This is a genomic window from Streptomyces sp. NPDC055632 (assembly GCF_053618675.1).
Genome location: NZ_JBSHHY010000037.1, coordinates 1 through 56,581, shown reverse-complemented (window position 1 = coordinate 56,581; position 56,581 = coordinate 1). Strand labels below are relative to the sequence as shown.

At 70.7% G+C, this 56,581-nt stretch carries 51 protein-coding genes and 6 pseudogenes (1 of these 57 cut by a window edge); 33 read left to right on the top strand and 24 right to left on the bottom strand.

The annotated features are described in order from the left end of the window. The 3 genes from ACWGSR_RS31990 to ACWGSR_RS31980 all read right to left on the bottom strand — a co-directional run. A protein-coding gene (locus ACWGSR_RS31990; RefSeq protein WP_453571792.1) for a neutral/alkaline non-lysosomal ceramidase N-terminal domain-containing protein crosses the window boundary here: on the bottom strand, positions 1–74 show its 5' portion. 1,306 nt of this gene lie to the left of the window's left edge; only the first 74 of its 1,380 coding nucleotides appear in the window; it begins with the start codon at positions 72–74; the stop codon falls past the left edge of the window. Between the two features lie 213 nt (positions 75–287). Further along, positions 288–1,664, bottom strand: coding sequence for a D-arabinono-1,4-lactone oxidase (locus ACWGSR_RS31985; RefSeq protein ID WP_453571789.1), 1,377 nt, complete (start codon positions 1,662–1,664; stop codon positions 288–290). A gap of 61 nt (positions 1,665–1,725) precedes the next feature. Continuing rightward, positions 1,726–2,055 carry a hypothetical protein gene (locus tag ACWGSR_RS31980; protein ID WP_453571786.1) on the bottom strand — a complete coding sequence of 110 codons (330 nt, stop codon included), beginning with the start codon at positions 2,053–2,055 and terminating at the stop codon, positions 1,726–1,728. A 158-nt stretch (positions 2,056–2,213) separates the two neighbouring features. Between ACWGSR_RS31980 and ACWGSR_RS31975 the strand changes: the two genes are divergently transcribed. Continuing rightward, positions 2,214–3,140, top strand: coding sequence for a LysR family transcriptional regulator (locus tag ACWGSR_RS31975; protein ID WP_453571783.1), 927 nt, complete (start codon positions 2,214–2,216; stop codon positions 3,138–3,140). An 81-nt stretch (positions 3,141–3,221) separates the two neighbouring features. Here the strand turns inward: ACWGSR_RS31975 and ACWGSR_RS31970 are convergent, their stop codons facing one another. The 3 genes from ACWGSR_RS31970 to ACWGSR_RS31960 form a co-directional block, all read right to left on the bottom strand. Further along, the gene (locus tag ACWGSR_RS31970) at positions 3,222–4,406 is read right to left on the bottom strand and encodes an MFS transporter (RefSeq protein ID WP_453571780.1); all 1,185 of its coding nucleotides are present in this window, start codon (positions 4,404–4,406) and stop codon (positions 3,222–3,224) included. A 227-nt stretch (positions 4,407–4,633) separates the two neighbouring features. Then, positions 4,634–5,296 (bottom strand): TetR/AcrR family transcriptional regulator, encoded by a 663-nt coding sequence (locus ACWGSR_RS31965; protein WP_376236703.1) that lies wholly within the window; start codon positions 5,294–5,296, stop codon positions 4,634–4,636. Positions 5,297–5,784: 488 nt separating this feature from the next. Continuing rightward, complete coding sequence (locus ACWGSR_RS31960; RefSeq protein WP_376236856.1) at positions 5,785–7,245, bottom strand: catalase; 1,461 nt, start codon at positions 7,243–7,245, stop codon at positions 5,785–5,787. A 272-nt stretch (positions 7,246–7,517) separates the two neighbouring features. Between ACWGSR_RS31960 and ACWGSR_RS31955 the strand changes: the two genes are divergently transcribed. Continuing rightward, complete coding sequence (locus ACWGSR_RS31955; protein WP_376236707.1) at positions 7,518–8,486, top strand: NAD(P)H-quinone oxidoreductase; 969 nt, start codon at positions 7,518–7,520, stop codon at positions 8,484–8,486. A gap of 220 nt (positions 8,487–8,706) precedes the next feature. Here the strand turns inward: ACWGSR_RS31955 and ACWGSR_RS31950 are convergent, their stop codons facing one another. Beyond that, entirely contained in the window at positions 8,707–9,594 is an 888-nt protein-coding gene (locus tag ACWGSR_RS31950; RefSeq protein WP_453571776.1) for a bile acid:sodium symporter family protein, read from the bottom strand. A 286-nt stretch (positions 9,595–9,880) separates the two neighbouring features. On the opposite strand from ACWGSR_RS31950, the gene ACWGSR_RS31945 reads away from it, so the two are divergent. From ACWGSR_RS31945 to ACWGSR_RS31930, 4 genes and pseudogenes are all read left to right on the top strand, one after another. Further along, entirely contained in the window at positions 9,881–10,966 is a 1,086-nt protein-coding gene (locus ACWGSR_RS31945) for an NAD-dependent epimerase/dehydratase family protein (RefSeq protein ID WP_453571773.1), read from the top strand. 150 nt (positions 10,967–11,116) lie between these two features. After that, positions 11,117–13,231 (top strand): SpoIIE family protein phosphatase, encoded by a 2,115-nt coding sequence (locus tag ACWGSR_RS31940; RefSeq protein ID WP_453571771.1) that lies wholly within the window; start codon positions 11,117–11,119, stop codon positions 13,229–13,231. 183 nt (positions 13,232–13,414) lie between these two features. After that, a pseudogene (locus ACWGSR_RS31935) lies at positions 13,415–13,901 on the top strand (acetoacetate decarboxylase); the annotation flags it as partial. A gap of 103 nt (positions 13,902–14,004) precedes the next feature. Continuing rightward, entirely contained in the window at positions 14,005–14,922 is a 918-nt protein-coding gene (locus ACWGSR_RS31930; protein ID WP_376236718.1) for an NAD-dependent epimerase/dehydratase family protein, read from the top strand. Positions 14,923–15,071: 149 nt separating this feature from the next. Here ACWGSR_RS31930 and ACWGSR_RS31925 read toward each other — a convergent pair whose 3' ends face one another. From ACWGSR_RS31925 to ACWGSR_RS31915, 3 genes are all read right to left on the bottom strand, one after another. Further along, entirely contained in the window at positions 15,072–15,941 is an 870-nt protein-coding gene (locus ACWGSR_RS31925; protein WP_453571767.1) for an alpha/beta fold hydrolase, read from the bottom strand. Between the two features lie 175 nt (positions 15,942–16,116). Further along, a complete protein-coding gene (locus tag ACWGSR_RS31920; protein ID WP_453571765.1) occupies positions 16,117–17,508 on the bottom strand; it encodes a phage baseplate protein in 1,392 nt (463 codons plus the stop codon). Positions 17,509–17,796: 288 nt separating this feature from the next. Beyond that, complete coding sequence (locus tag ACWGSR_RS31915; protein WP_453571762.1) at positions 17,797–18,747, bottom strand: aldo/keto reductase; 951 nt, start codon at positions 18,745–18,747, stop codon at positions 17,797–17,799. Between the two features lie 509 nt (positions 18,748–19,256). On the opposite strand from ACWGSR_RS31915, the gene ACWGSR_RS31910 reads away from it, so the two are divergent. Together ACWGSR_RS31910 and ACWGSR_RS31905 are read left to right on the top strand one after the other, a co-directional pair. Further along, the gene (locus ACWGSR_RS31910; protein WP_453571760.1) at positions 19,257–20,597 is read left to right on the top strand and encodes a phospholipase D-like domain-containing protein; all 1,341 of its coding nucleotides are present in this window, start codon (positions 19,257–19,259) and stop codon (positions 20,595–20,597) included. Positions 20,598–20,645: 48 nt separating this feature from the next. Next, the gene (locus ACWGSR_RS31905; RefSeq protein ID WP_453571757.1) at positions 20,646–21,080 is read left to right on the top strand and encodes a hypothetical protein; all 435 of its coding nucleotides are present in this window, start codon (positions 20,646–20,648) and stop codon (positions 21,078–21,080) included. A gap of 141 nt (positions 21,081–21,221) precedes the next feature. On the opposite strand, the gene ACWGSR_RS31900 is transcribed toward ACWGSR_RS31905, so the two are convergent. Together ACWGSR_RS31900 and ACWGSR_RS31895 are read right to left on the bottom strand one after the other, a co-directional pair. After that, a complete protein-coding gene (locus ACWGSR_RS31900; RefSeq protein ID WP_453571754.1) occupies positions 21,222–21,854 on the bottom strand; it encodes a DUF6368 family protein in 633 nt (210 codons plus the stop codon). A gap of 145 nt (positions 21,855–21,999) precedes the next feature. Continuing rightward, the gene (locus tag ACWGSR_RS31895; protein WP_376328300.1) at positions 22,000–22,287 is read right to left on the bottom strand and encodes a DUF4253 domain-containing protein; all 288 of its coding nucleotides are present in this window, start codon (positions 22,285–22,287) and stop codon (positions 22,000–22,002) included. Between the two features lie 126 nt (positions 22,288–22,413). Between ACWGSR_RS31895 and ACWGSR_RS31890 the strand changes: the two genes are divergently transcribed. Then, the gene (locus ACWGSR_RS31890; protein WP_453571751.1) at positions 22,414–24,141 is read left to right on the top strand and encodes a protein kinase domain-containing protein; all 1,728 of its coding nucleotides are present in this window, start codon (positions 22,414–22,416) and stop codon (positions 24,139–24,141) included. A 115-nt stretch (positions 24,142–24,256) separates the two neighbouring features. Here the strand turns inward: ACWGSR_RS31890 and ACWGSR_RS31885 are convergent, their stop codons facing one another. After that, positions 24,257–25,195 carry a GlxA family transcriptional regulator gene (locus tag ACWGSR_RS31885; RefSeq protein WP_376236740.1) on the bottom strand — a complete coding sequence of 313 codons (939 nt, stop codon included), beginning with the start codon at positions 25,193–25,195 and terminating at the stop codon, positions 24,257–24,259. A gap of 195 nt (positions 25,196–25,390) precedes the next feature. Between ACWGSR_RS31885 and ACWGSR_RS31880 the strand changes: the two genes are divergently transcribed. The 8 genes and pseudogenes from ACWGSR_RS31880 to ACWGSR_RS31845 all read left to right on the top strand — a co-directional run bounded on the left by ACWGSR_RS31880 (position 25,391) and on the right by ACWGSR_RS31845 (position 30,963). Next, complete coding sequence (locus ACWGSR_RS31880; RefSeq protein WP_453571747.1) at positions 25,391–26,110, top strand: DJ-1/PfpI family protein; 720 nt, start codon at positions 25,391–25,393, stop codon at positions 26,108–26,110. Positions 26,111–26,154: 44 nt separating this feature from the next. Then, positions 26,155–26,472 (top strand): hypothetical protein, encoded by a 318-nt coding sequence (locus ACWGSR_RS31875; protein ID WP_376236744.1) that lies wholly within the window; start codon positions 26,155–26,157, stop codon positions 26,470–26,472. Beyond that, a complete protein-coding gene (locus ACWGSR_RS31870; protein WP_453571743.1) occupies positions 26,469–26,942 on the top strand; it encodes a DUF2269 family protein in 474 nt (157 codons plus the stop codon). The genes ACWGSR_RS31875 and ACWGSR_RS31870 overlap by 4 nt, the downstream gene beginning before the upstream one ends. After that, a complete protein-coding gene (locus ACWGSR_RS31865) occupies positions 26,939–27,766 on the top strand; it encodes a hypothetical protein (RefSeq protein ID WP_453571740.1) in 828 nt (275 codons plus the stop codon). Before ACWGSR_RS31870 ends, ACWGSR_RS31865 begins: the two co-directional genes overlap by 4 nt. 205 nt (positions 27,767–27,971) lie before the next feature. Continuing rightward, a pseudogene (locus ACWGSR_RS31860) lies at positions 27,972–29,005 on the top strand (FAD-dependent monooxygenase); the annotation flags it as partial. A gap of 89 nt (positions 29,006–29,094) precedes the next feature. Continuing rightward, positions 29,095–29,676 carry a sugar O-acetyltransferase gene (locus ACWGSR_RS31855; RefSeq protein WP_453571737.1) on the top strand — a complete coding sequence of 194 codons (582 nt, stop codon included), beginning with the start codon at positions 29,095–29,097 and terminating at the stop codon, positions 29,674–29,676. Positions 29,677–29,690: 14 nt separating this feature from the next. Next, positions 29,691–30,320, top strand: coding sequence for a TetR/AcrR family transcriptional regulator (locus ACWGSR_RS31850; RefSeq protein ID WP_453571734.1), 630 nt, complete (start codon positions 29,691–29,693; stop codon positions 30,318–30,320). A gap of 133 nt (positions 30,321–30,453) precedes the next feature. Then, on the top strand, positions 30,454–30,963 hold the full coding sequence (locus tag ACWGSR_RS31845) for a hypothetical protein (RefSeq protein WP_453571731.1): 510 nt from the start codon (positions 30,454–30,456) through the stop codon (positions 30,961–30,963). On the opposite strand, the gene ACWGSR_RS31840 is transcribed toward ACWGSR_RS31845, so the two are convergent. Together ACWGSR_RS31840 and ACWGSR_RS31835 are read right to left on the bottom strand one after the other, a co-directional pair. Then, entirely contained in the window at positions 30,953–31,195 is a 243-nt protein-coding gene (locus tag ACWGSR_RS31840) for a hypothetical protein (RefSeq protein WP_453571729.1), read from the bottom strand. The genes ACWGSR_RS31845 and ACWGSR_RS31840 overlap by 11 nt on opposite strands. A 491-nt stretch (positions 31,196–31,686) precedes the next feature. Beyond that, the gene (locus tag ACWGSR_RS31835; protein ID WP_453571726.1) at positions 31,687–32,742 is read right to left on the bottom strand and encodes a TerC family protein; all 1,056 of its coding nucleotides are present in this window, start codon (positions 32,740–32,742) and stop codon (positions 31,687–31,689) included. An 801-nt stretch (positions 32,743–33,543) separates the two neighbouring features. Here ACWGSR_RS31835 and ACWGSR_RS31830 point away from each other — a divergent pair. Beyond that, a complete protein-coding gene (locus ACWGSR_RS31830; RefSeq protein WP_453571804.1) occupies positions 33,544–34,023 on the top strand; it encodes a hypothetical protein in 480 nt (159 codons plus the stop codon). Then, a complete protein-coding gene (locus ACWGSR_RS31825) occupies positions 34,020–34,487 on the top strand; it encodes a hypothetical protein (RefSeq protein ID WP_453571723.1) in 468 nt (155 codons plus the stop codon). The genes ACWGSR_RS31830 and ACWGSR_RS31825 overlap by 4 nt, the downstream gene beginning before the upstream one ends. 327 nt (positions 34,488–34,814) lie before the next feature. Here the strand turns inward: ACWGSR_RS31825 and ACWGSR_RS31820 are convergent, their stop codons facing one another. The 3 genes and pseudogenes from ACWGSR_RS31820 to ACWGSR_RS31810 all read right to left on the bottom strand — a co-directional run. Continuing rightward, on the bottom strand, positions 34,815–35,153 hold the full coding sequence (locus tag ACWGSR_RS31820) for a hypothetical protein (RefSeq protein ID WP_453571720.1): 339 nt from the start codon (positions 35,151–35,153) through the stop codon (positions 34,815–34,817). A gap of 740 nt (positions 35,154–35,893) precedes the next feature. After that, positions 35,894–36,694 carry an aminoglycoside phosphotransferase family protein gene (locus ACWGSR_RS31815; protein ID WP_453571717.1) on the bottom strand — a complete coding sequence of 267 codons (801 nt, stop codon included), beginning with the start codon at positions 36,692–36,694 and terminating at the stop codon, positions 35,894–35,896. 66 nt (positions 36,695–36,760) lie between these two features. Continuing rightward, positions 36,761–36,942, bottom strand: a pseudogene (locus ACWGSR_RS31810) (SUMF1/EgtB/PvdO family nonheme iron enzyme); the annotation flags it as partial. Positions 36,943–37,079: 137 nt separating this feature from the next. On the opposite strand from ACWGSR_RS31810, the gene ACWGSR_RS31805 reads away from it, so the two are divergent. The 3 genes and pseudogenes from ACWGSR_RS31805 to ACWGSR_RS31795 all read left to right on the top strand — a co-directional run. After that, the gene (locus ACWGSR_RS31805) at positions 37,080–37,892 is read left to right on the top strand and encodes a hypothetical protein (protein WP_453571714.1); all 813 of its coding nucleotides are present in this window, start codon (positions 37,080–37,082) and stop codon (positions 37,890–37,892) included. Between the two features lie 108 nt (positions 37,893–38,000). After that, positions 38,001–38,738, top strand: coding sequence for an ATP-grasp domain-containing protein (locus ACWGSR_RS31800; RefSeq protein ID WP_453571800.1), 738 nt, complete (start codon positions 38,001–38,003; stop codon positions 38,736–38,738). A gap of 504 nt (positions 38,739–39,242) precedes the next feature. Beyond that, positions 39,243–39,900: pseudogene (locus tag ACWGSR_RS31795) on the top strand (transposase); the annotation flags it as partial. On the opposite strand, the gene ACWGSR_RS31790 reads toward ACWGSR_RS31795, so the two are convergent. After that, on the bottom strand, positions 39,857–40,393 hold the full coding sequence (locus tag ACWGSR_RS31790; RefSeq protein ID WP_453571712.1) for a hypothetical protein: 537 nt from the start codon (positions 40,391–40,393) through the stop codon (positions 39,857–39,859). The pseudogene ACWGSR_RS31795 and the gene ACWGSR_RS31790 overlap by 44 nt on opposite strands. Positions 40,394–40,771: 378 nt before the next feature. On the opposite strand from ACWGSR_RS31790, the gene ACWGSR_RS31785 reads away from it, so the two are divergent. From ACWGSR_RS31785 to ACWGSR_RS31765, 5 genes are all read left to right on the top strand, one after another. Continuing rightward, the gene (locus tag ACWGSR_RS31785; protein WP_453571709.1) at positions 40,772–41,767 is read left to right on the top strand and encodes a hypothetical protein; all 996 of its coding nucleotides are present in this window, start codon (positions 40,772–40,774) and stop codon (positions 41,765–41,767) included. Positions 41,768–41,992: 225 nt separating this feature from the next. Further along, on the top strand, positions 41,993–43,483 hold the full coding sequence (locus tag ACWGSR_RS31780; RefSeq protein WP_453571706.1) for a hypothetical protein: 1,491 nt from the start codon (positions 41,993–41,995) through the stop codon (positions 43,481–43,483). A 306-nt stretch (positions 43,484–43,789) separates the two neighbouring features. Further along, on the top strand, positions 43,790–44,344 hold the full coding sequence (locus ACWGSR_RS31775) for a tellurite resistance TerB family protein (protein WP_453571703.1): 555 nt from the start codon (positions 43,790–43,792) through the stop codon (positions 44,342–44,344). Between the two features lie 177 nt (positions 44,345–44,521). After that, complete coding sequence (locus tag ACWGSR_RS31770) at positions 44,522–45,298, top strand: hypothetical protein (RefSeq protein ID WP_453571700.1); 777 nt, start codon at positions 44,522–44,524, stop codon at positions 45,296–45,298. 416 nt (positions 45,299–45,714) lie between these two features. Beyond that, a complete protein-coding gene (locus tag ACWGSR_RS31765; protein WP_453571698.1) occupies positions 45,715–46,578 on the top strand; it encodes a hypothetical protein in 864 nt (287 codons plus the stop codon). 348 nt (positions 46,579–46,926) lie between these two features. On the opposite strand, the gene ACWGSR_RS31760 is transcribed toward ACWGSR_RS31765, so the two are convergent. After that, positions 46,927–47,862 (bottom strand): AraC family transcriptional regulator, encoded by a 936-nt coding sequence (locus ACWGSR_RS31760; RefSeq protein WP_453571695.1) that lies wholly within the window; start codon positions 47,860–47,862, stop codon positions 46,927–46,929. An 89-nt stretch (positions 47,863–47,951) separates the two neighbouring features. On the opposite strand from ACWGSR_RS31760, the gene ACWGSR_RS31755 reads away from it, so the two are divergent. Both ACWGSR_RS31755 and ACWGSR_RS31750 read left to right on the top strand, forming a co-directional pair. Continuing rightward, positions 47,952–48,884: an NADP-dependent oxidoreductase gene (locus ACWGSR_RS31755; protein ID WP_453571692.1), complete on the top strand. Its 933-nt coding sequence runs from the start codon at positions 47,952–47,954 to the stop codon at positions 48,882–48,884. A 113-nt stretch (positions 48,885–48,997) separates the two neighbouring features. Beyond that, positions 48,998–49,348 (top strand): hypothetical protein, encoded by a 351-nt coding sequence (locus ACWGSR_RS31750; RefSeq protein ID WP_453571689.1) that lies wholly within the window; start codon positions 48,998–49,000, stop codon positions 49,346–49,348. Positions 49,349–49,363: 15 nt separating this feature from the next. On the opposite strand, the pseudogene ACWGSR_RS31745 reads toward ACWGSR_RS31750, so the two are convergent. The 3 genes and pseudogenes from ACWGSR_RS31745 to mscL all read right to left on the bottom strand — a co-directional run. After that, a pseudogene (locus ACWGSR_RS31745) lies at positions 49,364–49,501 on the bottom strand (IS5/IS1182 family transposase); the annotation flags it as partial. Positions 49,502–49,772: 271 nt separating this feature from the next. Next, positions 49,773–49,934, bottom strand: a complete 162-nt coding sequence (locus ACWGSR_RS31740; protein ID WP_376236799.1) for a hypothetical protein — start codon at positions 49,932–49,934, stop codon at positions 49,773–49,775. 653 nt (positions 49,935–50,587) lie between these two features. Next, positions 50,588–51,031, bottom strand: a complete 444-nt coding sequence (gene mscL / locus ACWGSR_RS31735; protein WP_376236803.1) for a large conductance mechanosensitive channel protein MscL — start codon at positions 51,029–51,031, stop codon at positions 50,588–50,590. Between the two features lie 189 nt (positions 51,032–51,220). Between mscL and ACWGSR_RS31730 the strand changes: the two genes are divergently transcribed. Both ACWGSR_RS31730 and ACWGSR_RS31725 read left to right on the top strand, forming a co-directional pair. After that, positions 51,221–51,970 (top strand): ZIP family metal transporter, encoded by a 750-nt coding sequence (locus ACWGSR_RS31730; RefSeq protein WP_376236805.1) that lies wholly within the window; start codon positions 51,221–51,223, stop codon positions 51,968–51,970. Between the two features lie 180 nt (positions 51,971–52,150). Further along, entirely contained in the window at positions 52,151–52,810 is a 660-nt protein-coding gene (locus ACWGSR_RS31725) for a hypothetical protein (RefSeq protein WP_453571685.1), read from the top strand. A gap of 360 nt (positions 52,811–53,170) precedes the next feature. Here ACWGSR_RS31725 and ACWGSR_RS31720 read toward each other — a convergent pair whose 3' ends face one another. Beyond that, positions 53,171–53,845: a DedA family protein gene (locus ACWGSR_RS31720; RefSeq protein ID WP_453571682.1), complete on the bottom strand. Its 675-nt coding sequence runs from the start codon at positions 53,843–53,845 to the stop codon at positions 53,171–53,173. 367 nt (positions 53,846–54,212) lie between these two features. On the opposite strand from ACWGSR_RS31720, the gene ACWGSR_RS31715 reads away from it, so the two are divergent. Both ACWGSR_RS31715 and menC read left to right on the top strand, forming a co-directional pair. Beyond that, positions 54,213–54,554, top strand: coding sequence for a DUF5133 domain-containing protein (locus ACWGSR_RS31715; protein WP_453571678.1), 342 nt, complete (start codon positions 54,213–54,215; stop codon positions 54,552–54,554). A gap of 118 nt (positions 54,555–54,672) precedes the next feature. Beyond that, a pseudogene (menC, locus tag ACWGSR_RS31710) lies at positions 54,673–55,396 on the top strand (o-succinylbenzoate synthase); the annotation flags it as partial. Positions 55,397–56,581 lie beyond the last annotated feature (1,185 nt).

Here is a 56,581-nt window from a genome sequence, read left to right as displayed (position 1 = left end):
GGGTACGGGGCGGGCGCGTCCGCCGCGGCGGCCCGGCCGGTGCCGACCGCCGGGCCGCCGGCGACCGCGGCCATCAGATGGAGTCCTTCTCTGCGCGCGAACGACGGTGTTTCCACGTGTCCTGCCTCCGGATCGATGGAGTGTCCCTCGGGGGTGTGACGCGGACGACCGCGCACGCGGTCGGTGGAGCACGCTCGCGGCGGTGTGCCGTCGGCGCGGAACGCGGTGTGCGCGTCGGGGCGGGACCACACCGCGGCACCGCCGACACCCGGAAGCCCGTGGCTGGGCTACCGCTCCTTCGAGGTCCGACCGCCGGTGCCGGCGGACGACGGAGCGGTGTCCGGGGCCCTGACGGGGCCGAGCACCCGGCGCAGGTGGGCGTTGGTGAAGGTGCCCCGCGGATCGAGCCGCGAGCGGACCGTCTGGAACCGGTCCCACGCGGGATAGCGGGCGGCGAGGCCGTCCGCCTCCATCAAGTGCCGTTTGCCCCAGTGCGGCCGGCCCTCGAAGGCCAGGGCGATGTCCTGGACGCCGCGGAAGTACGGTTCCCACGGCATGCCCCGGTACATGTGGACGGCGAGGTACGCGGTCTCGCGTCCGTAGGCCGGGCTGAGGTGGGACAGCTCGTCCGGGGCCACGAACCGCACCTCGATCGGGAAGCCGACGTCCAGGCGCTCGCGCTCGATCACCCGCAGGATCTCCCGGAGGACCTCGGCGCAGGCGGCGCGCGGCACGGCCCACTCCATCTCCGTGAACCGGACCGAACGCCTGCTGGTGAAGACCCGGTGGCTCTGGTCGACGTACGCGGAAGGGGTCATGAGCCGGGTGACGGCCCGGTTCAGGGCCGGGATCCGGGACGGGAAGCGCCGGCCCGCCCGGCAGGCCGCTTCGAAGACGCCGTTCTCGGCGAACTCGGTGATCCTCTTCGCCAGCTCGTGCGGAGGCCGGACGGCCTCGTCGGTGCGGTTGTTCAGCTTCACCAGGGCGGCTTCGGCGTGGGGGAGCGCGAAGAACTCGAAGTGGTCGTTGCCGTCGACGAGCTCGTCAAGGCGGGCGAGCGTCCGGGCGAGCGGCATCGTCCTGGTCTCGGCGCGCAGCGCGAACGCCGGTACGACGCGCAGGGTGTAGCCGGTGATCACACCGAGCGCCCCCAGGCTCACACGGGCCGCCCGCAGGACCTCGGGATCTGCGTCGGTGCAGGTCAGCGTGGTGCCGTCGGCAAGCACGAGGTCGAGGGCCTCGATCTGGGTGGCGAGGTTGCCCAGCTTCCGGCCCGTCCCGTGCGTGCCCGTGGACATGGCGCCGGCGACGCTCTGCCGGTCGATGTCCCCGAGATTGGGCAGGGCGAGGCCGTGGCGCGCGAGCTGCAGGTTCAGATCGGCCAGCCGGGTGCCCGCGCCGACCGTGACGAGCCCCGCCTCGGCGTCGACGTGCCGCAGGCCGCTCAGCCGGTCCAGGTTCAGCAGCAGGCCGTCCGTACAGACCTGGTCGTTGAAGGAGTGGCCGGCTCCGACGACGCGGACGGTCCGGCCCTCCGAGGCCGCCCGCCCGGTGACGGCGGCGACCTCGTCCACCGAGCCCGGCCGAAGCACCTGGCGGGGCGTGCAGGACTCGTCACCCGCCCAATTGGTCCAGGTGCCTGCCGGGGGAGTGCTCTTCTTCATTCCATGACCTCCTGGGTCTCGGGCCGTCGGGGCGCGGGCCGTTCCTGTGTTCCGGGCACGATCACCTGGCGTCCCCCGTCTCCGCGGTGCCGAGCACGGAGGCGACGACCCCGTCGAGCGCGTCCCCGTAGGGCGGGAACACCACGTCGATCAGGTCGTCCCGACCGCGCCGGACGACGCCGCGCGGGTCGGAGAACTCCCGGAAGCCGTCCACCCCGTGGTGACGGCCGTGACCGCTGCGGCCGATCCCGCCGAACCCGAGGGCCGGCACGGCACCCTGCACCGCGCAGGTGTCGTCCACCCGCACCACCTCCACGCCCCGGCTCCCGGCCTCCTCGACCAGGCCGGCGAGCCGGACGTCACCGGCACCGACGGTTTTCGTGAAGTTCATCGCTCTCCCCTTGGCCCATCGCGGACGGTCCGTCGCGGATGGCCCGGCACGGACGGCCCGGCACGGACGGCCCGTCGCGGATGGCTCATCGTGGCGGCGAGCCGAGTGTGAGGTGAAACACCAATCTCGGCGCGATCTACAATCCTGAGATTGTGGATATGAATCTGCGCAGGCTGCGCTCCTTCGTCGCGTTGGCCGAGGAGCTGCACTTCACCCGGGCCGCGGCGAGACTCTTCGTCGCCCAGCAGTCGCTGAGCAAGCAGATCTCTCAGCTGGAGGCCGAACTCGGGACGCCGCTGCTGCACCGCACCTCCCGCACGGTGGAGCTCACCCCGGCGGGGGAGGTGTTCCTGACCGCCGCCCGCGAGGTGCTCGCCCGCTTCGACCAGGGCGTGGCCGAAGCACGGAGGGTGGGCCGGGGGGAGCAGGACACGCTGAGGGTGGGCTTCATCGTCGGCGCCGCACTCGAACTGACCACGCACATCCTGGCCGAGTTCACCGGGCGCCACCCCGACGCCCGCGTCGAGCTCCACGAGTTCGGCTTCGCCGACCCGTCCGCCGGCCTGGCCGGCGCCGACACCGACGTCGCGTTCGTCCGACTGCCCAGTTCCACCCACGGCCTCGTGGTCACACCGCTGTTCACCGAGCCCTGCGTCGTCGGAGTGAGCACGGCCCACCCCATGAGCCACCGCGACAGCGTCCGCGTGGCGGAACTCCTCGACGAACCGATCGCCATCGGCCGCACGGACGACGGCGCCTGGCGCGACTTCTGGACCCTGGCCGGACACCGCGCCGGCAGGCACGCGCGGAAACTCGTCGAGACGCACTCCCAGAGCGAGGAGGTGGAGGTCGTCGCCGCCGGGATGGCCTGCAGCGTCACACCGGCGGCGGCCCGCCGCTACTCGCCCCACCCCGGAGTCCGGTACGTGCCGATCGGCGATCACCCGGGCTCGGTCGTCGCCGTGGCCCGTCGCTCCGGCCGGCCGAACCCGCTCGTCGCCTCGTTCGTCGACGCGGCGGTGGCGGTCCGCGACCGTGAGACGGGGATCCTCCGCATGATCCGGGGATCCTCCGAGGCCGACTGACCGCGCGCTCGCCGACAGGGGCCGTGCGCGGGGGAGGGACGTGGAAGGGGCGCCGGGCGCCCGAGCCCGGCGCCCGCCGATCTAGCCGTTGTGGACCGGCACCCGCCGGGTCACGAGCCAGGCGACGGCCAGCACCACGACCGGAAGCTGGAACGCCGCGGGCGCCCCGGCGAGGTCGACGAGGACGCCGACTCCGACCACGCCGAGCACCGCACCGACGTAGTTGAAGAGGTTCACCCGGGCGATCACCTCGTCGCTGCGCTCCGGCAGGATCCGGCCGGCGGCGTCGAACGCGACCGGCACGAGGACCCCGACGGCCAGACCGCTGACGGTGAAGCCGAGGACCGCGGCGACCGGCCCCGGAACCAGCATGACCACGAGGCCGCCGGCGACGCCCGACAGGCTCGCGCCGGTCAGGAGCACACCGAAACCGAAGCGCCGGATCAGCGTGTCCGTGGCGAGCCGTGCCACCAGCACCCCCACCTGGTACGCGATGTAGCCCGACGGGGCCAGCGCCGCCGTCAGGCCGAGGCCCGTCAGATGGACCGCGCTCCAGGTGCTGATCCCGGAGTCGATGGTGAAGGCGGCCAGGACGATCACACCGGCGGCCAGGACGGGAGCCCCCGGCAGTCCGTCCCGCTTGCCCGAGCCGTCCTTCGGACGGGCCTGTGCCGCACGGGCGGGGTCCAGGAAGCGCACCCCGAAGACCGAGAAGGAGACGTGCGCCACCGCGGCACAGACCAGAGCCGCCGCCGCGCCGCTCACCGACAGCACGAGCGACATCGTCAGGACGCCGACGACGGCCCCGCCGGTGTAGAAGGCGAAGCAGCGCCCCAGGGCGAGACGCCCCAGGCGGCGCTGGACCAGCACGCCCTGCATGCTCGACGCGGCGTCCACCATGCCGAGTCCGGTGCCGTAGACGGCCGCGGCCGCCACGAACGCGGACGTGCCGGGAGCGACCGCCAGCGCGACCGTCCCGAAGGCCTGGACGCCGAAGCCGATCTGCACGGCGCGCCGGCTGTCGGCACGCACGGCGACGAGGTCGGCGACGACAGATCCGGCCGCGGAGGCGACGCACACCCCGAGCAGGGTGACGGCGATCGTGGTCGCGTCCAGGGAAAGCCGCAGCTGGAAGGAGGGAAGCGAGGTGGAGACGACCGCGTAGCCGAACCCCTGCAGCGCGTACACCGTTCCCGCCGCCGTGAGCGCGGCTCTGCCGTCGCACCGGCCGTCACGGACCTCGGGGGCCCGGGTCCCGGCGGTCATCGGGCGTGTTCCGGGTGGGGAGTCCGGACGACCCCGACCGTTTCGTGGACGGAGGACGCGGCGAACGACGCACCGGGTACGGAACGGGGATCGGAGGACGCGGCGAACGACGCACCGGGTACGGAACGGGGATCGGAGGACGCGGCGAACGACGCACCGAGTTCGGCACGAGGATCGGCGGACGCGCGGACGCGTTCATCTGTGTCTGTGGGCATCGGCTGCTGTCCTTACACGGGGAAACGGGAGGAGGGCGGGTTGCCGCGGCCGCGATCGGACGGGCCGTGTTCCTCGGTCGGCAGGGGAGCCGCCGCGGCGGCGAACGCGGCGGCGGCGAACGCCGCGGTCCTGCGGGCGGCCTCGGTGTCGTGGTCGGCCAGCCAGGTGGTGGTGATGCCGTCGACGACGGCGACCAGGTGCCGCGCGAGCTCCTCCAGCGGGGCCGTCCACACGGACGAGGTCACCGTCGCGACACTGCGCAGCAGGCCGGACGCGGCCTCGTAGTAGGAGCGGTACTGATCCCGCATCTGTCCGTGCTCGTCGTGCCTGCGCGCGAAGACGGCGAGTTCGAGCAGCGCCAGCTCGCGCCGCGGATCCGCTTCCAGAAGGTCGATGTAGGCGTCGAGTCCGCTGCGGACGGCCGCCTCGACCGACGTGCTGTCCGCCCAGGACAGCTCGGCCGCGAGGCGCTCCTCGTCCGTGACGCTCTCGATCACCGCGCGCATCAGCGCGTCGTGCGACGCGAAGGCGTAGTGGAACGCGCCCAGCGGCATCCCGGCCTCGGACACGATGGCCCGTGTGGTCGCCGCCGCCACACCGCGCTCGGCGATGACCCTGATGGCGGCGGAGACGATCTCCTCGCGCCGCTGCTCCAGCGGTATGCGCCGCATCATCGGCGGCCCCCGCGCGAGCGGCCGGCCACGACGGGTCGCAGCCTCCGTTCGGCGCGGGCCGGACCGTCGCCGGAGTCGCCGAACCGTCCCGCGCGGCGCGCCCCGATGTTCGGGACCGCTCCCGAAGAGGTCACGGCACGCCGGCTTCGTTTCCCTGATCGCACATGTGCCCCCACGGAGTTGGACGACCGTCCAACCGGGAGTATGGGAGCCCCCGTTCCGTACCTCAAGAGGTCCGTCACGCCTTTTACCCGAAGGAAACGCGGAGGGCCGTTCGCCGCCCGGAGGGAAATCCGCAGGACATCCCGCACCGCACCGCCGTGCGCCGTCGGCCTTTGACCGGGCCCGGCCGGCGTCCGCCGCGGAGCACGATGCCGCCGGTGGCCCTGGAACGGGCCACCGGCGGCATCGAAGCGCTCATCACGCGGTCGTACGTGGTTCCCGCGGGCCCGGATTGCTCCGCCAGGCCCTACGGCTCCCTTCCGGGACTACGACTTCTGCTTGGCGCGGACCCCCTCGGCGATGCGCTTGCCCACGGTCGGGTCGATGTTGGTCCAGTACGCGAAGGCGCGCTCGAGGACCGGTTCGCTCACCCCGTCGAGGAGGTGGCCGACGACGTTGTCCACGAGGCGGTCGCGGGCCGCGTCGTCGAGGACCTCGCGCACGAGCGTGCCGGGCTGTCCCCAGTCGTCGTCCTCCGGGTGCGAGACGTAGGCGGTCCGGGTGATCTCGCCGTCGACGGCCCAGCTCGGCGGGCTGCCGTACCGCTCGGTGTCGGCGGCGGGCCCGCCCTTGGAGTTCGGCGCGTAGACCGGGTCGGACGTCTTCCGGTAGGCCATCGCGCCGTCCTTGGAATAGGTGTGGACGTCGACGACGGGCGCGTTCACCGGCAGCTGCTGGTAGTTGGTGCCGATGCGGGCGCGGTGGGCGTCCGCGTACGAGAAGAGACGGGCGAGTAGCATCCGGTCCGGGCTGGGGCCGATGCCGGGGACGAAGTTGTTCGGCTGGAATGCGGCCTGCTCGATCTCGGCGTGGTTGTCGGTGGGGTTGCGGTCCAGCGTCATGCGGCCCACCGGGATGAGCGGGTAGTCGCCGTGGGGCCACACCTTGGTGAGGTCGAACGGGTTGAACCGGTACGTCGCCGCGTCCTCGTACGGCATGACCTGCACGTGCAGCGTCCACGACGGGAAGTCCCCGTCCCGGATGTGCTCGAACAGGTCCCGCATGTGGAAGTCCGAGTCGACGCCCGCCATCCGGTCGGCCTCGTCCTGGGTGAAGAACTCGATGCCCTGGTCGGTCTTAAAGTGGTACTTCACCCAGAACCGCTCGCCGGACGCGTTGATCCACATGTACGTGTGGGAGGTGTACCCGTTCATGTGGCGCCAGGTGCGCGGGACGCCCCGGTCGCCCATCAGCCAGGTCACCTGGTGCGCGGACTCGGGCGAGAGGGTCCAGAAGTCCCACTGCATGTCGTGGTCGCGCAGGTTGTTGTCGGCCCGGCGCTTCTGGGACCGGATGAAGTGCTGGAACTTCATCGGATCCTTCACGAAGAAGACCGGCGTGTTGTTGCCGACCATGTCGTAGTTGCCCTCGGACGTGTAGAACTTCACCGCGAAGCCCCGGGGGTCCCGCCACGTGTCCGGGCTGCCCCGCTCTCCGGCCACGGTGGAGAAACGGGCGACCAGGTCGGTACGGGTCCCCGGCTGGAACAGCGCCGCCTTGGTGTACTGACTGACGTCGTGGGTGACCTCGAAGTGGCCGAACGCCCCGCTGCCCTTGGCGTGCGGCTGGCGCTCGGGGATCCGCTCCCGGTTGAACTGCGCCATCTGCTCGATCAGGTAGGCGTCCTGGAGGAGGACGGGTCCGCCCGGGCCCGCGGTGAGCGAGTGCTCGTCGCTCTCCACCGGGGCCCCGGAGTCGGTCGTCGTCGCCGGTCGGATCTCGGTCATCGCGGTCTGCCTTTCGTCGTCACGCATGCCCACCTTCATCCTTCTCGGCAGAAGCCGCCACCCGAAACGCACCGTCCCGCTTCGGGTGGGTACGCATCGGACGTGTCGGATGTTTGCGCCGCTCACTTCTCTTGAGTAATGTAAGTGGTGCACACATTGGGCTCTCGGTGATCCGGCCCGACCGGATCACCGTCCTCGGGACGGAGGCCGCGCCTTCCCCGGGCGCGAGAGTTCCTCATTTCGGTAGGGGAAGCAGTGGAGACGGAGTTGTCGTGAAGGCTGTGGCGATCAAGGAGCACGGTGGTCCCGAGGTTCTGGAGTGGGTCGAGGTCGAGGACCCGACGCCCGGTGCCGGTGAGGTCGTCGTGGAGGTGGCGGCCAGTGCCCTGAACCGGGCGGACGTCATGCAGCGCTGGGGGCTCTACCCCCTGCGGCCCGGCTGGTCGCCGTATCCGGGTCTGGAGGTCTCCGGGCGCATCGGCGCGGTCGGCGAGGGGGTCACGGGCTGGAAGGCGGGGGACGAGGTCTGCGCCCTGCTGACCGGTGGCGGCTACGCGCAGAAGGTCGCCGTTCCCGCCGGTCAGCTCCTGACGATTCCCCGGGGCGTGGGCCTGGTGGAGGCGGCGGGCCTTCCCGAGGTCACCGCCACGGTGTGGTCCAACCTGGTCATGACGGCGGGCCTGAAGGCGGGGGAGACCCTTCTGGTGCACGGCGGTGCCGGCGGTGTCGGCACGACGGCGATCCAGGTCGCCAAGGCGCTGGGCGCCCGTGTCGTGACCACGGTGGGCGGCCCGGAGAAGGCGGCCCGGGCCCGGGAGCTGGGCGCCGACGTGGCGATCGACTACCGCACCGAGGACTTCGCCGAGCACGGCCCCTACGACGTGATCCTCGACGTCGTCGGCGGCGACTACCTGGAGCGCAACGTCCGCTCGCTGGCGGCGGACGGGCGACTGGTCGTCATCGGCCTGCAGAAGGGCCTGGAGGGGCGGCTCGACCTCGCCGAGATCGTCTTCAAGCGGGCCTCGGTGCACGGCACCACCCTGCGGACGCGTTCGAAGGAGGACAAGGCCGAGATCGTGGCCCAGGTCCAGGAGAACGTCTGGCCCATGATCGAGAGCGGCATCGTGAAGCCGATCGTCGACCGGACCCTCCCCATGGCCGAGGCCGCCGAAGGCCACCGCCTGATGGAGGCCGGCGGCCACCTCGGCAAGATCCTGCTCGTGAACGACGAGAACGCGTGACGCGACGAACGCGGGGCGGGAGAGCCTGCTTCACAGGCTCGGCGCGGCGCGCGCGGTGTCCCGTCGTACGGGCGGCGCCCGCGCCGACGAGACCCGCATCGGCGGAGCCCGTACCTGCGGAACCCGTACGGACGAAGCCGCGCCCGTCACGGCGGTCCGGCCGGGGGAGGCGACCCGTCGCCTGCCCCTCGGCGGAGCGCCCCGACGGGCATCGGCCCGGTCAGACCGCCGGGGCGGGTTCCTCGGCGGGCCGGGATCCCCGGGTCATCAGCACCCCCGCGAGGGCCGCGACGGGATACATGAGCACGCCGTAGACGGCGGCGGGCACTGCCAGGCCGACGCTGCCGAGCACGCTGATCGCCAGGGTCATGGCGACGGCGCTGTTGTGCACGCCGATCTCCATCGAGCAGGCGATCGACTGCCGCTTGCCGAGCTTGAGCAGGCGCGGCGCGAAGTATCCGATCGTGAGGCTCGACATGCAGAAGGCCAGTGCCGCCGGTCCCGCCTCCAGGAGGTGGTCGACGATGTCGTCCCGCTCGGCCACCAGCGCGCCGATGATCACGGCGACGAGGACGACGACCGACAGCCGGCGCACCGGACGGTCCATGCGCCGTGCGAACGTCTCCGAGCGCCGCCGCACCGCCAGGCCGATCGCCACCGGCACGAGCACCAGGGCGAAGACCTGGAGCACCTTGCCGAACTGCAGCCCCAGGCCGTCCGGGCCGATGGCCGGCTCGAAGTACCGCAGGGAGAGGTTGGTGACGATCGGCAGCGTCACGACGGCCAGGACCGCGTTGACCGCGGTGAGCGTGACGTTCAGTGCCACGTCGCCGCCGAAGAGATGGCTGAAGAGGTTCGCCGTCGTCCCGCCGGGCGAGGCGGCCAGCAGCATCATGCCGACGGCGAGCACGGGGGAGAGGTCGAAGGCGACGACCAGCCCCAGACACAGGGCGGGCAGGAGCAGGAGTTGGCAGAACATCGCCACGACGACGGCCCGGGGGTGGCGTCGCACCCGGCGGAAGTCGTCGAGGGTCAACGACAGGCCCAGCCCGAACATGATGACGGCGAGGGCGAGCGGAAGGAATACGGTGGCGAGAGGAGTGTCCATGCGCGGCTTCGTCTCCAGGGGCGAGGATGGCGCGGAGGGAAGGTGCGGAGTGACAGCCGCATGACACCCGGATGACGGCCGTACGTCCGGCAGGCCCGGGCGCCGGCTGCACCGCGCACAGTAGGTGCGCGAGTGAGCACTGTCAACATTGGTCGTGGCCCGCCGCGCACCGCGGCCGGCCCCGGCCCCATCCGCCCCCGCACGCCCTGCGGAGGACACGCACCGCCCTGCGGAGGACCGCGTGCTTCACGGAGGGCCCGCGTGCTTCGCGAAGGAAAGGAACCCCATGGACACCCAGATCGACCTCGGTGACCTGCCCGTCGACACGAGTGCGCCCGTCCTGGTCACCGGCGCCACGGGATACGTCGCGGGCTGGATCGTGAAAGGGCTGCTCGACGCCGGTGCCACCGTCCACGCGGCGGTCCGCGACCCGGGCAGGACCGCCAAGGTCCGGCACCTCGTCGAGGCCGCCGACTCCTCGCCCGGAACCCTGCGCCTGTTCGCGACGGACTTGATGCGCGAGGGTTCCTACCGGGAAGCCATGCAGGGGTGCCGACTCGTCGTCCACACGGCCTCGCCCTTCGTCCGCGCCGTGCGGGACCCGCAGCGCGACCTCGTCGACCCGGCCGTGCACGGCACCCGCAACGTGCTGCACACCGCGAACGACGTCGACACCGTCGAACGCGTGGTGCTCACCAGCTCCGTCGCGGCGATGATCGGAGACGCCGAGGACGTCCTCCGCATCCCCGGCCGGACGATCACGGAGGAGACCTGGAACACGACCTCGTCCCTGACCCGCGAGCCCTACAGCCTCTCCAAGACCCTGGCCGAGAAGGAGGCGTGGCGCATCGCGGAGGCCCAGGATCGCTGGCGCCTCGTCACCGTCAACCCGGGCCTCGTGATCGGTCCGGCCCTGAACGCCGACCCGACCAGCGAAAGCTTCACCATCGTGCGGCAGATGACCGGCGGCGAGGCCCGCTTCGGCGCCCCGCGCATCGCCGTCGCGGTCGTCGACGTGCGCGAGGTCGCCTACGCGCACCTGGCGGCCGCGTTCCTCCCGGAGGCCCGGGGACGCCACCTCCTCATGGCCGAGAGCACGGACATCGTCGACCTCGCGCGCAGGCTCCTGCCCGCCTACGGAGACCGGTACCCGCTGCCGCGCCGCGCCGTACCGAAGGCTCTCGCCGTCGCCTTCGCGCCGGCGGCCGGGCTCGAACGCGGCTACCTGCGACGCAACGTCGGCTTCGAGCTGCGAGGCGACACCACCAAGAGCCGGAAGAGCCTCGGCGTGCGCTACCGGCCCGCACAGCGCTCCATGGAGGACATGCTCGACCAGCTCGTCCGGGCCGGAGCGGCGAGCGGCGCGAAATGAGCGGCGAGTGACGCGCGGCAGGGCGGACGGCACCTGGGCCTCCCGCCCTCCGGGATGCCCACGACCCCGATGAGGGCGCAGCATGGACGGAAGCGTTCCACCGGCGGCGCCCCGCGCGCCGCCGGGGTCCGGGCGCGGAGGGAGCGTGCGATGACCGACGACGTACCGCCCGAAGCCGGTGGTCCCGAGGCCGCCGTGACCGGCACCGACGCGGGCCGACGGGGTACGGGGAGTCTGCTGGACTTCCTCAACGTCGCCGCTGTCGTGGTGGACGTCGACGGCCGGATCGTGTTCTGGAGCCCGCAGGCCACCGACACCTTCGGACACACCGCCGAGGAGGCGCTGGGGCAGTACGCGGCACGGCTCCTGCTCGCCGAGGAGGACCGGCACCGGGCGGTGGAGCTGTTCGCCACGGTGATGGGGACCGGGCGGAGCTGGGCCGGGACGTTCCCCGTCCTGCACAGGGACGGCACGACCCGGCTCGTGGAGTTCCGCAACGTACGGCTGCAGGACGACCTGGGGGACGTGTACGCGCTGGGGATCGCCGTCGACCAGGCCGCGCTGCACGACGTGGAGGGCCGGCTGGCGTTCTCGGACCAGCTGGTGTCGCAGGCGCCGGTGGGGTTCGCCCTGCTGGACGCCGACATGCGGTACCGCCTGGTCAACCCGGCGCTGGAGCGGATCAACGGAGTGCCGGCCGCCGAGCACATCGGCCGCCGTCCCCGTGACATCCACCGCTACGACGGAGTGGAGACGGTCGAGTCCTCGCTGCGGTACGTGCTGGCGACCGGCACGCCGCTCATCGACCAGTACATCGTCAGCCGTACGCGTGCCGATCCCGATCACGACCACGCGTGGTCGGTGTCGTACTACCGGATCCACGGGCCCGCGGGGCGGGTGATCGGGGTGGCCTCCTCGGTCGTCGACGTCACCGAGCGGCATCTGGTCGCCGCCGAGGCCGAGCGGGCCAGAAGACGGCTCGCGCTGATCGCCGACGCCTCCGCCAGGATCGGCACGACCCTCGGGGTGGACCGGACCGCCCGGGAGCTGGCGGAGGTCGTGATCCCGGACCTCGCGGACATGGCCGCGGTCGACATCCTGGACGACGTGCTGTCCTGCCGCGCCCCCGCACGGAACGGAGACGGCGCGGAGTCGTTCCGGGCACTCGCCGTCACCTCCGCCTTCCCCAGCGACATCACCGCCGCGGCCGACCCGGTCGGGGAGATCGTCGCCTACGACCCCGAGCGGCTGATCGCCCGGTGCGTGCACACCGGGCAGCCCGTCCTCGTGGCCCACTGCGACGCACGGGACCTGCGGCGCATTGCCCGCGATCCGGAAGCCGCCGACACCCTCGCCCGGGCCGGCGCGCACTCCTACCTCGCGGTCCCCCTCATCGCCCACGGGGAGATCCTCGGCGCCTTCGACCTGCTGCGCGTCCGCAACCCCGTGCCCTTCGACGAGGACGACGTCCTGCTCGCCCGGGAACTGGCCGCCCGGGCCGCCGTCGCCATCGACAACGCCCGCTGGCACCAGAACGTGCGCACCGCCGCGGAAACCCTCCAGCGCAGCCTCCTGCCCCCGGCGCCGCCACAACGCCCCGGCCTGGAGATCGCCTCCCTCTACCAGCCGGCCCAGTCCGCCAACGAGGTCGGCGGAGACTGGTACGACGTCGTCCCCCTGGCCGACGACAAGACGGCCCTCGTCATCGGTGACGTCATGGGCAACGGCATCGACGCCGCCGCGGCCATGGGGCAGCTGTGCACCGCCGCCCGCGCCTACGCCGCCCTCGACCTGCCCCCCGGCGAGGTCCTCCACCACCTCGACCGGCTCACCCAGGGCCTGGAGCACTACATCGCCACCTGCCTCTACGCCGCCTACGACCCCCGCACCGGCCGGTGCCGCATCGCCAACGCCGGACACCTGCCGCCCGTCCTCGTCCGCCCCGGGCACCGGCCCCGGCTGCTGCACCTGCCCCCGGGAGCCCCGCTCGGCGTCGGCGGCGTCGACTTCGACACCGTCGACTTCCTCCTGCGCACGGGCGACCGGCTCCTGCTCTACACCGACGGTCTCGTGGAGACCCGGGACGACCCCATCGACGAACGCCTCGACCTCCTCCTGCGGGCCCTCGGCTCCGTGGGCCCGTCGCTCGACGCCACCTGCGTCCAGCTCGTCGACCTCATACGCCGGCCCGACGACCCCGATGACGTCGCCCTCCTCCTCGTGGAGGCCCGGCACGGCGAAGACACCGTCCTCCCCTCCGGCTGACCGGCCGCGGCCGCCCGGGTCGCGATGCGGGCACGGAACGCCGCGGCAATGACGGATCTACGACGGTGACCGGGACCCGAGCCGGACGGTGGCGTCCCCCACAGAAGTAAGCATTGTAAACATTTGGGTGTACGGTTGTCGTGCGGGCGCCCGGGAACGAGGGCGAGGACGGGAGCGGCAGTCATGGACGACACGCAGGCCGCAGGCCCCCAGGGCACGGTCGAGGTCACCTTGGGCGGGCGTACGGTGCGCGTTCCGGCGGGTGGTCCGTTCGACCGTTACCGGATGCGGACCGACCTCGACGAGGTGGCGAAGAATCCCCGGGTGGCCGGAGTGGGGTTCTTCAGGGACCAGCCGAAGGTGGAGGTGCGGTCGAGGATCGGACCGACCCTCACGCCGAACTCCTCCTACGCGATGTCGAACGCCCGGCTGACGATGATCGCCCCCGTGCGCGCCGTCCGGCGGCGGCTCCCGCGCGAGCTCGAACCGCTGCGGATCGCTCCCGGGTGCGGTCTGGTGTCGGTCCTGCTCTTCCGCTACGACGTGTGCGGCATCGACTTCTCCACCGAGGCCGCCGTCGGCATCGCGGTCAAGCCCGCCCGGCACGGACCCATCGGCGCCGTCCGACCTGCTGGCGGCGCTGAAGAACGACCACCTCGACTCCTACGTCCGCCTCGTCACCGCGGGCCTGAAGATCCTCAAGCGGCTTCCGGGCATCAAGTAGACAAACAGCAGACAAGCAGACAAGCAGACACGAAAGAGTGATCCATTCCATGCACACGGTTCTGGGCGCCAACGGTCCGATCGGCGAAGAGCTCACCCGGGAGCTGTACCGCAGCTTCACCCGCGACATCCGGCTGGTCAGCCGCAACCCCGTGAAGATCCACGACACCGACCAGCTCGTCAAGGCCGACCTGACCGACCCCGAGGCGACGGACCGGGCCGTCGAAGGCAGCGAGGTCGCCTACCTCACCGTGGGCCTGCCCATGGACTCGGAGCTGTGGGAGCGGCAGTTCCCCGTCATGATGCGCAACGTCATCGACGCCTGCGCCAAGCACGGCACCAAGCTCGTCTTCTTCGACAACACCTACATGTACCCCGGCACGACCACCCCGCAGACCGAGTCCACCGCCTTCGCACCCAACGGCCGCAAGGGCCGGGTGCGCGCGCGGATCGCGACGACACTGCTGGAAGCGATGGCCGCAGGGAAGGTCGACGCCGTCATCTGCCGGGCACCGGAGTTCTACGGCCCGGGAAAGACCAAGAGCCTGACCAACTCGCTCGTCTTCGACCGCATCAAGGCGGGCAGGCGTCCGTTCGTCCCCGTCAGCGCGAAGACCGTCCGGTCCCTCATCTGGACACCGGACGCCAGCCGGGCCATGGCCCTGATCGGCAACACCCCCGACGCCTACGGCCAGACCTGGCACCTGCCCATCGACCCCCACCGCCTCACCTACGCCGAACTCGTCCAGGTCGCCGAAGAGATCACCGGCCGCCGGATCCGCCACACCGTGCTGCCCCTGGCCGTCTTCACCCTCGGCGGCCGCTTCGTCAAACCGCTCGGAGAGGTCGAGGAGCTGCTGCCGCGCTACCGCGGCGACAACATCTTCGACACCTCGAAATTCACCGCGCGCTTCCCCGACTTCACCGTCACCTCCTACCGCGAGGGCATCACCGAACTCCTCGGCTGAACCCTCCGCGACGTCCCGTCGACACCGGACACCGTCACCCGCACCCGCACATCCGTGGGCCTGCTGCCGATGGGCAGCAGGCCCTGCACGCGCATGGTGCTCGGGGCCGGAGCCCCCGGGGCGAGGGAACTAGTCGGCCGGCGACCGGCTCACGAAGCACCGTCGAGGACCTGGCGCAGTCGGTGCGCGAACTCGTCCGGCTTTCCCGGATAGCCGAACTCTCCGTCGCAGAACCCGCCGTGGTGGCTCGGGAACACGGTCACCCGTTGTCCGAGGAGCTCGGCGGTCGCGACGGAAGTGCGCCCGGTCTGCACGTTCTCGGACTCCTCGCCCACGGCGATCACGATGCGGGTCGGCGCGGCGGCGAGCGCCTCGGTGTCCGGCCGGTAGCCGCTGACCGCCCACGACCGGTCGGACAGCAGCGGATCGTCACGCGAGCCGTCGTCCTGCGCGGGCATGCCGAACGCGGCGGGATCGGGCTGCGGCTGTGCGAAGTACGCGTCGGTGAACTCTCCCTCCCACGAGGTCATGGCCACGAACGCGGCCATCCCGGCCCCCCATCCGCGTTTCTCGTAGGCCTCCAGGACCCCGGCCCGCGCCCGCACGGCCGCCGGGCCGTCCGGCGTGAGGGTGATGAGCGGCGGCTCGTGCGCGACCAGGGTGGTCACGTCCGAGGGATACGCCGCCACGACCGCGAGCGCGGTGATCGCTCCGCCGCTGCTGGCGAACACCTCGACCGGTCCGGCCCCGACGGCCTCGACGACGGCGTGCACGTCGTCGGCCTGGATCTGCGGCGTGTGATCGTCCCGCCCGTCCCTGCGGGTGCTGCGTCCGAGCCCGCGCGGGTCATAGGTGACCACGGTCCGCTCGGGGAAGCGCGCGGCGAGCGCGGCGAAGCCGCCGGCGTCCATGGGCTGCCCGATCATGAACAGCGGCGGGCGTCCGTCCGCGGTCGGCAGCGGCCCGCGAACGTCGTAGACGAGGTCCGCGCCGGCTGTCTCGAGTGTGTGAGTCTTCATGCCCGTGCAGACCGGTCCCGCTCCGGAAACTCATCGGTGGGACTCGCGTGGCAGGGACGGGTACCCGGCCCCGAGGGAGCCGGAGCCCGTCCAGTCGGGGGCGGTGACCAGGGCGGTGGTCACCGCTGTGCCGAGGGCGGAGCCGAGTGAGCGAGAGACCGGCGTCCGAAAGGATTCAGCTGATGAAGTATCCGGCGTCGAGTCCGATCCAGCCGGTGAACCCGCGCTGGTCGTAGATGCGCAGCGCACCGTCGGTCTGGACCTCCCAGCGGATGGTGAGCGAATCGGAGATCCCGGAGCCGGTGACCTGACCGACCATGCCCTGCGTGCGGTGGGGGCGGATGTGCGGCGGGAGGGTCAGGATCGTCTCGCCGTTGGTCCACGGGGTGCTGTTCTTGTGCGACAGCCGGAGGTGGAGGTAGACGCGATTGCCGAGCTGACGGTACTGCGGGATGTAGGAGGAGGCGTTGGGGGCGTAGACGCCGGTGTCGTACTCCAGATCGGTCCACGGGACGTGGTCGCCGGTTCCGTCGGTGGTGCCGGTGATGCCGTAGAGGGCCATGTGGCGCGGTCCTGATTCTCTGGTGGCGAAGCCGAAGACGAGTTGCGGCCCGTTCGGCGTGGTGCGGACGGTGATGGCTTCGGTCTCGCGGTGGGACAGGTCGAGAGCGGTGGTGTTGAAGCTCCGCTCGATCATCAGACCGGTGGTGATGTCGTAGACGTTCCACCAGGAGTTGCCGGGGCGCGGGTTGGCCGTGCTGTAGGCACTGCCCTCGTTCTGGTGGACGAGGTCCCCGTACAGACACCAGGCCTGGGTGCGGTAGCGGCACGGGAAGCTGTACAGCGGGGTGAAGACACGGCGCTTGAAGGCGTCGAGGTCGTAGACGCGGTATTCGTCCTTGCCGGAGGACCTGTGGCGCACCCCCATGCGGCCGTGGTCGACGTCCAGGGAGGGAGTCGTGTGGGAGGAGCCCGGGACGGGGTCGAACACCTCGATCAGGTCGCTCCCCGCATCGACGACGGCGTCCGGAGCGAACGCGACGCGGCCGATGCGCTTGCCGTACGTGAAGCCGTCGGCGACCGGCTCCGCGTCGGTCTCCAGCCACAGGACGGGACGGCCGTCGACGTGCTCGACGCCGAGTCCGCCGCCGTGACCGACACCCCTCAGGTACATGACGGCACGCACGCTGCCGTCGGGGGCGACCTCGTTGACGCACAGGTCGCCCCGGCGGCCGCGGTCAGCGCCGGGAACCGCCGCCGGCTCGTCGGCCAGGCGGCGCCCGTCGCTGATGACCTGCGTCACGTAGGCCAGCCCCGTGACCGGGTCGAAGGCGACCTGCTGGTGCACCGTGCCCTGCTTGAGCCGGATCTCCCGGCCGAACAGATCGACGGGTTCGGCTCGCAGGTCGAACCTGTTTCGCGCGTTCAGGCCGTATCCCGGCCGGTTTTCGGCGACGACGCCGGTGGCGAGGGGAGCCTGACCGGCGTGTGCCCGCGCGGTTTCGACAGAGGTGAGGACCGGAGCCGTGGCCATGGCGGCCAGAACGGTGCGGCGAGTCAGCGGCATGACGCGAGGCCCTCGTCTCCGGACCGCGGCAGCACGGCGGAACCGGTCCGTTCCACGGGATCGGGACCGGCGCTCCGGATGACGGTCTCCGCGGCCTTCGACGAGCCGCGGCAGAGTATGCGGGCGGAACGATGGAACATGAGCGTGCAAGCCCCCCTTTTTTCAAGATCGTCACCTGCGTGACGTCGCAATCCTTGCACGTCAGGCGGGGGAGGCCCGTCGCCGGTTCCTGGATGCGCCCGTGCCCTCCAGGAGCGGGAATCCACCACCCGGCCGGGGTGAACGCCCCTACGGCAGAGCCGCCCCACGGGCTGTGATCCAGAGGCTGTACCACTCCTCATGGGTCAGTTCGGGCGTCGTGCTCGCGGCGTCGCGGCAGGCGCGGATGCGGGCCGGGTTGGTCGTACCGATGACGGGGGCGATACGAGCCGGGTGGCGCTGGAGCCACCACAGGACGATCGTCTCCGGCGTCGTGTCCTTGGCCTTGGCGAGCTCGGCGACGAGCGCGGCGGTGGCCCGGTCCTCCTCGGTCTGAGGCCGCCCGCTGTAGCGGCCCTGGGCCAGCGGGCCCCAGGCCTGGAGGGCGATGCCGTGGGCCAGGCAGTGCTCGACCGTGCCCGTGGGGAAACCGTTCGCGGCGGAGGCCGGTGTGTTGACGAGGACGCCGTCCTCCAGCCAGTCACGTCGCAGCAGGCTCATCTCCAGCTGGTTGGCCGCCAGCGGCAGGCCGAGGTGCGCCTGGAGACGGGCCATCTGCGGCGCGCTCATGTTGGACACGCCGAAGCGTCGCACCAGCCCCTGCCGGTGGAGGGACTCGAGGGCGGCCCCGACGTCGGCGGGGTCGGCGAGCGGGTCCGGGCGGTGCAGCAGGAGCATGTCGAGGTGGTCGGTGCGCAGTCGGGCGAGGCTCTCCTCGACCTTCCGGACGATGGTCGCGCTGCGCAGGTCGTACATGCCGGGCCGGTCCCCGTCGGCGAGCCGGATGCCGCACTTCGACTGGAGGGTGATCCGCTCGCGCAGCCCCGGCGAACGGTCCAGGACCTCACCGAAGACCGCCTCGGCCTTTCCGTGTCGGTAGATGTCGGCGTGGTCGAACCCGGTGATCCCGCTCTCCAGCGCGGCCTCGATCGCCGCCTCCGCGACGTCGATGTCCGCGGGGACGTAAGGGGAGGCGTCCCAGCTGCCGCCCAGGCCCATGCAGCCGAGGAGGAGGCGGTCGGTCGTCTCGTGTGCGGTCACGGGTGCACCCTCCTGCGGGCGGTCGACTGCCGGGACCGATCGACCGGCCCCCGCTTATGACCGGATTATGTCAGTGGGACGAGGCACGCCGGTCCGGCCGTGGACGAACGCTCCCACCGCGCCCTCCTCGACGCGTGGGCCTCACCGGGGCCCTGCGCGTGGAACCCCGATCGGACCGAAGCCCCGGCAGGCCTTCCCGCACCCCACATCGCTGCCGCACCGCACTCCACGGCGATCCACCCCACAGCCACGTCACCGCTGCCACGGGTCGGGACACCGACCACAACGCCGTAGTACTGACCAGCGAACTCCTTTACTCCGCAATGGACTTGACCGATCGGATCGCCCGGCACGAGTCAACGGCCGTGACCGCCTGCCCGCACGCGGTCACTTGCGGCGCGGCATCGACCTGCCTTGTCGGCGACATGAGCGCGGGCTGCGGATTCCCGGGGTCCCGTGGATTTCGGCGCGTCGCGGCGGCCCGCGCGTCCGGCAGTATGGTGGCGGCCGTGATCAAGAAAAGACTCCTCGCCACCCTCCTCACCGTAGGCCTCCTCGCGGCCGGTGCGCCGTCCGCCACCGCGCAGGACGAGACGTACGTGAAGACCGGTGTCGTCTTCAACAAGCCGTCCGGCACGACCGCCGAGCAGGGCGCGATCCTCAGCCACCTCGGGCGCCTCGTCAACGGCGCCCCCGGCGGATCGACCATCCGCATATCCCTGTACGCGTTCGGGTCGTCCTGGCTGGCCGACCAGCTCGTGAAGGCGCACCAGCGGAACGTGAACGTGCAGGTCCTCGTCGACGACACCAGCATCAGCGCGGCGTGGATGGGCACGGCCGGGAAGACGGTCCGGGACAAGTTCCAGGCCGCCTTCGCGACGCAGTCCGCGCCCGGCCAGACGTCGTGGTTCCGGGTGTGCGCGGCGGGCCGGCCGTGCCTGGCCGCGGGGACGAGCGGAGTGAACCACAACAAGTTCTTCCTCTTCTCCCGCTCCACCGGCAGCGGCTCGCCGACCACGGGCGCGGTGGTCGAGAACATCGTGGTGCAGTCCTCCGGCAACCTCACCACGTGGGACCGCGAGTCCGGCTGGAACGACGCGATGACCGTCACCGACAACGCCGCCCTGCACGCCGGCTACGTCCGCTACTTCGACCTGATGGCCGCTTCGCAGGCCCAGCCGGACGGGTCGAAGACGGTGAGCGACCTGGCGATCGACGTGGAGGCCGGGCAGGCCAAGGGCTACTTCTTCCCCCGCTCCTCGACCGACGTCGTCGAGAACATCCTGAGCATGGTCGAGACCCGTGTGCCGAACGCCGACGGGACCACCGCCCCGGTCTGCCACGGGAACACCCCGGGCCACGGCACGGCGGACGGCCGCACCGTGATCCGCATCGCCAACGGGCACATCTCGCGACCGGCCGTGGCGGAGAAGCTGTGGAAGCTCGCCGACGCGGGCTGCTACGTCGACGTCGTCTACGGCAAGCTCTCCGACTACTCGGCCGTCGGCACGCACCGGGAGACGGCGTACTGGCTGACGCGGTCGACCGCGAAGGGGAAGATCTCCCTCCACCGCCTGGAGAACGACGACGTGACGAACCCGGCCGCACCCGGGGTCTCCGGCACGGCCACCCACACCAAGTACCTGCTGATCGAGGGCTCGTACAAGGGCGTGAAGGACCAGAAGCTGGTCTTCACCGGCAGCCACCCGTACACCGGTCTGGCGCTCACCGCCAACGACGAGACGCTTCTGAAGTACGCCGGCCCCGAGATGCACGACGCGTACGTGGCGAACTTCCGCGACCAGCGCGCCGCCGCCCTCGCGGAGTCCCAGTACGGCGGCGTCTTCTAGGACTCGCCCGGTCGGTCATGGCTGCGGGCGGTCGGGCATGATGCCCGGGTGAGCACCATCGTGAAGTTCTTCGTGGCGCCGGACGACACGTCGGCGGGTCTGGCCCTCCGGACTTGGCCGGGACGGGCGTTCGAGTCGCTCTCCTTCGGCAACTTCGATCCCGAAGAGGCCGTGGTCGAATGGGAACGCCTCCTGGTCGGCGGCAGCTTCGAGGAACTCGTCGAAGCCGGCGAGCCCCGGATCGTCGCCGGCCAGGACGACGACGGGTGCGTCGTCTTCGCGCTCTCGCCCCGCCTGTCCGCCGCACTCGTGGACGCCGGGCACTCCGGGTTGCGTGACGTCGCCGCCTCGTGGGCTCGGCTGTGTGCGGAGGACGGTGAGGACATCGACACCCAGATCGCCGGCGTGATCATCGGCGATCTGGCCGATCTCGTCAGCAGCGCCCGGCGCCGGAACCAGAGCGTCTACTGCTGGGTCGCGTAGGAGCTCGTGGAGCCAAGACCCGGAAACATCGCCCGACCGTGACCGCGACCGCGACCGCGCAACCAAGCCGGGCGGCGCCAACGAGGTGCCGGAGCCGTACTTCCCGGTCACGGCACCGCCTCCACAGCAGATCCGCCCGGGCTACTTGACCAGCCGGAAGGCGGGGTCTTCGGCCCAGGCCCGCAAGAACTCCGCCGTTCCCAGCACCATCCAGTCGTCGTCCGCGATCCCCAGCACCCCCGGAAGACCGGCGACGACCGCCACCTGTCCGTCCAGCAGTTCGGCTTTGGCCACGCCCCCGATGACGTCCATGACGGCGGCGGTCAGCAGGGCCGTGGCCACGTGGTCGATCTCGCGATTGCAGCCGGCGCTGACATTGACGGCATGGGTCGGCCTGAAGCCGAGGACGGCCTCCACCTCGGGCTCGTCCGCGTGCTCGGCCTCGAAGGTGGTCTCGTCGCCCACGCCCGGGCCCATCAAGTACACGTGGAAAGGCCGCCGCCAGTCCTCACGCTGCGGGTCGAAGCCCACCAGAGCCGTGAGCCCCTCGTCCGCGGAGGTGTCGTCGAGGAGCGGAAGCGGGAACGGCTTTCGCCGGTCCTCCTCCCGCCCGTCCTCGACGCCCAGTCGTTCCGCGGGCACGTTGACGTCGAAGAAGCCGGGCCGCTTCTCGTCGAAGTGGGAGGAGAGCTCCACCATCAACGCGCGGAACTCCCGCAGCACGGCCGGGGAGAGCGGCTCCGCCAACTCGATCACCAACGTCGGACCAGACATGTCCCGAGCCTAGCCTCGATCATTTCGGGATCAGGGTCGGGGTGACGGGCCGTGGACGGCGTGTGGGGCAGTTCGCTGCCGGTGGTGGCCCGGTAGGCGTTCCAGGTGATGCTGAGGATCGCTTCGCCTTCGAGACGGTCGAATCTCAGTCCCACCAAAATTCCCGGCAGTTCAGGCCGACAAGGGATTCGGCGTAGGCGGCCAAGGTGGAACGCGTGCCTTGCCGGAGGACGTCGGGGCAGAAGGCGAAGTGCTCCGCGGCAACGGCCACGGCGTCGTCGAGCGTGGCCGGGGGTGCGGCGACGCCGAGGTGCAGGGTGCTGAACCCGAGACCGACAACACACACGCCGAAACGTTCCTCCCGGCTGCGCACGACGGCGGAGGATCCGGCAGTGTCATTGTCGTGGTGGAGGGTACGGGCGTGCGCTCCCACCGCAGGGCGAATACGGCAAGGGCACGTACGACGAGGTGCGCGCGTCCGGTCCCGGCCGTGAGGCTCACCGGGTACGGGTACGTCTCCGGAGTTCTGACCGGCCCTCCCCGGGTGTACTGTCCCGCCGTGACTGAGACTCGGGTGGGGGAATGGCTGGTCGACGAGGCCGCTCCGCTGGGAAGCGGACAGTTCGCGCGGGTGTTTCCCGCCCGACGGGTGCGGCCGGGCCTGGACGGGCACGTCGAGCACCGGGCGGTGAAGATCTACCACGTCCGGGGAGACGCGGAGCAGCGTCGGCGCGCGCTGGACGAGATCCGGATCCAGGAACGACTGATGGGGTGCCCGCACGCGGTGGCGTACGTCGACGCCTTCCTCGCGCCGGAAGGGCCGTTCGCCGGCTGTCTGGTGCAGGTGATGGAGCTGGGCGACCGCGCGCTCGGTGACCACCTGGACGCAGCCGGCCCGCTGCCGCCCCACGAGGCCGCCGCCGTCCTCGCGGGTGTGGCCGAGGCTCTGGACCATGTGCACGGCCGGGGCCTGGTGCACGCGGACCTGAAGCCGGGCAACATCGTGCGCTGTCGCGGTCTGTGGAAGATCGCCGACTTCAACGTGGCCACGGCCCTGCGGGAGACCGTCGCGTGGGACCTGGGCGGCACGCCCTCCTACATGTCGCCGCAGCGCCTTCGAGCGCCCGGCCCAGGACCGCGCGAGGTGCGGCCCGCCGACGACGTGTGGTCCCTCGGCATGGTCCTCGGACAGTGCGTCCTCGGAAGGCTTCCCTCACGTCTCGCCGTACCGCGCGAGGAGGAGGCGCTGCGGCTCGCGGGCGAGGTCGTGGACGCGCTCGTGGACACCGGCACGGACCCCGTGACGGCTTCCCTGGTGAGGGAGTTGCTGTCGCCCGACCCCCGGCACCGGCCGACCGCCCGGCAGGCCGCGCGGCGGCTGCGCGACCTGGCGACGGCGGAGCCGCTCGCCCCCACCCTCCTGCTTCCGTACGCGACGCTCGCGGTGGCCTCCTACGGCGATCCCCACCTGGAGGTCTTCGCCGCCGATTCCCGAGGTCTGTGTCACGGCTGGAACGTGCACGACGGCTGGAGCGGATGGCACGGCATGGACGCCCCCGCCCCCGCCCGCGCCCTGGCGGTGGGGTCCCCCGTGCCGTACCGGCAGTACCTGTGGCTCCTCGGCCGCGACGGGCGGCTGTGGCGACGGGAACTCACCGCGGACCCGAAGACCGCCGTGGCGACCGGGGACTGGTCGGCGTGGGAGGACGACGGGCCGACGCCCGGCACGGCCCCGCTGACCGACATCGCCGCCACCGGAGCCCCGTGGACCCCGCACCGGCTGTACGCCGTCGACCGGGACGGCGGTACCTGGCAGCGCGGGCAGGAGGAGGACGGACGGTGGGCGTCCTGGTCGCCGCTGCCCGGCGCCCCCGCCGGCCTGGTGTCCGTACGGCCCGGGGTGGCCTGCGGCGCCCTCGCCGCGGTCGACCGGTCGGGCACCCTCCTGTACAGCCCGGGCGCCGCCACCGGACGCTGGCGCCGCGTCCTGGACGAGGAACACGCCCCGGTGAGCGCCGCGGTGCCGCTGCCCGACGAGGCCCTGGTCGTCCTCAGCGGCGACCACTGCGTCCTCCGTCCCGGCGGACTGGCCTCCGGCCCCTTCCCCGTGCCGCCGCCGGGCCGGTACACCCGGCTCGACGGCACCTCGCGCTGGAACGGACACGTCGAACTCGTCCTCGGCGACGACGAGGGCCGACTCGTCCACACCTGGGCCGAGCGCGACTCCGCCGGACGGTGGCGGTGGGACGACCGGTGGTGGGACCTGCGCGAGGCCGTACCGCGCTGACCGGCACCTCCACGGTTCGGCCGGCGCCGCGGCCGGACGGCGGCGGTGGTGGTGGCGTATGCCCAGCCGGTGTTCCGCCGGCTGACGCCGGTCAGCAGTCGCTTCGACCTCCGGTTCAGCTGAAGGCGCGCCGGTAGGTCTGCGGGCTGACGCCGGTGGTGCGTTTGAAGCGGTCGCGGAACGTGGTGGGAGAGCCGAAGCCGACCTGGCCGCCGATGCGCTCCACGGAGTGGTCCGTGGTTTCCAGCAGGTGCTGTGCCTGGCGGATGCGGGCCCGGTGGAGCCACTGGAGCGGGGTGGTGCCGGTCTGGTCGCGGAACCGCCGGATCAGGGTCCGGGTGCTGGTCCCGGACCGCGTGGCGATGTCGGCCAGCGTGAGGTCGCGGGCCAGGTTCTCCCGCAGCCAGGCGAGCAGCGTTTCCAGTTCGGAGCCCTGCGGTGTGGGGGTGTGGTCGTGGACGATGAACTGTGCCTGCCCGCCCTCGCGTTCGAGCGGCATCACCGACAGGCGGGCGGCGTCGGCTGCGACCGCCGAGCCGTAGTCCCGGCGGATCATGTGCAGGCACAGGTCCAGGCCCGCGGCCGCGCCGGCCGAGGTGAGGAACCGGCCGTTGTCGACGTAGAGGACGTCCGGATCGACGTCGACGTCCGGGTGGAGGGCGGCCAGCAGTCCGGCCGCCTGCCAGTGGGTCGTGACGCGCAGCCCGTCGAGGAGCCCGGTGGAGGCCAGGGGGAAGGCGCCGGTACAGATGGAGGCGATCCGGGTGCCTTCGGCGGCGGCCGCCCGCAGCGCGTCACGCACGGCGGGGGAGAGCGGAGCCGTGACATCGGTGACGCCCGGCACGATGATCGTGTCCGCGTCCCGGAGGTCCTCCAGGCGCCAAGGGGCACGCAGGGCGAAGGCCCCGGCGTCGACCTCGTCGTGCTCGGCGCACACACGGACCTGGTAGCCGGGCCGTCCGTCGGGCAGGCGGGTCCGCGAGAAGACCTCGATCGGCGTGGTCAGGTCGAACGGGATCACCTGGTCCAGCGCGAGAACGGCGACTGTGTGCACGGCTGAAACCTACCTCCCCACGGATCGAAGAAGTGGAACCGGTACCTGCGCAGCCCCAGTTCACGGCGCTTTTCGCGCTCTCGGAAGGCCATGGCGATTTTCCGTTGAAAGCCGTCACTAATGCCACTGTCCGGCCGGATCGGCAGAGGGTTGACTCCAGGGCGTCGGAGAGAAAACGATCCCGAAGGAACGCCCGTGCACATCCAAGTCGTCCTGTTCGACGGTTTCGACCCGCTCGACGTCATCGCCCCCTACGAGGTGCTGTACGCCGGCGGTATGGCATCGGACGGTGCGGTGACCGTTGAGCTGGTCTCCGCGGAAGGCCCCCGAGAGGTGATCAGCGGCACCGGAGGACTGGCGCTGCGCGCCGCGGGCGCCCTCGACCTGGAGCGGGCGGACATGCTTCTGGTGCCCGGCGCCTCCGGCCGTGTGGGGGAGCCCGGCGAGGTTCCGGAGGAAGAGGTGGGCGCCGGTGAGGTTCCGGAGGGGGAGGCGGGCGCCGGTGAGTGGAAGCAGGACGAATTCATCCCGATACTGCTGGGCCGCACACTGACCACCGAGCTCCCCGCACTCCTCGAGCGGGCGATGGCCGACCCGGACATCACGGTCGCCACTGTCTGCGGAGGCTCCCTCGTCCTGGCCATGGCGGGCCTGCTGGAAGGGCGTCACGCCACCACCCATCACCTGGGCCTGGACATGCTGGACGCCACCGGCGCCCACGCGATTCGCGCCCGTGTCGTCGACGACGGCGACCTGATCACCGGTTCCGGCGTGACCTCCGGGCTCGATCTGGGCCTGTACCTGCTGGAGCGCGAGCTGGGCCCGCGTATCGCCCACGCCGTCGAGGAGCTGTTCGCCCACGAGCGGCGCGGCACCGTCTGGCGCGCCCAGGCTCCGGCACCCGCCGCTCTCTGACCTTCTGCCTCCCCACCGATCCGCTCGACACAGTCAGGAAGAACATGTCCGTCAAAGGCACCTGGGACCTGTCCGTCTCCACCCCCATCGGCAGAATGAAGGCCGTCGTCGAACTCCGTGAGCAGGACGCCGTTCTGACCGGCGTCGCCCATGGAACCGGCGAGGAGGTACCGCTCGACGACATCGCCCTCGACGGCGACCGTCTCACCTGGAAGCAGTCCATCACCAAGCCCATGCGGCTCGACTTGGCGTTCGACGTGACGGTCGACGGCGACACCCTCCGGGGCACCTCCAAGGCAGGCCGCCTTCCGTCCTCGAAGGTCACCGGCGAGCGCCGGACCACCCCCGGGCGCCAGGCGTGAACAAGCTCTTCCTGTCCCTGCACGTCCTGGCTGCCATCATCACCGTCGGCCCCGTCACCGTCGCCGCGAGCATGTTCCCCGCGACGCTGCGCCGTGCTCTCGGCGCTGTCGATGCCGACGACGCCCGGGCGACCCTGCGGACACTGCACCGCATCTGCCGGGTCTACGCGGGCATCGGCATGGCCGTGCCCCTCTTCGGCTTCGCCACGGCCAGTGGCCTCGGCGTCCTCGGCGACGCCTGGCTGATCATCTCGATCCTGCTGACCGCGCTCGCCGCTTGCGTCCTGGCCCTGCTCATCCTGCCCGGCCAGGACCGCGCCCTTGCCGAGGTGACGGGTCTCCCCGCGGCGCCGGCGCCGGACTCCCCGCGACCGGGCCGGCTCGCCATGCTCACCGGCGTCTTCAACCTGCTGTGGGCCACCGTCACCGTACTGATGATCATCCGCCCCGGCTCCACCACGGGAGCGTGACCGTGTGCCTCCGGCAGCCGCGAAGACCCTGGCCCCTGTTCCAGAGGGCGGCGTGCTGCTCGCGCTACGACGGCTCGACCGCGTCGATCGTCGAAACCCCACGACGAACGTTCTCCGTTGCCGCCCGCGAAGCCGCCTCGTACCTGGCGCAAGGCGGGCCGGTCGGTGTCACTACTGTTTCCGTCATGCGCATGAAGATGAGCGCGGCTGCCGGCTTCCTCGGCCTGCTGCTCACGGGTTGCGGGTCCGGTGCGGAGAACGACTCCGAGCCGAAACCCGTCTTCTCGGAGCTGCCCCAGAAGATCGTGAAGCCGGTGCCGGAACCGACGGGCGGACTGCACCCGTCGCCGCCACCCGGTGCCGCCTTCCACGAGACCGTCGCCTTCGGCCTGCGCGAGAAGGTTCTCGACATGGCCAACACGGACGGCACGACAACGGCCCGGTGCCCTGCGTCCCTCAAGGCGAAGGAAGGGGCCCGGGCCATGTGCGTGAGCACGTGGGAGGGTCTGAAGATCGAGTGGGACATCCTCGTCTACACACTGCCGGACGCGCCGAACGACCTGAAGTGGGGCGCTGAACCCCGTACGGCGATCCTCACCCGGGACGGTGCCGCCAACGCCGTCTACGGCTATTACGCGCCCGATCTCGTGCGCTGCGACAACATTCCCAGGGCCGTTCTCGTCCCCGTCGAGCGGGAGCTGAAGGAGTACACCTGCCAGACCGTGACGGACGGCAGAGCAGGCAAGCCCATGCCCGTACGAGTCGCCTTGAGCGGCCCGTTCTTCCGCTGCCAGGCACAGAGGGAGGTCCACGCATGTGGTTGAACGGGCGGTGACCCGACCCCACGCGGGGCTGGGACCCGGGACGAGGCGCGACCGATCGCGGGCGGGGAAGAGACGGAAGGGGGAGAACGCCGGCGGAGGTCGAGGAACCGGCCGCGGTGGTGCTGACCGAGGCCGGGCGGCGAACACTGCGGGAGGCCCGCGCGTCCCTCGCGGAGGCGGGCCCGGAACGGTTCGCCGACCGTGCCTCGCCGACGAACTCCTCACCACCGGCGACACCATCACCGGCCTGCGGCTCTTCCGTCGCCTCTCCCTCGACCTGAGCACCCTGCCTTCGCGTTTCCCGTTCCTGCTCGTCACCCCGCAGTACGAGGTCGAGCGGCTCCTGGAGCGGCGGGCCCGGGAGGCCGGGGTCGAGCTCGCTCACGAGAGCGAGGTCGTGGGGCTGCGGCAGGACGACGAAGGGGTTGACCTCGACGTACGCGGCGCGGACGGAACGGTCGTCACCCGCCGGGCGGCCTACGTCGTCGGTGCCGACGGCCACCGGAGCGCCGTGCGGGAGGCGATCGGCCTGGACTTCCCCGGTTCCTCCGTCGTCAAGTCGCCGATCCTCGCCGATGTCCGGCTGGCGGAGAAGCCCGAAGGAGTCCTCACCGTCAACGGCCGGGGCGACGCCTTCGCGATGATCGCCTCCTTCGCTGACGGCTGGTACCGGGTCATGGGCTGGAACCGCCGCAACGAGGTCCCCGACGACGCCCCGCTCGACCCCGACGAGGTCAGGGAGATCACCCGCCGTGCCCTGGGCTCCGACCACGGCATGCACGACGCCCGCCGGCTCTCCCGTTTCCACAGTGACGAGCGCCAGGCGCCGCACTGGTCCGGCTGGCCCGCACGCGGAATCCGCTGCCGCGTGCCGTCCGCGCTCTGGCCCCCGCGTTCGTCGGCGTCACCCCGCCCGCCCGGCGCAAGGTCCTGGGCCGGGTCACCGGAATCGGCTACGCCTACCCCGCCCCCCGAGGCGCCCACCGCCTCACCGGCACCCGCGTCCCCGACGTCTCCCTCAAGGACGGCCGGCTCCACGAGGCGCTGCGCGGCGGCCGGTTCGTACTGATCACGCCCGGGACGCACGAAGGCCCCGTCGTCCGTGGGGGGCGGCTGACCGTGAAGCACCGGGCGGGTGACCGCCGGACGACCGTCCTGGTGCGGCCCGACGGATACGTGGCCTGGGCGGCGGAGGACGTGGCCGAGGCCGAGGAAGCGGTGGCGCGGTACCTGGGCTGACGAGTCCGCGCACGGCAGGCGGTGAGACGCCGATTCTCTTCGGCGGTCGGAATGTACGAACGTACCTTCTGGGGCGTACGATCGTACGCATGAAGGTGGACCACTTTGCCGACGACCCGCGCACCAACCTGGAGCGCATGCTCGCGGGCGATCTCTACATCGCCGACGATCCCGAGATCGCGGAGAGGCAGCGGCGCGCCATGCGGCTCGCCGAGCGCTACCGGACCGCATTCCTGGACGACCCCGGCGCGGCCCGGGCCCTCCTCGGCGAACTGCTCGGCTTCGCGGGCGAGGAAATCGAGGTGCGACTGCCGCTGTACGTGGACTACGGCAGCAACATCTCCGTCGGGGCCCGGACCTTCGTCAACTACAACCTGACCGCACTGGACGTGGCGGCGATCACCATCGGCGAGGACTGCCAGATCGGCCCGAACGTCCAGCTCCTCACCCCCACCCACCCCCTGGAGCCGCAGCCCCGGCGGGACAAGCTGGAAGCCGCGCTCCCCATCAGCATCGGGGACAACGTCTGGCTCGGCGGAGGCGTCATCGTCTGCCCCGGCGTGAGCATCGGCGACAACAGCGTCATCGGTGCCGGATCGGTCGTCACCAGGGACATCCCCGCGAACGTCGTCGCGGTCGGCAGCCCCGCCCGGCCCGTCCGGGACCTTTGAGGTCCCCGGCTCCCATGGGCACCGGACACACCGACCCACAGCGCCGCGAGCGCATCCTCACCGCCGTCCTGGACCACATCGCCGACGAAGGCGTCGCCGGCGTCTCCCACCGCAAGGTCGCCGCCCGCGCCGGTGTGCCGCTGGGCTCGATGACCTACCACTTCCAAGGCATCGACGAACTGCTCCGCGAAGCCTTCACCCGCTTCGCCGGCCACGTCGCCGATCTCTTCGAGAGGCATCTGAACGCGGCCGACAGCGCCGAGCAGGCACGCGAAGCGGTCACCGATCTCATCCACGAACTCTCCGAGGGACCGCAGCGCGACCTGATCCTCACCCACGAGCTCTACACCCTCGCGGCCCGGCGTCCGGAGTACCGAGAACTGACACGGAAGTGGATGATCCGCAGCCGACAACTCCTGGAACGCCACTTCGACGCCGACACGGCCCGCCAGCTCGACGCACTTGTCGAAGGGCTCGCCCTTCACCGCGCCCTCGACACCGCACCGCACGACCGGCAGCTCACGAGCGAAGCCGTCAGGCGCATCACCACCACCGCCTGGACGCGGCCCTCCGACAGCCTGCGGGGGCCCGGCCCTGACACCGGGCCCCCGCAGGCACCCGCCCAGGACGCGCAACGGGTGTAGACCTTGAGGCGGGGTGACCGTGCTTCGCGGCGCGTGAGGACCTGACGGTCGCGCGACGGCGCCGGCCGGGCGGGACCGGTCCCGCTGCGGGGAGGTGTTGTGGTCGGGGCCGGAGCTTTCGTAGGTTGGGCGGATGGGCTTCTTCGCCAGGCTGACCGGAACTGAGCACCCCGACTGCGGTACGGCCCCGCACTCCGCGGAGGAGGTCCGGGCAGCGCTGCTCGCGCTCAACGGACCGGACGTGCCGTTCGTCGTGCGCGGTGGTGCCCCTGAAGGTGCCGACCTCGTGGCGGAATGGCGGATCTCGGATCCCGCCTGGCACACCTTCTTCGCCCGCACCCGGGTGAGCCGGGTCACCCAGTTCAGGATGCGCCTGGTCCCGGAATCCCATGAAGTCCGCACCATCGATCGCCAGTTCGAGATCTCGTGGGTCGGCGGTACGCCCAGGCCGGCCGTGTCGGCCGAAGGGTCACGAGGGCAGGTCAAGACGGTGTCATGGCGCCGATCGGTCGAGCGGGGGCCCGAGGGTGACCTCCAGGCGACGGAGTCCTACCGCTTCGACACCTCGGACATGAAGGACCCGCTGCGGGCCGCGGTCCTCGGCGCGGGGTGGACCTGGCGCGGAGCGGTCTTCAAGCTCTGACCTCCGCCCGCCGGGCCTCGGCGGTCGGCTCGGGCGGGAGGCCGGCGGCTTCTCGGGCCTTCGCGAGGTCTTCGGGGCTCACGGTCCTGGTGGCGTCATTCGTGGACGGTGAGGCGGTCGACGCTTCGGCGCCGCCCTTGTCCGAGGGCGTGGCGGGCGGGTTGTCGGCTGTGCCGCAGGCGGTGAGACCGAGGAGCAGGGCGGCCGCGAGAGGGGCAGTTCGGATGCGCATCGGATCAGCCTGCCGGAGAGGCTGGTTGCGGGGTGGCGGCGTATCCGTCTCGTGACACAGCTATGAGGTGGCGGTGGCGGCGATCGGGCCGAGCGTGGCGAGCGCACTGATCAGCGAGGTGAGCCCCGCGTCGCCGCCGCCGGCTTCGTCCTCACCGCCCGGTGACGCCCCGGCCTGCCCACGCCGGGCAGCGCACCCGCGGGGACGAACCCCGGCCGTCCAAGGGCTTCGGATCAATGCCGGGCCGGGGGGTGTTTGTGCTTGGGGTCCAGCCGGTAGTCGGGACAGTCGCGGTTCTGACACGTGCCCGGGCCTGGTACGGCGACGAATACGCCGAGGGTCTTGTGGCGGTGCGGTACGACCGGCACGGACTGCTTGCAGGTCGGACACTCGTACGCTTCGGCTTCAAGCTTCTTTTTGACCATATTTTTACTGTATGTCCATATGGGCATGCAGGGAAGTTTTCCGACTTTTTGCCATGGGCGAGGGGGTCAATCATCCCGACCCGTTGGACCGGCAGGGGGATCAGGGTCATCTGCCACGGGCGGCCGGCCGGGCTGCCCCGGGGGCGGGGGAGCGGCCGGTTGTTCGCCGGCCTGTTCCGTGGCGCTCTCGGGAGCGGGCCTTTTGATGCTGAGCACCACGGAACCCGTCAGGACGACGACGATGACGGCGAGGCTGACGGGGGAGGGGATCTCCGGGATGTCGGGGCTGATCATCTTGTGGGATGCCTGGAGGACGAGCTTGACGCCGATGAAGGCGAGGATGATCGCCAGGCCCTTGCTCAGGTAGTGGAAGCGGTCCAGGAGCCCGGCGAGCATGAAGTACAGGGCCCGCAGGCCGAGGATGGCGAACGCGTTGCTGGTGTAGACGATGAACGCGTCGTCGCTGACCGCGAGGACGGCCGGGACGCTGTCGACGGCGAAGATCAGGTCGGCGGCCTCGATCGCGGCGACCACCGCGAGCAGCGGAGTCGCCACCCGCTTGCCCGCCTCCTTGACGAAGAACTTCGCCCCGGCGTACTCGTCCCGCACCGGGATGATCTTGCGGAGCATCCGCACGGCGAAGCTCTTGCCCGGGTCGAAACTCTCCTCCTCGTCCTTGAGGAGCTTGTAGGCGCTGTAGAAGAGCACCGCGGCGAAGGCGAACAGCACCGCGGTGAAACGGCTGACCACGGCCACGCCGAGGGAGAGGAAGATCCCGCGGAAGACGAGCGCGCCGATGACGCCGAAGAACAGCACGCGGTGCTGATAAGCCCGGGGCACTTTGAAGTACGCGAAGATCACGGCGAAGACGAACAGGTTGTCGACCGACAGGCTCTTCTCCAACAGCCAGGCCGTCGTGTACTCGGTACCCGCCGTCGTACCCAGCACGAGGAAGACGACCGCACCGAAGATCAGGGCGAGGCCCACCCACAGGCCGCTCCATGCGGCCGCCTCCTTGAAACCGATGACGTGCGCGGTGCGATGGGCCAACAGATCCACCACCAGCGACACGACCACCGTCGCGGCGAATGCCCCCCACAGCCAGAACGGGACGTCAAGCACACCGAACACCCTCACGTCGGACTGCGCGAAACAATGCGGGTCCTATAACAGGAGTGTCCGGCATCGCGCTCCCGACAGCATGTGGAGCCGGTGGAAGCCCGCGTAGTGATCAAGCAGGACCGGGCGGGCGCCGAGCATGCCCGCGACCGACGCGATCGGGGGAGTCCGCGTCCGACGACGGTGGCGACCACATCCACGGCGTCGGTGCCTGCGGTGATCAGCCGGGCCGAACCCTGCCGTCCGCCAGGAGACAGATCGGCGTCGACACGCGGAGGGCGACCGCCCTCCGCCGGGCACAGCGACCCCACGGCCGGCCGGATCACTGTGCGGGCCGGTTTCGGCGACGATCGCCTCCAGTTCGCCGTAGGCCCTCAGCATCGTCGCGTACGCATACACCCCCTCCTCCCCTCCAGCCACAGAGCCGGTCCAACCACTCACGCACCTGCCCCGGCAGACCTGCGAGACACTCGGGCAGGGCAGGGCCACCGCACGCCCGGCGACGTCATCGAGGTGCGCCTCCCACGGCCCGTAGGGACCGGTGGTGCCGTAGGCGTCGTGATCGTCCTCCTCGCGGACCTCCCCCCATCGATCACGTACTTCTTCGTCCCCGCCACCCGCCCCGCGCTCCGTACACCACAGCTCCCCTTCCACCTCGACACCGGCGCCCCGGGCGCTTCACCGAGCGATGCTCAGGACTTGTGGATCGGTTCCGGGAGGGCATGCGGAGGGCGTACCTTCCCGAATGATCCTTAAGGTCTTCGAGCAGGCCCGCGTTGCAGCGCGGGTCGGGAAGGTACGCCCGTGCCCGGCGTAGTCACCGACGACGGCTCCACGCAGCCCGGCTGGCTGATCGACGGGATCGTGCGGGAAGGCGCCCGCCGAACGCCGAACGCCGAACGCCGAACGCCGAACGCCGAACGCCGAACGCCGAACGCCGAACGCCGAACGCCGAACGCCAGCCGTCGGCCGTCGCGCCGGAAGCGGAAGCCGACCGGTACATGGCCGGGTTGTCGGCCGAGCTCGAAGGCGCGGCTCGGCCGGCCCTACTCGTGCGTCCTGGTCCTGCCCGGCGTCCGTCTGGACAGCACCGAGGAGCTGATCGCCCGGACGGAGGGCTTGCGGCCTGGTGGCCGGGAACACTTCGGCGAGCGCCCGCCAAGGGCCCGTGGCACCGTCGCCGATCATGAGCCCGGGGTCGCACGTGGCGCGTCGGCGGCGGTCCGTGCGGGCGCACGATTCGAGAACGGCGTCCTGATCGAGCGCGAGAAGCGAGCCGCATGAACGTCCACGACATCCCGCAGAACCCGGACGAGCACGTCCGCTTCGCGGTCTACCTCGACAGGCTGAGGCATGTTGCCGACCCGAGCGAGGTCGAACTGGTCAGCCGCGTGCTCACCGATCCGGACCAGACCATGGCCCAGTCCGCCGTGCTGCGGCATCTGGACCGTCGAGCCGCAGATCTCCACCCCGGTCCCGCCTACGAGGGGTGGGCGCAGGCGATGACCCGGGCCACGATCGACCACCCCTTCCTGACCCGGCGCCTGCAGGAGTGGTCACTCTTCCGCGCTGTCACGCTCAAGCTGCCCTGGCGACCGGACGACCTGCTCGCGTCGTCCGACTGGCTCCAGTCCAAGAGCGCCGTCGGGACGAACACCGAGGCCGTCGAGATCCTCGCCGAACTCGGCCGCACCAAGCGGATCCGCAACACTGCCAGGAACGGCCTCAACCACCGCAGCGAGAGCTGAACCAGCCCACCCACAACTCTTGACCACTGCTCCACTCCACTCCGGCCTCCCTGGAACCACGACGCGGAACGGCTGCCGCGTCCCACAGCCGGATCGCGACGTATCCCACAGGCAGAGATGTAGGGCACGAGCGGCGCGCGCCCCTCGGAGCCGCGGCGTCGGCGGGGAACGCACGGTGCGTGCCCGGCGGCATGCGAGCGGTGCCGCGCCCACTCCGCACGGCATGGCATCTGCCTGACGGTGGACGCCTTTGGCGTATCCGGGCCACTGTCAGCCGGTGACTAACCCATAGCTGTCACGTCTCGTCGAGAGGAGGGGACGGGCGGGTCATGGGGAGGGCGGGCGCCGGGAAGTGTCCTTCGGCTTCGGCGGGTACTCGATCCGATCGGGCTGCCAGTACCAGTCCTCTCCTCGATGGACCGCCCGGCCGGGCCGGGGGCTCGGGCCGTCCCGGCCTGCGTCCCAGTGAATGAAAACCACGACCGCGACGAAGAAAAGGACCATGCCGAGGGCGGTCCACGCCATCGGATCGCCCTGGGCAAGCCGTGGCACGCCCGTGGTCCACAGGAAGCGCCCGAACCGCCAGGCCCCCACCACCAGCACATACCCGAGCCCGAGCCCGAAGGGCAGAAAAACCAGCCCGAGCGCCAGACAGCCCTTGTCCACATTCCCGCGACCCATCCCCGCCCCCGTCTCGTCGGCTTCGTGCCACCCGGGGCGGGGCATACCCTGCCCCGAGCGACACGACACCGGCTCAAGAACGCTGTGCGGGCCTCCAGCCCTACGAGTGCCGGCCGGACGCTGTCACTGGACCCGGCTCGATGGCGTTCCAAAACCGGCGATGATCTCTTGAACGTACTGATTCTCGGGAGCGAACTCCGCAACCGTTCGGCGTGCCTGCTCGATCCGGCTCGTCTCGCAGGGCAGCCGGACAAGGCAGTGGAGGGCGTCGCAATCGTCGTCCTCTGCGCGACTGCGGAGCATCGCTTCCATCCCTCGGTCACGAAGCCACCGATTGAGCCGCCGGCGCGCGTGGACGTCAGTGCGGGCCAGGCCCGAGAGTTCTGAGAGCCGTTCCGCGCGGACGAGTATCGCCCAGGACGGGCGACGACGGCTCAGCTGGCGCTTCTCTCGCCTCGGACTCGGCCCTAACCAACCGGGTCTCCGGCGAACACCGCTACGTCGGAAGCCGATTCGTCCAGGAGGGGACCGACACACGCAGGCACATGCAGGCGCTGCGGCAGCTACGGGTGGCCGACTCAGCCGATGCCACCTACCGCAGGCAGATGAACCGGCAGCTCACCGTGCAGGATTCCGTCACAAGCCGACGAAGGACGCGTGTCACGGCAAGCGCGGCACCATTCACCAGATCCACCAGGCGTACCGCGACCGGACGCCCGGGCCGGTCAGCTCAGCAGGGCAGCCGTGAACGTCTTGCGGTGGTCCACCAGCCAGGCCTGCATGCGGTCCCAGCGTTCCCCTCCACCACGCTCGGCCGACGCCCGGAGATAGACGGGGTCTCCGTCGGCCACACGGCGGGCGACGAAGGCCCGGCAGACCTCCGTGGCCTGCTCGATGACGCCGGGCAGCTCGGCGCGGTCCCCCGCCGAGAGGCCGTAGCCGTCGGCAAGGATCCGCAGCCGTGCGGCCGCATCCAGTTCCGGGGGATAGAGAGCCGCCGCGGACTCGGGATCGAGCATGGGTACCCAGTAGCGGGCGGTCATGGCGATGTCCCAGAGGGCACGGCCCGGGGCCGCCAAGTCGAAATCGATCAGGGCCGCGGCACGACCGTCGCGGAAGACGACGTTCTCCGGGCACACATCGTTGTGGCACAACATCGTTCCTCCCTCCGGGTCGGCAAGGTCCGGAGGCCACTCGGCACGGGTGTCGACCACGACGGCCGCGCTGGTCTCATGCAGACGCCGCAGCAGGCTCCCCACCGATTCGAGGGCAGCACTCGTCATCGCCCACTCCGAGAACGGAGGCAGAGCCACGTCGCCAGGAATGAAGCTCAGCTGCTCACGCCCATCCGTGGTGAGACCGACAGGGACCGGCGCCGCGTCGAAGCCGTGCTCCTTCAACGCAAGGAGATGGGCATGCAGGGCGCGCGCGTTGCGCGGTGCCGGTCGCTCCACCAGATCCCTCCGGCGGAAGACCGCCCCCGTGTTCACCATCCCGCCGACCAGCGCCTCGTCTTCAGCCGTCATGAGGATCACGCTATCGCCGGACCGACCCCGCACGGGGCGGGCTGTACACGACGCGGACCAGCGCACGACCGAACGCGCGACGCGGAATCCACGTTGTCGACCTGGAAAGTCGGGTGGCTGCGGCGCCGTGCGGAGGCCCGGCGACTCCAGTGCTCATCGAACCAACCACCGCCACGGAGCACCCGGCAGGCGCCGTAGACCTCGGCGTCGTAGACGTCCCAGCACCAGTCCCAGGAGTTGCCGACGATCTACCGGGCCGTCCATGTCCGCGAGAACAGGTACTCGCCTTCGCGGCAGCCCTCATCGCCCTTTTCCCCTGAAAGGGCAGGACGAGCGGGGAACCCAAGGGCTGACCGGAACGGCATCCCGCTCTACGATCATGCCCATGTCGACCTCCATTTCCTCCCTCCCGGTGCTCCGAGGCCGAGACGGGGCCGTCCTGTCCGTCGAGGACATCGGACTGGTCCTCGACCTCCCGCGCGAGCAGGTCACCTTCACCCCCGACGGGCTGGGCCGGATACGCGCCGAGGGCCGCTCGGTCCTGATCGAACTGCGGGCGAAGGCCGGGGCGACGCCGCGCGTCCACCGCATCGACGACGTGGACGAGGCGGCGGCCACCGCCTTCGCCGACGGGGTCAACGCGATCCTGGCGAACCGGACCGACAGCGACGACGTCGACGGGGCCCCGTTCGCCGTGGTCCGTTCGCTCGCCCCCACCTGGCGGACGAGGTTCCACCGCCGGATCCTGCGGGGCACGCTGTGGCACCTGCTGGCGCTCGTCGTCCTCTGCGTGGTGGCCGGTTCGCTGGGCAGATGGGACCTGGTGCTCCTCACGGTCCTGGTCGGCGGCCTCGCCTGGCTGGGCCTGTGGCTGGGCCTGTACGGGGTGATCCGCGCGCGGCGGGAACGCTGGCTGTACCAGTACGGTGTCATGGTGACCGCCACCCGGGCCACGATGTCCCGCGGGGGGTACGTCTACCCGGACGCGACCGGGACGTACCGAGGCTTCCTGCACGGCGAGGCCGGCCCCACGATCACCGTGGCCCACCCCCCGGAGGACCCTGCGGACGTGCTGGTGCCGGTGCCGCCGTTCACGCACCTGGTGAACACCTACGCGGGCGCCGTCCTGGTCTTCTGCTGCAGCGCCCTGATCGTCCTCCACGCCGTGATGGGGATGCTCTTCCTCCTCGACGGCTGACGAACTCGTACGTGGTCGGCGCTGCGAGGCTGGAGCTTGTTTTCTGATCGTGGCGGAGCGAAGGAGGGGTTCGCGGTGCTGGTCATGCCTGGGCGGCGGACGTCGACGATGGAACTGTTGGCCGTCGAGGCGGCGGGCCGGGGGATGCCGGTCAGAGCGGCGGAGGAGCCCGGCCTGGCGGGCCCCGCCTACTGGTACGGCGGACCGGTCGCGGGTGCGCGGCTGGCCGGCCGGCTCGGGTTCGCGTTGCTGGAGCCGGCGGACGGCTGGCTCGCCGAATTGCCGGAAGAGTTCACCGGCCGCCGGGTACGGGCGGGGACCATCGCGGACGCGTGGGCGATCGACCGGCCGACGTTCGTCAAGCCGCCCCGTGACAAGTCCTTCCCGGCCGATGTCTACACCGACGGCTCCCGGCTGCCCACCGCCCTGGATCCGGCAACACCGGTGCTGCTGTCCGACGTGGTGACCTTCGCGGCCGAGTACCGGCTGTTCCTGCTGGACGGCCGGATCGCCACGGCGAGCCGGTACGCGGTGTTCGGCCGGCTCGACCCCCGCCCGCTCGGTACGGACCGCGCGGACCGGGCCACCGCCGCGCAGATCACGGAGTTCGCCGACCGGCTGGCCGCCGCGGCCGGGCACACGCTGCCGAGTGCCGTCGTCGTGGACGTCGGGCAACTGCTGGACCCGTACCGCCCAGGCCACCGCTGGGCCGTGGTGGAGGCCAACATGGCGTGGTTCTCACATGCCTACGCGGCCGACCCGGCCCGGGTGCTGGACGCGGTCCTGCGGGCGGCGGGGCCACGCGAGCACATGCGGCCGCGAGACCTGGCGTTCGAACGGCACTGATCCGCACTGCGCGAACCGGACTTACCGGCGACCGGCCCGGCCGCACTCCAGAAGCCGACGCTTCCAATTCGGTCGAGATCGCATGTCGGAGGAAAAGAACCGAGGACGTAATCTTTCGGGCGCGGCCCGGTCGGCGGGCCGCGCCGTGGTGTGAGCCGAGGAACGAGGCGTGCGTGAGTCGTATGACGAGTGCGGGACTGCGGGCCGGTTGAAGGCGTCGATGCCGGCCCGGCGGTGGGCGACGTATTCGGAGCCGGTCCCGGCGGCCGATGCCGGGCCCGGCCGGTGGTCGCGTGCGGTGGTCGAGAACGCGGACGCGGAGGCGGTCCGGGCGGGGGCGTCGTAGTCGGCGGAGTGGCTGACCGAGACACCGGGGAAGCGGCTGCCGTACAGCCGTCCGCACGTGACTACCTCGGCAGTCGACCATCTCGTTCACGCCGGCCTGCGCGCCCACCTCGGCGGCGCCCCGCCTGTCCCGACGTCCACCCGGACCAGGTCGCGACCCTGGTCCTCGCCAACATCATCCGTACCGACGTGCCGGTGCGTCGCCCGCTGCCCGCCGATACCGACCCGGCCCAGGCCATCGCCGTCCTGGCCCGTGCACACCCATGCACAGCAGCGCGCCAAACAACTACGGTCGCTACCGGGGGAGTACTTCCCGGCGATGATCGAGGCGTTCAGGGACAAGCCGGGAACCCTGACACGCCCTGAAGCACGCCGCACCCTCGCCGTCACGTTCCCCGGGGGCATCGATCGGCCCCCAGGTCGGTGCCCGCATTCTGGGCGAGATCGGCGACGACAGGGCCCGGTTCGCCACGGCTGGAGGGCTGAAGGCGTACGCCGCCTCCGCCCCGATCACGCGGGCCTCGGGCAAACGCCGCCACGCCGGAAGCCGGTTCGTGAGAATGACCGGCTCAACCACATCAGCCACCTGTGGACCTTCGCCTCCCTGAGCGGTTCATCCGGCGCGGACTTCCACTATCGGCGCCGCCGCGCAGAAGGGGACTGGCACATGCGGGCTCCGCGGCACCTGTTCAACCGGATGCTCAGCCGGCTCCGCCACTGCCTTCAGACGCGCAGTCTGTTCGACGAAGCGATCGCTTTCCCGGCGAGCACCGCTACGGGTTCACTGACGGGTGCTCCTCTTCCGGCACAGCCATGACGAGACCCGAGCTGACGGGGCGCTTGTCGTTGACGAGAACGAGCCGGTTCCCGGTCCAGGTATCGAGCCGGTCGCACGCCCAAGCGGGGTCGTACGCTGCCGTGGGCAGCTGGGGTATGCGCTTTCGACCGGTGTCGTCGAGCCGGTAGGGAACCTCGAAGGCCGTGTTCCAGTTGTCCAGCTCCGTGGCAAACCGCTCCTCCGCTTCTGCGGGACCGATACCCAGGTACTGGCCGATCTCCGTCCAGGAGCTGCCTCGCTCGCGTTCGTAGATCGCGGCCGAAACCAGAGCGCGCTCCGCGAGTTCGATGAGCTGGAATGCCTGGCTCACCCGGCCTCCGGGACCGGTGTCAGGGTCGTTGCCGGTGGCGACCAGGCCGGCGGCGCCATCCGCAACGTCCGCTGCGTGATTGCACAGGACGAGGCGCGCCAGAGCCTGGCGGGTGAATCGGGCACGGGCGGCGTCATGAGGGGTCGTCTCGGTCACCCTCATAGCCTCTCAGGCCGTATCCGCACCGAGTACCCGATTTCCGCGTGGGGCCGGTCTGCGCTTGACGGCTTGACTCATGAGGTGTCTTTGTACGCGATGGCCGTACGAAGAAGTCAGGCGCTCGCGGGTCGGGTGGGCGGCGACGGTGAGTGCGGTTGCGCCTCTGTTGGTTGGTTTCGAGAATGTCCGCTCCTCAATGGCAGGACCGCTCTCCTCCTACGGGAGGTGTTGTTGCCGAGATTTGGGAACGCCTACGTATTTGTGAGGGCCGTGGTTGTGCTCGGCCCGGCGCGCTCTGGTTTGACCACCTGTGGTGTCCTCACGGGAGGGTTCGCGGTAACCCGTTCGCGTGGCGTGCTCCCTGCCGCGTACGTTCCGCGTATGACCAGGACAACGCCGGCCAGGCCGGTTGCCGTGGAGACCGTTTTCCCGGAGCTGGCGGCGTACCGAGGGCGGACCACCCGCCTGCACCCACGGCCGGGGCGGCCCGGGCGGCACGACAGCCATGTCGGCGGGCCGTTGCTGTGGCCGGGCAACGAGCCGTGGCCGGTCTGCCGCGAGCCCCACGAGCCCGAGACCGAGGGATACGCACCGGATGAGATCCGCGCAGCCCGAGCCGTGGGCGCATGGCCACGGAGCCGCCAGTGGCCCGACGACGGCAGTCCCGGGAAGGGCGGGCCGGTACCCTTCGTGGCGCTCGCTCAGTTCTTCGGTCGGGACGTTCCCGGCCTGGCCGCCGGACCCGGCGGAGCTGACCTGGTGCAGCTTTTCCGCTGCCCGTTCACCCATGGCCCGTACCTGGAGCGCCGATACCTCCTGCAGTGGCGGTGGACCGCGCGGACCGAGCAAGCGGACCACTTCCTTGCCGCCGCGCCCGAAGTGCCGTTGCTGCGGTGGGAGCACGAACTCCCCGAGCCCTGTGTCGTGCACCCCGAGGAGGTGGACACCTATCCGTGGGCGGAGGACGACACGCTGCCTGCGGCTCTGATCGCCCGCATCGATGCCTGGGACGATGCCCAGACGGCTAAAGGCGGCCGCGACGTCCTCAGCTACCAGGGTGCCCTCTCGATACCGCCCGGTTGGCGGGTCGGCGGCTTTCCCAGCTGGGCGTCGACGGGCCCGATGGACATCACTTGCGCGTCCTGCGTGGCCCCGATGCGGCTCCTGCTGACAGCAGGGGGCGACGAGATGGACCCCGACTCGCACAGCTGGATGCCCCTCGAAGACCGCGATCCGTCCCGGCGGGGGATGGCCTCGATCCGGGGCGGCCAGTCCGTCGCCCAGCCCACCCGGCTCCGTTTCGGCCGTGACCGAGACCTCCACGTCTTCACTTGCCCGACCGACCCGGGGCATCCGCCCCGATGGGTACTTTCCTGACGCGTTTCAGGGCGACGGATCGGGCTCGCAGAACGTCTTCCGAGGTGGAGTCGCATCTGTGTGGTTATGAGGTGACCAGGCCGCTGCCGTCAAGCGGTCGTGGCAGAGGTGGCCGACTGCGATGGGCGCGTCCGTTCACGCTTTGGACCGCACCGCTTGCTGCCGCTGCCGCTGCCGCTGCCGTTGCCAGCCCGGCTCGGAAGGGGTAGGTGGCAGGATGGCGAGATGCCCGACTCCCTTCGTGCCTTGTGGCTGCGCGGTATCGCCTTCAACCCGGCCGCGCCCGCAGAGGCGCTGACACGTCTGCTCGACCCGGTGGCGGGGAAGACCGGCCCGCTGATGTGCGAGGGCCGTGACCTGCCCGACGCTGTCGTCGATGCGGCCCTGCGCCATCCGGTCAGAGCTATTCGTGGCGCGCTGGCCCGCAACCGGTTCATCGACCCGGCGAGGCTCGCTCCGCTGGCGAAGGATCCGTCGGGCCTCGTCCGCGCATGGCTAGCCGGCGGCCCGGATCCCCGCTGCGGCTTCAGGCTCCGATACGTCCGGCCGCTCCCGGACGACATCCTCGTCGCCCTCCTGACCGCGCAGGACGGCGGCGACGACGGAAGGCTCACCGCGGAGGAGATCACGTCGGAGCTCGAATCGTCCCGGCAGATGCCGCTGTCCTTCCGCCGCTCCCTGGCCGATCGTGAGCACTCCGGGCTCCGGATACGGGCCACCCAGAACTGGGGTTCGCTCACCCCGGAGCAGCGGGAGGCGCTGCTCGACGACCCGGACCCCGCCGTCCGCGAAGCGGCCGAGAACGCCGACCGGGTGCTGGACCCGCGACAGGTGGAGACCCAGCTGCCGGACTACGACGCGCGCGGCAAGTTGTTTGTGTTCGCCACGTGCGCCCTGTCCGACGCGGTCGTCGACCAGTGCCTCGCGGACGGCACCGTGCTCCCCCTGGCCCGCAACCCCCACATCCCGGCCCATGCCGTTGCCCGGCTCGCCCGCCACCCCGAGGCCGAGGTCCGCGCGCTGATCGCCGCCCGTCCCGACCTGGAACCGCACCTGATCGCGGAGCTGAAGCAGGACCCGGACGACGGCGTGCGGGTGCGGGTACGCCTCCGTCCCTACCCCCGCACCTGGGACGAGTACAGCTGGTTCAACTGGACCGACGGCCACGGACCGGACTGCACCTGCCCGATCAACGAGCCCGACACCGACTCCTCACCCGAATGGTTCGCCGCCTGCGCAGCATCCGGGGAACCGGCGCTTCGCCAGGTCGCGGCGAGGTCGCCCCGCCTGCCCGCCGAACTCGTCGACAAGCTCGCGCAGGACGACGACGAAGCGGTACGCGTCGACCTGGCCTGCCACCACCCCCTGGCCCCGCCACGTCTCCTCCTGGACGTCTTCGTCACCCGCCCAGCCCACCGACCTCATCTGCTGACCCTGCCCGGTTTCCCTCGCACCGGCACCGCCCACCTCATCAACCACCCGGACCCACAGGTACGCGCCCTGGCCGCAGCCGACCCCACCCTGACCGACCTCCCCCTGAACGACCCCGACCCGTCCGTACGCCGGGCAGCCGCCGCCAACCCCTCCCTGACCCCCGAAACCCTGGAGACCCTTCTCACCGCCTCCGACACCGCCGAAGGCGCCGCCACCAACCCCTCCCTCCCCACCTCCCGCATCCACGCCCTCCTCGACCACTGCCTGACCACCACGGACTGACAGCCCCAGCCCCGGCCCAGAACGCGCCGGACAAGCAAACAAGCCCTCACATGCCACGCACGGAAGCCCACCAACTCCACTACTCCCCGCGCGGGAATGGACCAGGATGTTGACAGTGATCTCGATGACGGCTCCGCATGGGGCGGGCCGGGCGCGACTGTGACTGTGTCGAGGTGGCATGTGAGCTGAGTGCGTCGTGTCAGCTGTGGTGGTGGAACTTTACGGTGCGTGGATGGCGTTGGCAGGGTGGTGCGCGATGATGCGCACCCGGCGAGGGACGACGTAACAGAAGTTGAGGTGGCACGAGTGGCGATGTGGGATCGGATCAAGGACCAGGCGGCCAGGGGTCTGCAGCAGGCCCAAGGGGCGCGCGGCGGCTCCGGCGGCCACGGGCCGTCCGGCGCACGGTCCGGGGGCGGTTCCAGGGCCGAGCTCGTGAGCGCGCTGAAGTCGCAGCTCACGTCGCTGAAGACGGAGCTGAAGAGCGGCGCCTTCCGGGACGCCAGCATGGCCATGTGCGCGTTGGTGGCCGCCGCCGACGGACGGGTCGACCCGGCCGAGCGCCAGCACGTCGAATCGCTCATCCTCACCAATGACGTGCTTCAGAACTTCCCCGCCGACCAGCTCCGCCAGCGTTTCAACAAGCACGCCGACCAGCTTTCGGCCGGTTTCGTCATGGGCAAGGCGGCGGTGCTTCAGGAGGTCGTCAAGGTGGCGAAGAAGCCCGCCGAGGCGCGGGCCGTCATCCAGACCGGCATTGTGATCGCGGGTGCGGACGGCTTCATCGAGCCTGCCGAGGAGCAGATCATCCGCGAGGCGTGTGCCGCGCTCGGCCTGACGGCGGCGGAGTTCGGCATCTGACCCGCTGACCCGCTGACCCGCTGACCTCGGTGAAGAGGCGCGCGGCTCGCGGATTGCGTCGGCCCCGCCGGGTCGTCCCGGTCGACCAGGGAGGCGTAGGCGGCGAACGCGACGACCGGTCCACCGCCGGCCCGCAGGGCGGGCTGGACCGGGTTGGTGGTGGCAGGATGCCCGTTCATGGGAACGAGAGATGACAGCGACGAGGCGTATGTCGTCGGTCTGTGCAGCCGGATCCTGGGGGAGAGCGCTCTGGCGCAGCACAGGTTCGACTGGCTGGTGGGGGATCCCGGAGTGGGCGGCAGGCAGGTCAGGCTGCCGGTGGATGCCTATTGGCCGGGTCATGGGCTCGTGGTCGAGTACCGTGAACTGCAGCACGACCAGCCGATGGCCCACTTCGACAAGCCGGACCGGCTGACCGTCAGCGGTGTCCATCGCGGCGAGCAGCGAGCCCTGTACGACGCCCGGCGCGACACGGAGATCCCCGCGCACGGGTTGCGCCTGATCGTCATCCGCCCCGCGGACTTGGACGCGGACGGCCGCGGGCGGCTGCACCGCAACGAAGACGTCGATCTGGTGGTACTGAGGAAGCTCCTTGCGCGCGACAGCGACGAGGACCGGGTCACCGACACCTTCCGCACCTGGCTCCTGGCCGAACGCTGGACACCGGTCGATCCCACGGACCGGTGGACCGACCTGGAAGCCGTGCGCGGAGAAGAACGGCTGATCTGCGAGGCCGAGGGCCGTACCGGCGAGAAAGGCATCGACGCCGACATCGCCTACGGCCGGCTGCTGCGCCGCATGACGAGCCAGAACCCGCACACGCGTTACGTCCTCGTCGTGCCGTCCTCCTCTGTCAAGGCCGCAGCGCGCGTTCCGGCCCACGTACGACAGATCCTGCACATCGACGTGTACGAGGTGACGGACGACAACCAGGTACGCCTGCTGACCGACTGATCCTTTTCCCGACCCGACGGTGCCAGCCGCACGCTGGACGGATCTGCTGAACGACGAAGCTCCCGGTAGGGCGGGTTCCCGACCAAGAACGCCCGCAACCGCCAGGAGCTTCGCGTGCTTCTCCGCCCGTCGTCGATCGACCTGTCCGGTCGCATCCCGCGGTGCCTGACCGGACGGCTCGTCGGCCGGGTGGCCACGCGAACGGTAGAAGAGGAAGGAAAAGGTTGCTAAAGGGGCTCTTCTCGATCCTTCCGGATCTTGGATGACGAAAGTTCTTCTCTTTTCTTTCGCGGACATCTCGGGCGCGTCACGATCGCGGAGGGTGTCTGTTCGGATCCTGTCCCAGGCTGAAGCATGGCGCTTCGCGTCGCCTCGCGGGCGACGCGTCCGTTCCAAGTACGAAAGGGGGGAGCGGCGTGAAGCGACAGATGATCTGCTTTCTGGCGGCCGGTGCTCTCATGCTGGGTGGCCTGACGGCTCCCGCGTTCGCGGCCGACACGACCGGTTCCGAAGCAGTGGTGACCACGACCGAGGTGACCCGCGCTCTTGAGGAGGTTCCCGGTCTGCTCGCGCAGTCCGACACCGTGAAGGCGGTCACCGATGCCGACTCGGCCGCGACGAGCACGGCGGCAGGCGCGACGGTCGACATTCCCAAGGACGCCTCGCAAGGGGTGACCGTCGACCGCGCGGACGGTCCCGCCGTCACGATCGACCTGCCGGGCGCCGAGGACAGCTCCCGGGGCAGGCTGGTCGCGCCCGGAACAGTGGCCTACGGATCCGCTACCGGCAGTTCCAACGCGGTGCAGGCGACCGAGGACGGCGGCGCGCGCATGCTGACCGTCATCGCCGAGCCCGGCGCGCCCACCGAGTACGCCTACGGCATCAGCATCGAAGGCGGCGGCCGGGTGGTGCTCACCGAGGACGGCGGAGCCGCTGTCCTCGGGTCTGACGGACAGCCGGTCTCCGTGGTTGCGGCGCCCTGGGCGAAGGACGCGGAAGGAAAGGCGGTACCGACGCACTTCACGCTCAGGGACGGCTCTTTGGTGCAGGTCGTGGACCACGACCGGGCCGGTGTCGTCTATCCCGTCACCGCCGACCCGTGGTGGTCGTGGCTCGTCACGGCGTTCAACTGGGCCGGCAAGGGAGCGAAGATCCTGGTCAAGAAGGTCGGACCGTGGGCGCTCGTCCTGTGCGCGACCGGTGCCGGCTGGGCCTGGTACCGCTCCGACAGCAAGGGCTGGCTGCGCGTGGGGGACGCGGTGGTCGGATGCATCGCCTGACCGCCTCCACCCCTGCCTGACCCGCCCGGCACAACGAGGGGCGCCGCCCGGGAAGGCTCGGGTGGCGCCCCTCGCCGCCCGGTTGTCACGCCAGCGCGTCTTCGGCTTCGGGCCAGTGTGGTGGGACACAGGCCCTTCATGGCCGCTCGCGGTTCCTCGTCCGTCTCGGAGCACGTGGTGGTCGGACGGCTACCAGGGTGGGTGTCCCTGTCACGCCGGGCGCGCTTTGCCTGCTGGCTGCTTGGGTTGTCAGGCCAGTTCGGCGGATCATGTTCGCGCAGGTGTCGGCGCACACCCGAATGCGCCCAGCCGCGTACGACTGAACATGCTCAGGTTTGCCGATCCGGATCAGTTGTTCCGGCGGTACGCGCCGGGTGGGGTTCCGTAGGTTCGTTTGAAGGCGTGGGCGAAGGCGAACTCGGACGTATAACCCACCTGTGCGGCGATGGATCTCAACGGTGCGTTCGATGTCCTCAGCAGGCGTGCTGCGGTGGTCATCCGCCACCAGGTCAGGTAGCCGAGGGGCGGTTGGCCGATCAGCGCGGCGAATCGTCTGGCGAAGGGTGCCCGGGACAGCCCGGCTTGCTCGGCGAGTCCCGCCACGGTCCAGGGTGCTGCCGGGTCTCGGTGGATGGCGTGCAGGGCGGCGGTGACCTGGTGGTCGTTCAGTGCCGCGGCCCATCCGGTGGTCTCTTCTCGGGCGGGCTGTTCGTCGAACCAGATGCGCAGGATGTACAGCAGGAGTGTGTCCAGGAGGGCGGGGACGACTGCGTCCGCGCCCAGGCGCGGGTCCTCCAGCTCGGCGGCCAGGAGGGCCACAGCTGAGCCCAGCTCAGGATGGCGGTCCGAACGTGCTTGCAGATGGATCAGATCCGGGAGGGTCAGCAGCAGTGGGTGAGTGCGGGACGGGTCGAGCTGGTAGGCCCCGCAGAGCACCATGGTGACGGAACCGCCGGCTCCGCTCCGGTCGACTCTGTCGGACGCGTAGGGGCCGTACAGCTGGTGGTCGTCGGGGCCGCAGACAGGGGCCGTCACCAGGGTTTCGGGACTGTCGGCCAGCGTGTGCCCGCTGCCGTGAGGAAGGAACACCACGTCACCCGCGACCAGTTGGACGGGTTCCGCGTCCGGGGGCAGGAGCCAGCAGGAACCCTGCAGGATCACCTGGAAGCCCGCCGACCCCGGGACGGGGGCGAACTCCTGTCCCCACGGGGCATGCCACCGCACGTGCGCCGACCGGGGCCGGCCGGTCCGTGTCACCGCGACCACGTCGCTGAGTACGTCCATGCGCCGAGAGTAGGGGTGCGAGACGTATGCGCATGAACTGGGAAGCCTGACGCATGGATCGTCTCCGTGAGTGCTCGTAGATTCGCGGCATGACGATGATCAAGACCGCGCGCATCCACGACTACGGCGATGCCTCCGTGATCCGCCATGAAGCGGTTCCCCGTCCGCGACCCGCCTTCGGTGAAGTGCTTGTCCGTGTCGCAGCGACGTCCTTCAATCCGACTGAGGCCGCTCTGCGCGCCGGAATGCTCCAGACGTTCTTCCCTGTGGTTCTGCCCTACGCGCTCGGCTGGGACGTCGCCGGCACCGTGGTCGAGATCGGCGCGGGGGTGGAGGGCCTGACCGTCGGCGACCGGGTCATCGGGCGGCTCGACGGTGGGGGTGCGGCTGCCGAGTACGTCCGTGCGCCGGCAGCCGTGCTGGTCGCGGCGCCGAGGTCCGTCCCTCTCGCGAACGCTGCGGCCCTTCCCGTGGCCGGCCTGACGGCCTGGCAGGCGGTTCTCGAGCACGGGAAGGTGGGTGCTGGTCAGCGGGTACTGGTCAACGGGGCGGGGGGCGGTGTCGGAGGCTTCGTGACGCAGCTTGCCAAACACGCGGGGGCGGAGGTGGTCGCCACGGCGAGTCCGCGGAGCACCACGGTGGTCCTGCGGCAGGGGGCGAACCGAGTGATCGACTACACCGCCGGGCCGGTGGGTGGCGCGCTCGACGGTCCGGTGGACACCTTGCTCAATCTGGTCCCGCTGAGTCCGTCGGCCGCCACAGCCCTGGCATCTTTGGTACGACCGGGCGGGAGGATCGTCTCGATTGCCACTCCTGTCGAGCCGGCTGCCGATTCCGGCGTGAGCGCAACGCACATGGTCGCCCGTAATGATGTCGCACATCTTGCGGCGCTCGTGGAGCTCGTCGACGCGGCCGCGCTCAGCATCGACATCAGCGCGTCACGGCCACTGGCCGACCTCTCGGACGTCCACGACCTCAGCGAATCCGGACGGATCCGAGGCAAGGTCATCCTCATCCCCTGAGCCCGGGCGGGGATCTCGGGGTCCCGTGCCAGCCGGTCACCGGGCACGTTCTCATGTACCTGGCCGAGCACTTTGACGAGTACGCCGACAGCAGGGCTCGGTAGGTTGGCCGCATGTCTTCTGCACTTGTTGTCGGTTACGACCCGCAAGCGATACCCGGCGTTGACGGAGAGGCTCTTCGTGCGGCGCTCGACGCGGAGCTCGCCCGGTTCGGTGAGCACGGCATCGACGCGGCCATGACACTGATCGTGTTCGACGAATCGGCCGAGTCCACCCTCGTCGCATCGTTGACCAGGCAGCCGTGGGATGTCGTGGTCGTCGGCGCCGGGATCCGCAGGACCGAGCCGCTGCTTCCGCTCTTCGAGCAGATCGTGAACCTGGTCCGGCGCCATGCGCCCCGGGCCGCGATTGTGTTCAACACCAGTGGCGGGGACAGCGTCGAGGCGGCACAACGATGGCTCTGAATTCCTGCTGCCCGATCACGTCCTGAGCCACAGCCGGGTCGCGGCAGCGGTAATGGTGCCCCGGAAGACGCAGGCGCGCTTGTCGAACCTCGTGGCCACGGCCCTGAAGTTTTTCAGGGCGTTGACCGTCCGCTTCACTTCGTTCCGATTCCTTGTCCGGGCCCCGTACCCGGACACCGACACCGCAGAGCCGCCCATCGGCACCGCTGCGTGTCGGGCCGTGGCACGGGGGCAACACGCGTTCTCACGACACCAACTGACGACTGCTTGCGTCACCGAAGACGGACTGCCGCAGGTCAGCGCGATGGACGTGGGTGAGGTGGTGGCTGGCAGACGAACGGTGGCGGACGCATCCGGGCCGGCTGTCCGACAGGCGATCCTGACCGGTTGCCAAGAGAGTTTGACCGGTCAGGAAGCCTGCAGGTCAGGTGCTCGGTCGGTCGCGGTGGAGCTCCGCGTCGCGCTCTCGGACGAAGTCCATCGCTTGGTGGATCGTGCAGCCGGACGCGTCCCGGTACGCCTTGATCGCATGGATGATCCGGCCGTTCAAGATCTCGCGATCCACGTTCTCCAGAAGGGTGTCCATGGGCTGACCATACCGACAAGGCGTTCGACCGCACCGGTCGATATCACTTGGCAATGGGGCAAGAGCACCTGTCGGAGGACACGCGCGTCCTGGCTGGGCTCGCCGACACGCAGGACGATGAAGACGGGGATGAGCACGAGCACGACCAGGGCGACGTCGCCGGCCCGGTGCGGCCGCCGCTGACCGCAATCCACGACGCGGTCGGGGCCTGCATCGAATCGTCTCGCGCGCGAGACACCGCTACGGGCGCCGCTGCCGTGCTCGACTACGGCCTGTCTCAGCCGGGCCCTTATCGCCGTCTCCACCCGCGTGGATGCCGTCGCGGGGGCGCTTGATCCCCGGCCGCCTTGCTGCGCTCGCCCGCGGCGGTCTTCAGGGCCTCGGCGAGACCGTCGCGCACGTGGTGGCCTGCCTGGCCGTCCGCGACGTCCGCACCGCCCCGCCGCGCCCTGCACAGCATCCTTCCGGCCGTGGACGCCGCTGATCAGCGGCGTCCTGAGCGCCCTGCGGTCGGCTTCCGGCTACCTGGCCGTCCTTCGCCGCGCCCTGCACACGATGTACCGGCTGCCCGACTCCCGACCGCCCCTGCGCGGCGCACATCTCCATTCCCTACCGCACCGGCCCGCCCTGACAGGGGTGGAACCGGCAGCCCGCTACTCGATGCGCCGGGTCGTGTCCCCCGGTTGGACGGGTACCGCGGGCAGGGGAGCGGTGCACGCCGCGCAGCGGCGGGCCCGGGCCGGAACGGGGCTGAGGCATTCGGGGCAGTCCCGCTTGGGCGCCTGGACGTCCTGGTGCGGCGCGAGACGCTCGTGCAGCTTGTTGATCGGCAGTACCACGAGGAAGTACAGAGCACTGGCGAGGAGCAGGAAGCTGATCACCGCATTGATGAAGGCACCGTAGGGGAACTGAGTGGCGCCCACGGTGAAGGTCTTGCGGTTCATGTCGCCGGTGGCGCCGGCGGCCAGCCCGACCAGGGGCGTCAGGAAGGCGCTCACGAAGCCGTTGACGACGGCGGTGAACGCTGCCCCGATGACGATGCCCACGGCCAGGTCGACCACGTTTCCGCGCAGGATGAAGCTGCGGAATCCTTTCACCTTCTCGCTCCTCGGAGTTCCTCGACGTCGACGGGCGGCCCGGGAGTGCGGCCGGCTCCTTGCCCGGATGCCCGGCCGCGTCCCGCCCATACCTGCCGGGTACCAGACGGGATCGTGCCGGCGTTCGCTGTTCTGTTGTTCGGCGGGTAGGAGGGGCGCATCTGTCGACGATGGTGAGAGGGGCCGGTTGTGACGGGAGCGTTGGTTGCGGGCGGATGGGGCCTGTTCGCGGGGGCGGCCCTGCTGGTGGGGGCGGCCGTCGGCACGTTGGTGCGGGTTCCGCCCCGGCTGATCGCACTGGTCATGGCCTTCGGCAGCGGTGTCCTGATGGCCGCGGTGTCGTTCGAACTCATCGCCGAGGCGTACGAACGCTCCGGCATGATGCCCGTGGTCACCGGCGCCGTCGGCGGTGCCGCCGTGTACTCGGGGGCCAATGCCCTCCTGGCGCGACGGGGCGCGCGGCATCGGAAGCGCTCCGGGGAACAGCAGCCCTCCGAGGACGAGGCGCCGGGATCGGGGAATGCCATAGCCCTGGGAGCGCTGCTGGACGGGGTCCCGGAATCCGTCGTCATCGGTACCAGCCTGCTGGGAGGCGGGCACCTGGGAGTGGCGACGGTGGGGGCGGTGTTCATCAGCAACCTGCCCGAGGGGCTCGCGAGCGCCGCCGGGATGCGTGCCGCCGGGCGCGGTCGCGGATACGTGTTCGCCCTGTGGGGAGGCATCGCTGTGGTCAGCGGTCTGGCGGCGTTGGCCGGCTACGCCCTGCTGGGCGGTGCGTCCGCGGCGGTGATGGCGACGATCACGGCGGTGGCGGGCGGGGCGATACTGGCGATGATCGCGGACACGATGATCCCCGAGGCGTACGGCAGGGTGCACCTGCTGACGGGCCTGGTCACCGTGATCGGCTTCTTGTCGGCGTTCGCTCTGGCCCACCTTTAGGCCGGGCCCGGGGCCGCGGGCCTCAGCGGGCCGGGGGCTTTCCGCTCCGACGGCTGGTGGTGACCGGCCCCATGGTGGAAGCATGTCCAGGAGGTCGACGTCGCAATGGGGAAGTCGTCATCGAGCGTCGAACGCTTTTCTCCAAGGGGGAGTCGGGATGCGATACGACGGCTTACGCGGATGACGGTACCCGACTGGATCGTGCCGGTCCTCGTGGGCGCCTTCCTGGCGTTCTCGTACCGCGTCGTGCGCAAGGGCCGTGCCGGGCTCGGCACGGCGGTGCTGTTCATGGCGGTGCTGAACGTGAGCCTGCTCTGGACCCTCTGGGCGACCGGTCCGTCCTGGGCGGCACCGGTGGTCGCGGTGGTCTCCCTGCTCGCGGCCACGGCCAGCGCGTTCGCGGCGCTCCGCGCCACGGTGGCCCGGATCGAGCGCGTGGACACCGCCCGTTTCCACGATCTCGTACGGGCGGTGACCGAAGCCCCGGGGCCGCAGGTCATGGGCGTCTGCGTGTCACCCAGAGGTGCCCTGGTGCTCACCGCCTTCGGCGACGACACGCGGCCGGAGGGCCGCCAGTTCCATCTGCCGCCCGGAACCCACTGCCCGTTCTGCCTGGTGGAGGACCAGGTGAGGGACTTCCTCGGTCCCGAGGACCCGTTGCTGCACGAGTACCGTACCCATCTCGTGCGAGGGAGCAGCCGCCATCTGCTCGTCAGGCGCGCCTCCCCGGAGGAGCCGTGGACGGGCCGGCTGCGCGACCGAATCCACTACCGGGTTCCGGCCCCGTCCCTGCGCCCGCCCTGCCCGGACCACGACCCCTTGTTGAACGCGGCCCGCTAGGACTTGTCCGGCCGATCATGCGCCTCTGACGGAACGCGCATGATGTCGCCCAGGGCCGTGGCATCTTCGATGCCATCACGGCCGGGCATTTCGAGCGTGAGGGTCGGGCAGAGTGCGTGCCAGGAAGTCGGCGTCGGGTTCTTTGACGGCCGCCGCGATTTCCCGGGCTGCTCGTCTGTCGAGAGCGCCGATGGCTTGCTCTATCAGGAGGCGGTCGCCCGCAAGGGCCCGGCCAGAAGGGCTTCCAGGTCCAGCCCAAACGCTGGGCGGTGATCGGCGTCATGGTCCGTCGACTCACCCGTGGCCGGCCAGTAATCCGGCCTGGCCCCCGACCACTCTCACGCATCGATCAGTGAGATCTCAAGTGCGGTCCGAGGGAGTGTGGTGCTCACGGTTGCGATTGCGCCACCGCACGGCCACAAAGGCCGTGAGGGCAAGGGCGCTCAGGACGAGGACGGCTTTGGAGAGGAAACCGACGTACTTCTCCACCACGTTCCACTGGTCGCCCAGCCAGTAGCCGGCCATGATCAAGGCGGCGTTCCAGATCAGGCTGCCGAGCGCGGTCAGCGTCACGAACAACGGCAGGGGCATCCGCTCCACCCCGGCCGGAGCGGAGACGAGGCTGCGGAAGACCGGCACCATGCGGCCGAGGAAGACCGCCTTGCTGCCGTGCTCGGCGAACCACTTCTCCGTGCGTTCCAGGTCGGAGACCTTCACCAACGGCAGCTTGGCCCAGAGGGCGTGCACGCGCTCACGCCCGAGCAGCATCCCGAGCCAGTAGAGGAGCAGGGCTCCCACGACCGAGCCGAGGGTGGTCCAGAACATCGCCGAGAACAGCGTGAGCACGCCCTGCCCGGCCGCGAAGCCGGTCAGGGGGAGGATCACCTCGCTCGGCAGGGGCGGGAAGAGGTTCTCCAACGCGACGGCCAGGCCGGCTCCAGGGCCTCCCAAAGCCTCGATGAGGTCTGATGCCCAGCTCGCGGGTCCGCCCGAGGGCTGGGGCTGCTGTGCCGCCGAGTACGTGGGGTGGTGCATGGTGGCCTCCAAGCCGCCGGGTCCATCGGTCGCCCGGGTGTACGCTCCTGCTTTCTCCTCGTCAGGGGGCGCACCGGCCGATGACGGTCCACGGCCCGGGAGTGCCTTTCCTGCTACCCGCTCCGCCGCGATCCCCACCCCCGAGGACGGAACGGATGCGGACGTACTTCCCTGTGCAGGGACACGCCGCGCCGCGATCGTCCGTGGTGACGCCGTCCCGGTCGGTCTGTCGGCTGCTCGGACCCGTCCAGCACTCGTCTCCCGTGGCCATCAGTGCCCGTCGACCGGTAGGACGCCGCGCTCCGGGCCGACACCGCCCGAGGCGTGGTCGCCCTGCGGGTGAGGAGACAGGCGACAGGGGGCCCTGATGGCACGGATTCTTCCGGGGGCGCATGTTCAGGCGCGGGCGGGGAAAACGGGTGTCACTTGTTGGACCGTGAAAGGCCGGCCTGTGTTGACACCCGATTCCCGCCTCCTCCGTTCCCTGCTCACCCGTTATGCCGATCTTCGTATTGCCGAAGTACGTGGTGAGAAGAGGGAGGGACAACGACTGGAGGACGTCTCGTACACCCTGTGCGTGGTAACCGGCACGAACCGAGTCGAGGACGCTCTGGCGGCCGCCGACACCCTGCTGGCCGCTTCCCGCGTGACGAAGGTTCGCCGACGGCCGTCCGCCGCCGGTCTGCCGGTGACGGAGCTGGCCGCCTGACGGCCCGACGGACCCGCCCCTTCCCGAGGCGAACCCCCTCGGGGGCGGGTCCGCCGCCCTGACTCATCACCTACATGCCGCCACGGCTCTGCTTCGTCATGCTTCTCGCCGTCGCTCGGACCGCGTCCCCTGCGGCGTCTCGGTCGGCATCATGGACTTCATCCCCGAGCTCCTCGACGCCGTCGAGGGCTACGTCGCCGAAGGCTACGTCCGGATCAAGCTGAAGATCGAACCCGGCTGGGACGTCGAGCCCGTCCGCGCCGTACGCGAACGCTTCGGCGCCGACCTGCTCCTCCAGGTCGACACCAACGCCGCCTACACCCTCGTCGACGCCCAGCAGCTCGCCAAGCTTGACGACTTCGGCCTGCTGCTGATCGAACAGCCCCTGGCCAACGACGACATGGTCCGGCACGCCCAGCTCGCGAAGCTCCTGCGCACCTCGATCTGCCTGAACGAGTCCATCGAGTCCGCCGCCGACGCCGCGGCGGCCATCTCACTGGGCGCCTGCTCCATCATCAACATCAAGCCGGCTCGCGTCGGCGGCTACCTCGAAGCCCGCCGCATCCACGACATCGCCCGCGCCCACGGCATCCCGGTCTGGTGCGGAGGCATGCTCGAAACCGGCATCGGCCGCGCCGCCAACGTCGCCCTCGCCGCCCTACCCGGATTCACCTCCCGGCGACACCTCCGGCTCACACCGCTACTTCGCCACGGACATCACGGAGCCGTTCGTGCTCGCGGACGGCCACCTCGACGTCCCTGAGGAGCCGGGCCTGTGCGTCGAGCCGCTGCCCGACGTCCTGAAGGAGGTCACCACGTCCACCGAGTGGATCGCGTTCTAGTCCCCCTGCACGGCAGTTGACCCTCCCGAGGCTCGCTGGGCGCACGTGCACCCAGCGAGCCTCGGTGCTGATACGGCACACACCTCGTGCCAGGGGCAGATCCTTCACCACGAACAAGCCGGTCATCGGCCCGCTCTGCTCCCGGCGTACCTTTGACCCGGTCAAGAGTGTCGACGCCGTTCCGGCCGTGCCCGACTCCTCGGTGCCCAGGCCGTGAGAACGAGACGCTGGATGCTGCCGTTCCAGCCGGTCCTGCGACCAGTGGATTCTGTCCTCGACGGCGGGCGCCCGGTGGGCAAGTTCGCGGGTGGCGGCGAGGGCCTGGTGTGAGCCGCGTCGAGCGTGAGGGTCGGCAGCGTGGGGGACCTGGTGCCGGGTGAGTGCTTGCCGCGGGCCGGTGCTTGGCACCGAAGGGTCCACGGAAAGGCTGCTGTACCAGGCCCCTGTGGTCCGCTGGTCAATCGGGTGGTCGAGATACATGGGCTCGCCGGCAGTGTCGGCGAGCAGCTCACGCTTGTCTGGGCTGCCGAGCAGGATGCACAGCGATCTCAGTCCCCGCAGATCGAGCGGCCGGCCGAACACCTGGAGGCGACTCTTGCCGCGCAGCGCATGGCGGTGCGAGCCCTCTGTGAGATGAGCACCCACCTCCTGCTCGGAGCCGTCCACACCTGGCCAACCTGGTACTGCGGGCCCTGCTGCGCGATGCACAGGCAGCCGCCGTCATCAACACGGAGAAGAAGAACCGCTCTGCACAGGGGGGGCTTCGAGGCTGCCAGCAGCCACAAGGCGGCCTGGCCGACATCCTCACCGACGGCGAAGCTGTGGAGCCGGGTGCTGCCGGCGGCGGCACGGGCAACCGGCCTGCCGTCTCACGCCACCCTCGTTGCCAGACTTCTCAAGCTCCAGCGGCGCCCTCGCTTTGACGCTCTGGACGCACGTCGAGGGACGGACTACCACCGCTGCTTGCCAATGCCCTGTCGGCATGTGATTCAACATGGCGACCGCAATCCGTTCGTTTCTGACGGTCTCGCCACGTGCGAGCGCGATCCGCCTAAGAGGTTGTCTCACGTGGTGGCTCAGCTATCCAACCGTGCTCGTGAGAAACATCTGGAACTCTGCAGCGAGGTTTCGCATCTCCTCGCCGGCCGCATGCACGGTGGTGGTCTCGAAGTGCCACTCCTCGGA

Bases quoted from the DNA above. Each gene is read 5' to 3' on its own strand.
- ACWGSR_RS31985 (WP_453571789.1), bottom strand. From the start codon at position 1,664: ATGAAGAAGAGCACTCCCCCGGCAGGCACCTGGACCAATTGGGCGGGT.
- ACWGSR_RS31980 (WP_453571786.1), bottom strand. From the start codon at position 2,055: ATGAACTTCACGAAAACCGTCGGTGCCGGTGACGTCCGGCTCGCCGGC.
- ACWGSR_RS31975 (WP_453571783.1), top strand. From the start codon at position 2,214: ATGAATCTGCGCAGGCTGCGCTCCTTCGTCGCGTTGGCCGAGGAGCTG.
- ACWGSR_RS31970 (WP_453571780.1), bottom strand. From the start codon at position 4,406: ATGACCGCCGGGACCCGGGCCCCCGAGGTCCGTGACGGCCGGTGCGAC.
- ACWGSR_RS31965 (WP_376236703.1), bottom strand. From the start codon at position 5,296: ATGATGCGGCGCATACCGCTGGAGCAGCGGCGCGAGGAGATCGTCTCC.
- ACWGSR_RS31960 (WP_376236856.1), bottom strand. From the start codon at position 7,245: ATGACCGAGATCCGACCGGCGACGACGACCGACTCCGGGGCCCCGGTG.
- ACWGSR_RS31950 (WP_453571776.1), bottom strand. From the start codon at position 9,594: ATGGACACTCCTCTCGCCACCGTATTCCTTCCGCTCGCCCTCGCCGTC.
- ACWGSR_RS31945 (WP_453571773.1), top strand. From the start codon at position 9,881: ATGGACACCCAGATCGACCTCGGTGACCTGCCCGTCGACACGAGTGCG.
- ACWGSR_RS31940 (WP_453571771.1), top strand. From the start codon at position 11,117: ATGACCGACGACGTACCGCCCGAAGCCGGTGGTCCCGAGGCCGCCGTG.
- ACWGSR_RS31930 (WP_376236718.1), top strand. From the start codon at position 14,005: ATGCACACGGTTCTGGGCGCCAACGGTCCGATCGGCGAAGAGCTCACC.
- ACWGSR_RS31925 (WP_453571767.1), bottom strand. From the start codon at position 15,941: ATGAAGACTCACACACTCGAGACAGCCGGCGCGGACCTCGTCTACGAC.
- ACWGSR_RS31920 (WP_453571765.1), bottom strand. From the start codon at position 17,508: ATGCCGCTGACTCGCCGCACCGTTCTGGCCGCCATGGCCACGGCTCCG.
- ACWGSR_RS31900 (WP_453571754.1), bottom strand. From the start codon at position 21,854: ATGTCTGGTCCGACGTTGGTGATCGAGTTGGCGGAGCCGCTCTCCCCG.
- ACWGSR_RS31875 (WP_376236744.1), top strand. From the start codon at position 26,155: ATGTCCGTCAAAGGCACCTGGGACCTGTCCGTCTCCACCCCCATCGGC.
- ACWGSR_RS31855 (WP_453571737.1), top strand. From the start codon at position 29,095: ATGAAGGTGGACCACTTTGCCGACGACCCGCGCACCAACCTGGAGCGC.
- ACWGSR_RS31850 (WP_453571734.1), top strand. From the start codon at position 29,691: ATGGGCACCGGACACACCGACCCACAGCGCCGCGAGCGCATCCTCACC.
- ACWGSR_RS31845 (WP_453571731.1), top strand. From the start codon at position 30,454: ATGGGCTTCTTCGCCAGGCTGACCGGAACTGAGCACCCCGACTGCGGT.
- ACWGSR_RS31840 (WP_453571729.1), bottom strand. From the start codon at position 31,195: ATGCGCATCCGAACTGCCCCTCTCGCGGCCGCCCTGCTCCTCGGTCTC.
- ACWGSR_RS31825 (WP_453571723.1), top strand. From the start codon at position 34,020: ATGAACGTCCACGACATCCCGCAGAACCCGGACGAGCACGTCCGCTTC.
- ACWGSR_RS31815 (WP_453571717.1), bottom strand. From the start codon at position 36,694: ATGACGGCTGAAGACGAGGCGCTGGTCGGCGGGATGGTGAACACGGGG.
- ACWGSR_RS31805 (WP_453571714.1), top strand. From the start codon at position 37,080: ATGTCGACCTCCATTTCCTCCCTCCCGGTGCTCCGAGGCCGAGACGGG.
- ACWGSR_RS31800 (WP_453571800.1), top strand. From the start codon at position 38,001: ATGGAACTGTTGGCCGTCGAGGCGGCGGGCCGGGGGATGCCGGTCAGA.
- ACWGSR_RS31790 (WP_453571712.1), bottom strand. From the start codon at position 40,393: ATGAGGGTGACCGAGACGACCCCTCATGACGCCGCCCGTGCCCGATTC.
- ACWGSR_RS31785 (WP_453571709.1), top strand. From the start codon at position 40,772: ATGACCAGGACAACGCCGGCCAGGCCGGTTGCCGTGGAGACCGTTTTC.
- ACWGSR_RS31780 (WP_453571706.1), top strand. From the start codon at position 41,993: ATGCCCGACTCCCTTCGTGCCTTGTGGCTGCGCGGTATCGCCTTCAAC.
- ACWGSR_RS31770 (WP_453571700.1), top strand. From the start codon at position 44,522: ATGGGAACGAGAGATGACAGCGACGAGGCGTATGTCGTCGGTCTGTGC.
- ACWGSR_RS31760 (WP_453571695.1), bottom strand. From the start codon at position 47,862: ATGGACGTACTCAGCGACGTGGTCGCGGTGACACGGACCGGCCGGCCC.
- ACWGSR_RS31755 (WP_453571692.1), top strand. From the start codon at position 47,952: ATGACGATGATCAAGACCGCGCGCATCCACGACTACGGCGATGCCTCC.
- ACWGSR_RS31750 (WP_453571689.1), top strand. From the start codon at position 48,998: ATGTCTTCTGCACTTGTTGTCGGTTACGACCCGCAAGCGATACCCGGC.
- ACWGSR_RS31740 (WP_376236799.1), bottom strand. From the start codon at position 49,934: ATGGACACCCTTCTGGAGAACGTGGATCGCGAGATCTTGAACGGCCGG.
- ACWGSR_RS31725 (WP_453571685.1), top strand. From the start codon at position 52,151: ATGACGGTACCCGACTGGATCGTGCCGGTCCTCGTGGGCGCCTTCCTG.
- ACWGSR_RS31720 (WP_453571682.1), bottom strand. From the start codon at position 53,845: ATGCACCACCCCACGTACTCGGCGGCACAGCAGCCCCAGCCCTCGGGC.
- ACWGSR_RS31715 (WP_453571678.1), top strand. From the start codon at position 54,213: ATGGCACGGATTCTTCCGGGGGCGCATGTTCAGGCGCGGGCGGGGAAA.